The organism is Microbispora hainanensis (assembly GCF_036186745.1).
Taxonomy (GTDB): domain Bacteria; phylum Actinomycetota; class Actinomycetes; order Streptosporangiales; family Streptosporangiaceae; genus Microbispora.
This window is the reverse complement of record NZ_CP108086.1, coordinates 5,566,458-5,624,128: the sequence shown is the minus strand read 5'-3', so window position 1 is coordinate 5,624,128 and position 57,671 is coordinate 5,566,458. Positions and strand designations below refer to the sequence as shown.

The following is a 57,671-nucleotide window of genomic DNA, read 5'->3' as shown; positions in this document are numbered from 1 at the left end:
CGGTCGTGCGGCAGCCGTGTTCACACCGCACGAGGGAAACATCACTCCTGTCATACGCTGTGCCCCGTGCAGGTGGACGTACTGGGGGCGATCAGGGCATCCCACAACGGCTACCTGGTCGATCTCGGTGGTCGCAAGCAGCGGCAGGTGCTCGCGGCGCTCGCGTTGTACGGCGGGCGGCCGGTGTCCGTGGACGCTCTCATCGATCTGTTGTGGGGGGGACGCGCCGCCGCCGAACGCGGTGCCGACGCTGCACGTCTACGTCGCCGGCCTGCGCCGGGCGCTCGAGCCCGACCGGCCCGCCCGCATGCCCGCGAAGGTCCTCGTCACGGTCACGCCCGGGTACGCCCTGCGGCTGTCCGCCGAGGCCGTCGACGCGGCCCGGTTCGACGCCGCCGTGACCACCGCGCACGGCCGTCTCGGCGCGTGGCCCGCCGCCACGGCCGGTTCCGTGGTCAACCGGCCCGATCTCACCGCCGCGGAACTGGCCGAGGTGCTCGGAGAACTCGATGCCGCGCTCGCATTGTGGCAGGGGACCCCGTACGTCGACCTGGATGAGGTGCCCGCGGCCGTCGCGGAGCGGGCGCGGCTGGAAGAGCTGCGCATGGTCGCGATCGAGGACCACGCGGCCGCCCTGCTCGCCCTCGGGCGGCACGCGACGCTCGCGGCGGAGCCGGAGGCGCTGACGGCGGAGCATCCGCTGCGTGAGCGACTGTGGATGCTGCGCGTCCTGGCCTTGGCCGGCGCGGACCGGCAGGCGGACGCCCTGGAGGCGTTACGGCAGGTACGCCGGATCCTCGCCGACGAGCTGGGCCTGGATCCGGGGGCCGCGCTGCGCGAACTGGAGGGCGCGATCCTGCGTCAGGACTCCGCCATCTTCTGGCGGCCCGCCCCCGCTCCGGTCACCGTCACCGCCTCCCCTCCCCCTTTCCGCCCCGTCCCCGCCCGCACCCGCACCCGCGCCCATCGCCGTCCCGGCCGAGGGCCCCGCCGCCGGCACCGACCCGCGGCCCTGGCCGCTCGTCGGCCGCACCGCGGAACTCGCCACGCTGGAGGACCTGCTCGCCGCGGCGGCGCGTGGGATTCCGCAGTTCGCGATGCTGGTGGGCGAGCCGGGCATCGGGAAAACGCGGTTGAGTCAGGAACTGGCGGCCCGGGCGCGGGAGCGGGGTTTCGCGGTGCTCGTGGGCCGGTGCTCGGAGGACGAGAGCGCGCCGCCGCGCGGTACGGCTCGGCGACCCGGTGCTGACCGTGCGTAACACCGACGGCTGGCCGTTGCCGATCAGATCCCTCGGCGCCGAGCCGACGGATGACGGTTTCCTGATCCGGACCGGCCTCGGCTGCGACATCGCCGCCGGTCCGGCCTGCTGACCTTCCCCAGCCATCCCGAGGACTTCAACGGCCAGGAGAACGTCGTGTTCGTCGGCTCCGCCACCCCCGTGCCCGGCGGCGCGCACGTCACCGTGGAACGGGCGCTGGCGGACTCCAGCCTCGCCGGCGGCAGGCTCCGGCGGTTGCGCACCCTCCTGGCCAACGGCCGCGCCCTCGCTCCACGGCTCGCCCACGAGGCCGCCCGCCGCGCCCAGCCGGTTCCCCTCGTCCGGCGTCCACGTTGAATCCGCCCCTCGGACACGGCCGCGCCACGTCCACACCCGCCACAGACTCAGGCCCCGCCGGGGTACGGTGCCGGCGAGGCCCGAGGCGTGCCCGGACCAGGGCGCGATCACGGGCCACACGCTCGATGCGGTCGGCGGCCTCGGTGACGTTCCTGACGAGGGCGATCCGTTCGGGCCGGGGGAACCAGAAGCTCCACTCCCCCTCCGCATCCGGCGCGACCATGATGTGCTCCGTGAGGACCGGAGCCTCAGGGTTCATCACGAAGAGGTGGAGCGAAAACCCCTCACCGCTGCGGAGCCACACGGCGAAGCCCCGGCCTTCGAGTGTGGCGGCGAGCGACTGGAGCGCGTCGCGGACCACCGCCGGATCGGCAAGCCTGCGTACTCATGCCGCGACCGTACGGCCGGCTCACAGGGGCGAACCCAACCACCGGTTGGGGGGTGACATTCAGGCGATGACGCGGGCTTTTGCCGCGAGCTCCAGCAACACAGCCGGAGGACGACGCTTCACCTCGATCATCTCGCCGATGGTCTGCCGTGCGAGCGGGTTGAAGACCACGGTCTCCGTCGACTGTGTCTCCGACATCCGGAGACAGGCGATCAGTTGGTCAATGCCGACTCGTCCTGTACGAAATTGATCAAACTGGATAAGGCGAATCGGCCGGGCGTATAGCTGTCACCGAGAATCACTGTGTGCCGATGCGTGTCGCTGGCGCCTCCGGACGATTGCGCGCGCGATCAAAGCGGAGCCGATAAGGGCTGGGAGCAGCCAGTAGGCAACGGTCGGGAGCCTCTCCCACAACGGCAGGCGGGGGCCGTTGTCGACATAGAAGCCGATCAACAGGAGCACGTAGGACGCGCCCATTGCGAGGATGTGAAGGTCGGGCCGGCGCCCCCGGTTGACGTAGCCCGTCAGCGCGGCGGTAAGGCCAAGGGTGCCGATGACGAACAGGTGGACGTTCTCCCGCCAGCGGATCACCGACATGACGGTCAGGGTGAGGTAGACCACGGCCCACGCCCACAGGTAGACGCGGCCGAACCGCCGGTGCCGTGGGCTTCCCTTCCATGTCAGCGCGGCGATCGCACCGCAGCACACGCAGGTGATCCCTGCAGTGATGTGGATGGCGAGTGCGAGAGCAATGCTTAGAACCTGTGGATCTTCAGGGAAGGGGTGTACCTTCCCGATGATCATGTAGGTCTCATGCATGACCGACGCGCCAACGTCGGTCGGGAAGGCACACCCGTGCTCACCGTAGTCCCTGACCCCGCTGACGGCGACCGCCGCATGACAGACGGCCCGGTCTCCTCCTCCCTGATCGACGAGATCGTCCGGGAAGGCGCCCGCAGGATGCTCGCCGAAGCGCTCAAAGCCGAAGTCGACGCCTATATCGCCCAGTTCTCCGATCAGCGTGACGACGATGGACGCCGTCTGGTCGTGCGCAACGGCTACCACGCCGCGCGCGAGGTGCTCACCGCGGCCGGCGCGATCGAGGTCAAAGCGCCCAGGGTCAACGACAGGCGCGTCGATGAGGTCACCGGCGAGCGCAAGCGCTTCTCCTCGGCGATCCTGCCGCCCTGGGCGCGCAAGACACCGAAGATCACCGAAGTGCTGCCCTTGCTCTACCTGCACGGCCTGTCCTCCGGTGACTTCGTCCCGGCGCTGGGGCAGTTCCTCGGCTCGGCGGCCGGCCTGTCGGCGCCGGTCATCACGAAGCTGACCGAGCAGTGGAAGGCCGAGCAGCGCGCCTTCGCCGACCGTGACCTGTCGGGCGTGGACTACGTCTACCTGTGGGCCGACGGGGTGCACGTCAACGTCCGCCTGGAGGAGCACCGTTTGTGCCTGCTGGTGATGATCGGCGTGCGCGCCGACGGCCGTAAGGAGCTCATCGCGCTGTCCGACGGCTACCGCGAGTCGACCGAGTCGTGGGCCGACCTGCTGCGCGATTGCAAACGGCGGGGGATGCGCGCGCCGGTGCTGGCCGTCGGGGACGGCGCACTGGGGTTCTGGGCCGCCCTCGGTGAGGTGTTCCCGCAGGCCAGGGCTCAAAGGTGCTGGTTTCACAAAATCGCCAACGTGCTGGGAGCCATGCCGAAGTCCGCACAGAGCGGCGCGAAGAAGGCGTTGGCGGAGATCTGGAACGCCGAGGACAAAGACCACGCCCTGGCGGCGGTGAAGGCGTTCCAGGCCGCTTACGGGGCCAAGTACGGCAAGGCCGTGGCCAAGGTCGTCGACGACGTGGACGAACTGCTGGCCTTCTACGACTTCCCAGCCGAGCATTGGGTGCATCTGCGCACGACCAACCCCATCGAGTCGACGTTCGCCACAGTCCGGCACCGCACCAAGGTCACCAAAGGCCCCGGTTCACGGGCGGCAGGGCTGGCCATGGCGTTCAAGCTGATCGAGTCGGCCCAGGCCCGCTGGCGCGCGGTCAACGCACCCCACCTCGTCGCCCTGGTCCGCGCCGGGGCCACCTTCGTCAACGGCAAGCTCGTCGAACGCCCCGACGATCAGCCCTCACCAGCAGCTGCTTAGGAACTCGTGATCCACAGGTCTTGACGATTGCTCCGAGTGCGACGAAGAAGACCGGTCCGGCGTTGGGGATCGGAGTGCCCAGGATGTCGATGTGGTCCATCGCATCTCCAATACGTAGCGTCCCTACATGTAGGGACGCTACTCCGGGTCTTGGCGTACAGGAAGAGCAGATATAGCGTTACTACCTATGAGGGCAGAAGCACTGAAAGGGCACCTGGACGGCCTCCTGCTCGCCACACTGGAGGACGGGCCGCAGCACGGCTACGCCGTGAAGGAAGCCCTGCGCGACGCCACAGGCGGCAAGCTCGATCTGCCCACCGGCACCGTCTATCCGGCGCTGCACCGGCTGGAGCGCGCGGGACTGATCAAGGGGAGCTGGTCGGTGGTGGGCGGTCGCAGACGGCGCACTTATGAGCTGACCGAGCAGGGGCGGCGCTCTTTGGCGGGGGCACGCGACCAATGGCAGGAGTTCGCCGCGGTGATATCCGCGGCGCTGGGTGGTGGACCGTGGCCGGCCACGAACTGATCGAACGCCACCTGCGGACGCTCGCCGAACGTCTGCCCGGCTCCGTGGTCGACGAGCTCGCCGACGGACTGCTCGCCTCGTACGACGACCAGATGGAGCGGCTCGGGGACCCGGATGCGGCAGCCCGGGCCGCCCTTGCGGACTTCGGCGACGCCGACGCCGTCACCGCCGCCTTCGTTCGCGCCTCACCGGCTCGGCACGCCGCGTTCACGCTGCTCGTGGCCGGACCGATCGTCGGCCTGTGCTGGGGCACCGCTCTTATCACCGCCGACGGCTGGGCCGCGGCGATCCCACTGGCCGCACGCCTGGCCTTCGGCCTCCTGCTCGGCTCGGCCGTGCTCATGCTCGTGACCGCCGTCCGGGAACAGCGGCACTATCACACCGTACGGCTGGCCGCCCTGGGCGGCGCGGGAACCGTCGCCGTCCTGGACACGGTCATACTGGGCACGGTCGTCACGCTTGTGCCACCGCCGTCCTTGCTGCTGCTCGTGGCGCTGACCGGCAGCGTCGCGAGGATCATGCTGGCGATACGAGCCATCCCAACACTGATCACACGCCTATGACCATGCTGCGGCATCGTCTCGCGGGGATGCCGGCCCGCCGGCAGGAGGAACGCGACGGGGCGCTGCCGCCGACCGGAGTACGCCCGCGCGAGGACACCCGGGGGTGGCGGCAAGAGCGGCGAGATCAGCTTTCTTGCTGCGCATCGATCTCGGCGATCAAAGCCTGGACGCGGGTGTTGATCTCGTCGCGGATCGGCCGGACGGCCTCGACGCCCTTGCCTGCGGGGTCGTCCAGTGCCCAGTCGAGGTGCTTCTTACCAGGAAAGATCGGGCAGGCATCCCCGCAGCCCATGGTGATGACGTAGTCGGAGGCCTGCACCACCTCGGGGGTTAGCACCTTGGGGGTCTGGCCGGAGATGTCGATGCCGACCTCCTTCATCGCCGCCACGACGGCCGGGTTCACCTGCTCGGCGGGCAGCGACCCGGCGGAGCGGACCTCGATGCGGTCGCCGGCAAGCTGGGAGAGGAATCCGGCGGCCATCTGGGAGCGGCCGGCGTTGTGCACACAGACGAACAGAACCGACGTGGTTGTAGCGGTCGTGAGCATCTTCCTTTTCTTTCTCGCCAATAGTGGTGGCGGGCAGGCGCGGGGCAGGGTGGCGAGCAGGTCGGTGACTCGCCCGTCGATCGCGTCGCGAATGGCGTGCCGAAGGTGGGCCGGGGCGTCAGGTTCGCATCAGCGCCGGCTGATGTGAAAGTATCAGTACATGCTGATGTCAGTCGACACTGATCTGTTGCGGGTGCTGGCCGATCCCCTGCGGCTGCAGATCGTGACCCTGCTCGCCCGGGAAACGCTGTGCACCACGCACCTGGTGGAAGAGACCGGCGCGCGGCAGACCAACCTGTCCAACCACCTGAAGGTGCTGCGGGACGCCGGGGTGGTGGACACCGAGCCGTGCGGCCGGTTCACCTACTACCGGCTCAAGCCTGACGTCATCGCCTCCTTGGCCGGGCAGTTCGCCGAACTGGCCGATACCGCCCGTGCCACCGCCGCCGCCGGCAGGAAGAGGGCCTGCCCATGACGGCCCCCGAGCCCGCGCACGCCGCGCCCAGCGGCGTGGCGGGCAAGCTGTCGCTGCTGGACCGTTTCCTTGCGGTGTGGATCCTGGCCGCCATGGCCCTGGGCCTCGGTCTGGGCCGCGGCGTCCCGGGACTGAACGCCGTGCTGTCGAAGGTCGCGATCGGCGGCATCTCCCTGCCGATCGCTCTCGGTCTGCTGATCATGATGTATCCGGTGCTGGCCAAGGTCCGCTATGACAAGCTCGACGCGGTCACCGGCGACCGCCGCCTGATGATCTCTTCGCTGGTCGTCAACTGGATCATCGGCCCGGCCGTGATGTTCGCCCTGGCCTGGATCTTCCTACCTGACCTTCCGGAATACCGCACCGGTCTGATCATCGTCGGCCTGGCCCGCTGCATCGCCATGGTCATCATCTGGAACGACCTGGCCTGCGGCGACCGCGAGGCCGCCGCCGTCCTGGTGGCGCTCAACAGCGTGTTCCAGGTCCTGGCGTTCGGCCTGCTCGGCTGGTTCTATCTGCAGGTGCTGCCCGGCTGGCTCGGCCTCGGCCAGGGGCAGCACCTCGGCATCTCCTCATGGAAGATCGCCCTCAACGTCGTCATCTTCCTCGGCATCCCGCTGCTGGCCGGATTCCTCACCCGCCGCCTCGGCGAGCGCAGGCTCGGCCGCCAGCGATACGAGAGCGTGTTCCTGCCGAAGATCGGCCCGTTCGCACTGTACGGGCTGCTGTTCACGATCGTGATCCTGTTCGCTCTGCAGGGCAGGACGATCACCTCCGAGCCCGCCGACGTCGCCCGCATCGCGCTGCCGCTACTGGCCTACTTCGCGCTGATGTGGTTCGGCACCTTCGCCCTCGGCAAGACCCTGGGCCTGCCGTACGACCGGACCGCCACGCTGGCCTTCACCGCGGCCGGCAACAACTTCGAGCTGGCGATCGCGGTGGCCATCGCCACCTTCGGCGTCACCTCCGGCCAGGCCCTGTCAGGGGTCATAGGACCGCTGATCGAGGTCCCCGTGCTGGTGGCGCTGGTCTACGTCTCCCTCGCCTGGCGGCGCAGACTCGCCCCCGCCACCCCCTGACAAGACACCCGTCGGCGGCACGTGTGCTGCTCCGGTAAGTCCACAGCGGACCCGCTGCATACAGGCCCGAACAGTGTTCTCAGACGCGTGCAGCGCCGGTCAGCAGCCGGCCCATCCCGGCCAGCACGCTCGGCTCGACCCGGTAGTACACCCACGTGCCCCGCCGCTCGGAGGCCAGCAGACCGGCCTCCCTCAGCTTCTTCAGATGGTGAGAGACGGTCGGCTGGGAGACCCCGACATCGGAGATGTCGCACACGCACGCCTCGCCGTCCGGCGCGGAGGCCACCGCGGAGAACAGGCGTAGCCGCACCGGGTCGCTGAGCGCCTTGAACATCGCCGCCGTCCGCTCGGCTTCTGCGGCCGTGAGCGTGCGTTCGGTGAGCGGCGGGCAGCACGGCACGACATCAGGCTCCAGCACTGGCAGCGTCCGCGTATTCGACATGCATCTATGTTGACATACGTCGAACCAACGCGTGAGGGCCCACCAGTGCATCCGCCGCAGTGGGTGACGCACGGCCGGTCAGCGGCGCAGGCGTGCAGCCAGCCGGCGGGCGGCGCGGGCGGCGTCCCGGCCCACCCCGCGCAACGAGTTGGACGACAGGCTGCGCTGCCATTCCAGCCCGACGTAGGCGAGCAGAGGATGGGTGAGCGAGGCGCCGTCGCGGTGTAGCGGACGCCCGGCCGCGTCCAGCACGCCGAGCCCTGCCAGATAGGGGAGATCGGGGCGGTAACCGGTGGCCAGCACGATCGCATCCACCTGCTCGGTCGTGCCGTCCGCCCAGGTCACCTTGCCGTCGCCGGCCTCGGTGAACAGGGCACGCCGATCCGGGGCGTCGACGTCCAGGGCTGAGCGGTAGCGGCCGTCGTCGAGGACCGGCTGCGTCGGAGGTGTGCGCAGCAGGCGGCCCAGCGGCGCGGTGTCCAGCCCGGTGACGGTGAGCCAGAAGTGCAGGTCCCGGCCGAGCAGGTGCTGACGGGCGAACCGCACCGGAGCGCGGGTCGCCAGCGTCACCCGCGCCACCGTGGCGAGTTCGGCGGCGATCTGCACCGCGGAGTTGCCCGCCCCGATCACGATGACTCGCTGACCGGCGAACGGCTCCGGGGTCCGGTAGTCGGCCGCGTGCAGCACCGTCCCGGTGAAGTTCTCCAAACCGGGCAGCGCCGGCCGGTAGGGGTTGCCGAAGGTTCCACTCGCCGCGACCACCGCGCGCGCGGCGAGGCGGCTGCCGTCCTGCAGGGTGATGCCGAACCCTTCGCCCTCCGCGCTGACCTCCGCCACGCGGGCACCGGTGCGAATGCCGGCGTCCAGGCGGGCGGCGTAGGCGGTGAGGTAGTCCACCACCTCGTCACGGTGCGGGTAACGGTCCGGGTCGCCGCCGAACGGCATCCCCGGCAGCGAGCTGTAGCGGGCCGGGGAGAACAAAGTGAGGCTGTCGTAGTAGTGCGGCCACGACCAGGCCGGCCGGTCCGCGGCCTCCAGCAATACCGGCGTCACCCCCTCTCGTCGCAACGCGTACGCCGTGGCCAGCCCCGACTGGCCGCCCCCGATCACCACAACCTCGGCTTCCATGACGAACCCTCTTCCTATTTCGATGAATGTCTATGTTGACGAACATCGAAACAGATGCCATGCTGGCCGCGCAACTCATAGACGAATGTCGAATCAGAGGAGACGCCGTGACCACGTCCGCCGCCGAACTGCCTGTCATCGTGATCGGAGCCGGTCCCGTCGGCCTGGCCGCCGCCGCCCACTTGGTCGAACGCGGACTCGACCCACTGGTGCTGGAGGCCGGCCCGGCGGCCGGATCCGCCGTCCGGGATTGGTCACACGTGCGGTTGTTCTCCACCTGGGGCGAGGTCGTCGACCCCGCCGCCGAAAAGCTGCTAGCCCCGACCGGCTGGGTCCGCCCGGACGCGGCGACGTACCCGACCGGCGGAGACTGGGCCGAGCAGTACCTGCAGCCGCTCGCCGACGCCCTCGGCGACAAGGTCCGCTACACCACCACAGTCACCGGCGTGGCCAAGGCCGGACGAGACCGGATGGTCGACTCCGGCCGCGACGAGCAGCCCTTCACCGTGCACGTACGCACCGGCGACGGCGGTGAAGAGCGCATCAGTGCCCGTGCGGTCATCGACGCCTCCGGCACCTGGACCACCCCCAACCCGCTCGGCGGCGACGGGCTGCCCGCCCTCGGTGAAAAGAGCGCGACCGACCGCATCTCCTACCGCGTCCCCGACCTGCGGGACCCGGCCGTACGCGCCCGGTACGCCGGTCGGCGCACCGCGGTGGTCGGCTCCGGCGCCTCGGCCTTCACCGCGCTGGCGGCCCTTGCCGACCTGGCCGAGCAGGAGCCGGGCACGCACGCGGTCTGGGTCCTGCGGCGGAGCATCGGCGCGGGCACCTTCGGCGGCGGCGAGGCCGACCAGCTTCCCGCACGCGGCGCCCTCGGCCTGGCGGCCAAGGCCGCTGTCGAGGCCGGCCACGCCAGCGCGGTCACCGGCTTCCGCACCGCCGCGATCGAGCATGACGGCGACCGCCTGGTCCTCGTCGCCGACGACGGCCGGGCCACCGAACCGGTCGACGAGGTCATCGTGCTGACCGGATTCCGCCCCGACCTGTCGTTCCTGTCCGAGGTGCGCCTCGGCCTGGACGAGCGCCTCCAGGCCCCGCTCGCGCTGGCGCCGCTGATCGACCCCAACGTGCACTCCTGCGGCACCGTCTACCCCCACGGCGTGAACGAGCTGTCCCACCCCGAGCAGGGCATCTACCTGGTCGGCATGAAGTCCTACGGCCGCGCCCCGACGTTCCTGGCCATGACCGGTTATGAGCAGACGCGCTCCATCGCCGCCGCCCTGGCCGGCGACCGAGAGGCCGCCGAACGCGTCGAGCTCGTCCTGCCCGAGACCGGGGTGTGCGGCGGCTCCGGCCTGTTCGACCAGGCGGACACGGCGCAGGCGTCCGGTGGCTGTTGCGCTGCCCCGGCCACGCTGCAGATCGGTATCGGCGCTCCCGTCTCCTCCGGCGGCTGCTGACCCGGTGACCGACCTTCACGATCACACGGCCGCGACCGGAGATGACGACCGGTCGCGGCCGCGTGCCGTCCTGCCCGCCCTGTGCGCCACCCAGATCACCAGCTGGGGCGTGGTCTACTACGCCTTCCCGGTGCTCAACCCGGCCATCACCGCAGACACCGGCTGGCCGGCTCCCGCCACCACCGCGGCCTTCTCCGCCGCCCTGCTCGTCTCCGCCTTCGCCGGCATCCCCGTCGGCCGCATCCTGGACGCCCGCGGCCCACGGGCGGTGATGACCATCGGGTCCATCCTGGCGACGCTCAGCGTGCTGGCCGCCGCCTGCGCGCCCACTCTGCCATCCTTCACCGCGGCCTGGCTGCTGGCCGGGATCGCCATGGCGGCCACCTTCTACCAGCCGGCTTTCGCCGCCGTGACCCGCTGGTGGGGACCCGACCGCGTCCGCGCGCTCACCATCGTGACCCTCGCCGGCGGGCTGGCCTCCACCGTCTTCGCCCCCCTGACCGCCGCCCTCGCCGAGCACCTGTCCTGGCGCACCACCTACGTGGTGCTCGCCGCGATCCTGGCCGTCGTCACCATCCCGGCCCACGCTCTCGCGCTGAGAACCCCCTGGCCCCTCGCTCCATCGCCGCCGTCCGGGCAGCCTGCACATGGATCTGGCGATGCACTGGTGAACGTGGCCAGGAGCAGGCCGTTCCTCCTGCTGACTGCCGCGCTGACCGCCTCCGCCTTCGCGATGTACGCCGTCGTCATCGCGCTGGTTCCCCTTCTCACCACGCGTGGTGCCTCTACCACGGCCGCCGCCTGGGCACTCGGCCTGGGCGGAGCCGGTCAGACCCTCGGCCGCACCCTCTACGCCACCCTCGCCCGCCGCACCGACGCGAGGCTCCGCACCGCCGCGCTGATGGCGGCCGGTGGCGCCACCACCGCCGCCCTGGCCATCATCCCCGGACCGATTGCACTACTCACCGCGATCGCCGTCGCCGCAGGCATGGTGCGCGGCAACCTCACCCTGCTCCAGGCCACCGCCGTCCCCGACCGCTGGGGCACCGCCCACTACGGCCGCCTGTCGGGCCTGCTGGCCGCCCCCGCCACCATCGCCGCAGCTCTGGCTCCCTTCGCCGGGGCCGTTCTCGCCCCACCCCTGGGCGGATATCCGCAACTGTTCACTCTGCTTGCGGCCATGTCCGCCCTCGCCGGTCTCCTCGCCCTGGGCACCGGCCCCAACCGCATCAGGCACTGACACCACCGGTGACATCAGATGGCCGGGCTACGGCGTTCGATCATGACGACGTCGCGCCAGACGCCGTGGTGGCGTCCGATGCGTTCGCGGGTGCCGAGGACGCGGAAGCCGGCCACCTGGTGCAGAGCCAGGCTGGCCGTGTTCTCGGGGAACACACCGGATTGGATGGTTTAGATGCCGGCGTCCTCGCTTGCGGTGACGAAGGCGTCCAGAAGGGCACGCCCCAGGCCCCGGGAACCGTAATCGGCGTGGACGTAGATGCTGTGTTCGACGACGCCCGCATAGACAGGACGGGCGGAGCGGGAGGCAGCCACCCAGGCGCCTGGGGCGCCCGGCTTCACCTCATCCTGCCGCGGCGGGGATCCGGTAGGTGGGACGCGGGTAGCCAGGCTTGAACGACGGGATGCCGGCGCTCTGTACGGCCGATGTGCCGGTGGTGGCGGACACCGCCTCCACCGCCTCCGCCACCGCGGCGTCGAGCTCGGCGGGCTCGCACGCGACGCGGGCGTTGAGCCGTGCCACCGCCTCGGTGAACGTCCTCCCCGCGACGGCGTCCACGGTCGGCTCGGCGCCCCCGGCGGTCACGCTCACCTTGCTCAGGTCACCGGCGGACTCGAGGCTGACCTTCACGTGGCCGATCATCCAGGCGTTGCGGGCGGCGGCCGCGGACAGGTGCTCCATCAGCCCACGTGCCCAGGCATCGGGGTCGAAACCCTCCGCCGCCGTCACGTCCAAGCCGAGGTTCAGCCACGCCAGCGCGGCCTCGGCGTTGGCGTAGCGGTCGTAGTCGATGTCGAGACCGCGCCTCGCGGGCTCCGCGCCCAGCCAGAGAGACACCAGTTGTTCCAGACCTTCCCCCGTTTTCGCCGAGTAGCCGAGAACGGTGGCGGTCGGGTACCGCTCGCGCAGATCCGCGATGACGGCGGCGGCCTTCGCCGCACCGAGCAGGTCGATCTTGTTGAGCGCGATCACGTCGGCTTCCTGTAACTGCTTACCGAACAGGTAGGACATGTCCGACTCCGTGTCGTCCAGCGGCAGCGACGTACGGAGCGCGTCAAGCCTTTCCGGTTCGACCACGACCAGGAGAGGGGCGGGCGTGAACCGCTCACCGTAGTGGGCGCTGAGCGGCCGGATGACGGTGGCCTGCAGATCGGTGCAACTGCCCACCGCCTCGGCGAGCAGGGTGTCCACCTGGTGGCCGTCGACGAGGCGCTGCGCGACGGTCAGCAGGTCTTCGAATCGGCAGCAGAAACATCCGCCCGTCACCTCACCGGCCTCCGCGATCGCCGACCTGGCGAGCTGTGTGTCCACCAGTTCGGTGCCCTGGTCGTTGGTGATGACCGCGACATTCCGGCCCTGCGACTGGAGATGTTTCGCGACCGCGACGAGAGTGGTGGTCTTGCCCGCACCGAGAAAACCACTCAAGGTCATGAAAGTGATCAACCGGCGTTCGCCTCACTTCTGCTAACGGTGCTCCGTACAGATATCGCCGCATGGCACGGCACGAGTGAGTATTCACGTCACGGGGTGTCGCAGGGGTTTCGGTGATCCGCTATCCGCCAGCCAGCTAACAGCGTCCGTTCCACGAGGTCAAGATTCCCGACGACAGGAAACAAACGATTAACAATGCCGCGAAGTCACACCAGAAATGGGTATTGATGACAATCAATGCAGGTGCTATCATCGTTGAAAATTTATTCGTGCGCGAAAGAAGCCGCGCATCGTTTCCGCAATGAGGGCAGCGATACGCTACCGATCGCCGGATCGCCTATCGCGTGGCGGCGGCGGGCAGGGCGATGATGTTGGTCAATGCGGTGAGCGCCTCGGGCACGACACGGTAGTAGACCCAGGTGCCCCGGCGAGTAGACGTGACGAGCCCGGCGTCGCGGAGAACCCTGAGGTGATGGCTGATGGTCGGCTGGGTGAGGTCGAACGCCCCGACGAGGTCGCACACGCACGCCTCGCCGTCGAGGTGGGAGGCGACGAGGGAGAGCAACCGCAGCCGTACGGGGTCGCCGAGCGCCTTGAAGCCCGCGGCCAGCTCGATGCTCTGCTCCCGCGTCAACGGCTCCGTCACCCGCGCCGGGCGCGGCACTCCGGGTTCGACCGCGGGAAGGTCTTCATGCGGCAGCAGCACAGGCTCGTCGTGCTCGGCCATGGCGATCAGGTCCTCTCCCTAAGCGCCCCGGGCGTGGATCACCCGGCCGCATCCCCCCACGAGTCTAGACAACCCTTCCGCGAGGAGGTCTCGTCATACCGCGTCCCCCGCTGACCCACGCCGAGGCGACGGAGCGTGGCGCTCTGCTGCGCGTGCGGTCGTACGACATTCACCTCGATCTGAGCCGGACCGATGAGCCGGTGTTCCGATCCAGGAGCACGATCCGCTTCACCTGCGCCCGCCCGGGTGCGACCAGCTGGGCGGACGCACTGCCCCGGCGGATACGCACCGCCGTGCTCAACGGGCGGCCGGTCGAATACGACGACGCGGGCCGGATCCTCCTGCCCGATCTGGCGGCTCGCAACGAGCTGACCGTGGAAGCGGACTACGACTTCTCCACCAGTGGCGAGGGCCTGCACAGCTACACGGACCCGGTCGACCATCAGGTGTACGTGTACAGCCACCTGCAGCCCGGCCACGCCCCGCGGGTGTTCGCCTGCTTCGACCAGCCCGATCTCAAGGCGTCCTTCGCGATCAGCGTGACCGCTCCGGACGGATGGACCGTGTTGTCCAACGCCCCGCTCGACGGTCGGCCCCAGGCAGGCGTCCACAGGTTCGCGCCCACCCCGCCGATCAGCACGTACGTGGCGGCCGTGGCGGCCGGCCCGTGGGCGTCGTGGACGGAGCACCGGGGAGGCGCCGTGCCCCTGGGGGTGCACTCCCGGCGTTCCCTGGCGGCGGACCTCGACCCGGCCGTGCTGCTGGAGCGGCTCCGGGCGGGGGTGGCGTTCTTCGCCGAGGCGTTCGCGACGCCCTATCCGTTCCGCAAGCTCGACCTGTGCTTCGTCCCCGAGTTCAACTTCGGGGCCATGGAGAACGCCGCCTGCGTGTTCGCCGCGGAGACGTTCGTGTTCGACCGCGCGGTGACCCGGTACGCGCACCGTCGCCGGGACGAGATGATCTTCCATGAGCTCTCCCACCAGTGGTTCGGCGACCTCGTCACGCTGCGCTGGTGGGACGACCTGTGGCTGAGCGAGGCGTTCGCCACCTGGGCCGGCGTCCACGCGCTGACCCGGCTCACGGGGGACGCCGGCGCCTGGGCCGACTTCGCCGCCGGCAAGAAGGCGCACGCGTACCTCCTGGACCAGTCGGCCTCCACCCACCCGGTGGTGACCGGCGTCCCCGACGTGGACGCGGCCGGGTCGGCCTTCGACGCGCTGACGTACCACAAGGGCGCGAGCGTGCTGCGCCAGCTCGTGGCCCGCTTGGGGCTCGACGTGTTCCTGGAGGGCATGCGGCGCTACTTCGCCGACCATTCCCACGGCACCGCCGGCCGTGCCGAGATGCTCGGCGCCCTGGAGAAGGCGGGCGGCCGGAACCTGACCGCCTGGGCCGACACCTGGCTGCTGACGGCCGGGCTCACCGAGGTGCGGGCCGACTTCGACGTCGACGGTGCCGGGCGCTTCACGCGTTTCGACCTGCTGCAGGAGGGAGTGCCGAGGCCGCACCGTCTCGCGGTGGGCGTCTACGCGGAGGACCGCCACGGCGATCTGGTCCGGGTGCGCAGGCACGAACTCGACGCCGACGGCCCGCGCACGAGCGTCGACGCGCTCGTCGGCAGCCGGCGCGGCGCCCTCGTGCTGCCCAACGACGGCGACCTGACGTACTGCCGGATCGTGCTCGATTTGCGTTCGACGGAGGAGATCGTCCACCGGATCGGCCGGCTGGCCGATCCCATGGCTCGCTCGCTCTGCTGGACGGCGGCGTGGGACATGGTCCGGCACGGGGAGCTCCCGCCGCGGCGGTTCCTGACGATGGTCCTCGGCGGCCTGACGGCCGAGACGCAGATCGGCGTGTTCCAGCGGCTCCTCGTCCGGGCCGCCACGGTGCTGACGGCCTACACCGAGCAGGGCTGGGCCCGTGCCCACGGCTGGCCCTCGTACGTGGACCTCCTGCTGGAGGTCGCCGGCACCCACGACGGCGACGCGAACGGCGACGCGGACCAGAGGCTGGCGGCGGCGCGGGCCGTCGCGGACGCGGCGCTGACGGCCGCTCACGTCGGCACGGTGCGGAAATGGTTTCACGGAGCGGCCCCGTTCGACGTGGACGACGCGTTACGCCGCAGGCTCGCCCGGTCCCTTGTCGCGCACGGCGAGCCCCTGGAGGACGTCACCGGCGCCTTCCCCGCCGCGGGAGACCGGCTCACCGAACGGCTCAGGGCGTCGGTGCCCACCGCGGAGGCCAAGGAGTGGGCGTGGACGACCATGCTGCGCAGCGGGAGCCTCGCACAGGTCCGCGCGCTCGCCGACGGCTACGCCCACCCCGCGCATCATCACCTGCTCGCGCCGTTCGCGCAGCGTTACGCGCGGGACGTCCCCCCGCTGCTGGCCGCCGTGGGTGACCGGGAACCGGCGCGTACGATCGCCGTCCGGCTGTTCCCCTCCTGGGCGGTCTCACGGCACACGCTGAGACTGATCGAGCGCCTGCCCGCCGATGACCGGTTCGTCAGGCTCACCGGGGCCGCCAGGGCCGAGCTCGCCCTCGCCGTGGACCTGTCCGAGCGGGACGCCGCCGGGTGACAGCCACTCCTCCGCGCCGCCGCCCGCGGCGAACCTCCCGAAGAGCTCCCGCATGGCCGGCCCGGCCTCCGGACCCGCGTACCACCGCTCCCCCGCCCGGCCGGTCAGGTGGTCCCACAGCGTCTCGCGCAGCATGAACGCCTGGTGATACACCAGCGGGTAGCACGGCTTGCCCTCCAGGTAGGTCTGCATCCGGTCCCACGCGGCCCCTGGGTCCACCGCGACGCCGAACTCCCGCTCGTACGAGCGCACATACTCGGTGGCCGGGTCCGGGCAGCCGTCGTGCACCGCCATCTCGTAGCAGAGGCTGGTCGCCACCAGGCGCCGTACGTGCTCACGCGCGAAGGCGAGGCGCTCCGCGGCCTCGGCGCCCACCATGACGCCGAGGTGGCGCCGCTGCCAGTCCGGCCGCCGGACGACGCGTTCCAGGGCGAAGCCGAACGCCTCGGTCAGCGCCGGGTGCGTGCGCCACAGGTCGGCGGGGTGCCGGGTGCCCGCGGTGAAGTGCAGCGCGTGCCCGAACTCGTGCAGAAGTGTGGCATGGTGCCCCAATGTCGTGCCCGGCGTGGTGGACACCCGCACGTCGGCCGGCGGCGCGACCGGCGAGCAGAACGCCGTGCCCGACTTGCCGGGCCGTGCGACGTCGTCGACGAGGATGCGGTCCAGGCATCCGCCGAAACCCCACGCGCGTACGGTGGAGCGCACGCTTTCGAGCGCGCCGCGGGCGCCCTCGGGCAGGACGGCGCGTGCGGCGACAAGGCGAGCGTCCCCCATGGACGGGGTGGCGATCGCGTCGCGTGCCCGCCAGTCGTCCCATCGCTTGAGGAACCCCGCCCGCGTGGCGTCCAGCCAGTTCCGGGCGTGGGCCACGAACCGGTCCACCTCCGGGTGCAGCGCCCGCACCAGCGCGGCGTGCGTCGGGAACCCCAGCTCGGCCCGCGCCTCGGCGTACGCGTCGAGCCAGCGCCGCCGGCCCTCGCGCAGCCGCTCCCCGACGTCCGCGAGCGCGGCCCGGACCTCGGCACGCCGCCGGTCGTCGGTGACCGTCCGCGAGAGGGCGACCAGTTCCCCGTGGGTGAGCGTCCTGCCACCGGCTTCGGCGGTGACGGTGCGCTGGAGCAGCCGCAGCCGCGCGGTCGCCTCCGTCAGCCGGACGCGGAGGTACCAGAGGACCAGCTCCCCGGCGTAGTGCAGGTCGCCGTGCTCCAATGCCGTGAGGACGAGCCCGCCGTCGGTCAGCCAGGTGAGGCCGCCCTCCGGCCGCGCCGGGTGGTCCTCGCCCTGTCCCGTCGCGGCCAGCCAGCGGGCGTGGGCGACCCTCGCCTGGAGGGCCACAAGATTTTCAACGTGGGCGGCCAGGTAGCCGGGAACGGCGGTCACGACGGGTCCACCGAGGCGGCCGGGGGCAGGCCGAGCACCTCCGAGGCGCCGTCGGCGACCCGCTGCCAGAACTCACGCCGGTCCTCCGGGAGCCCGGCGAACAGCTCCGAGCAGCGGCGGGTCATCTCCAGTGCCAGACCCGGATGGGCCAGCACGCCGCGGATCCACGCGAGCTGCCCGGGCTCCGGCGGGTCGATGCGCAGCCCCGCGAGACCCGCGCGGACCTTCCGCCCGACACGCTCGTCCAGGGTGGTCGCGTAGCTCTCCCGCGCCTGCGGCGTGTCGCCGTCGACCGCGAGCGGCACCGTGGCGGCGAGAGTCTCCGCCGCCGCGCAGGCGTCGGTGATGCCCGCGCCGAACAGCGGGTCCTTGTGGCAGTAGGCGTCGCCCGCCAGTCGCCAGCCCGGCCCCGCCGGCTCGCGCTGGAAGTTCCGCAGGCTCTTCGACGCGTACACGGGCGAGACCCGCCGTGCCGTGCGCAACCGGTCCGCCATGGCGGGGATCGACCGGAGCAGGCGCTCGTACCCCTCGTCGCCCCCCGCGTCCGCCCGGAGGGCCGCGTGCTCTTCCATGGGCGCCGACACCATGATCACCCATCGCCCGCCGTCGCACGGGCCGACCTGGAGCACGTGGCCGTCGTCGTGCCACAGCTCCAGCGCGGGCGAGGGCATGGGGACGACGTCCTCCCAGTAGGCGTGGAACGTGCAGCGCATGGCCCCGGCGTCGAAGGTGGTGGCCGCGCGGACATGACGGGCGGTCGGAGAACTCCGCCCGTCCGCGCCCACGACGATCCTGGCCTTCTCCGACCACCCCGCGCCCTCGATCCCGGCGACATGGTCACCGTCCCAGCGCAGGGACCGCACCGGGCTGCGTTCCCTGATCTCGGCCCCATGCCGGCTCGCGGCGCGCAGCAGGATCCCGCTGAGGGTCTCCCGGCGTACGCACAGGTTGTAGTGGTACGGCGAGCGGGGCAGCATGGGCGCGCCGTAATAGCCGCCCTCGACCTCCAGGTGCCAGCGCCGCAGCGGTGGCGCGCCGGTGGCGAGCACCTCGTCCAGCACGCCGAGCCGGTCCAGGAAGGACAGCGCCGTCGGGCCGAAGAAGTGGGTGGAGACGGCCGGGGCGGGCAGGCGGGTGCGGTCGCACAACAGCACCCGCAGACCCTCCCGCGCGAGCAGGGCGGCGCTCGCGGCCCCGGTGACGCCGCCCCCGACCACGATCACGTCATACATCGGCCGCTCCTCGCGTCATGTCCCACCGGCCAGCACGAACGGCATGCGGCCCGACCAGATCCTGCTCACGGCCCACCGGCGGTCGCTGACCGCGCGGAAGCGGCGGCCGAGCACCTCACGCAGGTCCAGGGCGATCGGACGCTGCCGGAGGATCCCGGCCACCCGTCCGTCCCTGATTAGAAATCCGAGCCGCAGCCTGCCCTCGACGACCGGTGAGAGGCCGGCACGCTGGTGCCCGCCCATCAGCGACTCGACGAGCACCCCTTCGCGGACGCCTGCCAGCAGGTCGTCGAAGGAACCGACGTCGGCCGATCCGGCGGACAGCGTCGCGCCGTTGAGAACCGGCGTGGCAGGTTTGAGCACCGTGCGGCGCAGCGCGTTGCCCCGGAAGCCGTGCCCTGTGGGCGCCGTCCCGCACGCGGCCGCCGTACGGACGCTGTGGTACGCCCGGACCGGGACGCCCCGCTCGACCAGCGTGAGGGGCGCGCATGGCACGCCGTCGTCGTCGCTGCCCGGCCAGGCCAGCCCGCCGGTGCCCTCGTCGTCCGGGTCGTCCGGCGCGGCCGGCTCCGAGGGATGGTCGCGCAGGCCGATCGAGGGGTGCAGGAACGGCTCGCCCAGATGCCCGGCGACGAACGAGCGGCCCGCGGTGACGGCGGTGCCGTTCAGCGCGGTGACCAGCGGGGTGAGCAGGGTGTGCACCGCGGACGGGGCGAGCAGCACGTCGTGGTCGCCGGAGGGCGCGTCGGCGGCGGGCAGCCCGTCCCATCCGGCCGCGGCCTCCAGCCACGCCGAGAGCGCGGCGGGCAGCTCCGGCGTCCGGGTCCAGCCGGTCCACGGCAGCTGGACGGCCGTCCCTTCCGCCAGAGCGGCGATGTGGAAGAACCGGTCCGAGGTCGTGGTGCGCCGGTCCGGGGCCGCGCGGTGCACCGCCTGTTCGGTCCGGGTCACCGTGCCGTGCACGGTCAACCCGGCCGAGCGTTGCAGCGCGCCCAGCCGCTCGGCCAGGAGCCGTACGGATCGGGTGCCCTGATCCGGGGCGGGCCTCTCGGCGGCCAGAAGGGCGGCGTTCCTCCCGGCGACCGGGTCGGGTGACGCCGGGGGCCCGTGAGCCGCGTTCCGTACGGCCTCGCCGACGAGCCCGCGCACGTCGTCGAGGCGGGTCGTGGTGGCCGTGCCCACCCGGCCGTGGAGGTGCACCCGCAGGCACAGCGCCGTCTCGTGCGCGGACCTGACCAGGTCGGGCACGCCCGAACCGACCTCCACCACGGTGTCGTCGCGCTCGACGGCCAGGATCTCCCAGTGGCCGGCGCGGGCCGCGGCCTCCGCCGCGACGTGGTCCAGCCGGTCAGCCAGAGGTGACACGTATGCCTCGCAATCGCAGCATGGGGGCCCAGGAGCTGACCGGCAGCCCGTTCTGGCCCTGCTTGCCGCAGCTCGCCGAGGTGTCGCCGCGCCACTGCTCACGGCCGATCGCGTCGATGGCCGCGAAGGCGCCGAGCACGTCGCCGGACAGCACCACGCCTCTGACCCGGCCGCGGACCTCGCCGTCGCGGATCTCCCGGCACTCCGCCGGCAGGAAGGTGAATCCGGCGCGGTCGGTCTGCCCGCCGAGCACGCCGCGGGCCAGCAGCCCGCGCGCCACACCGCCGATCATCTCCTCCTCGGAGGCGGCACCGGGGGCGATGGCGATCGTCCGCAGCCGGGGCAGCGGCGGGTGGCGGAAGTTCAGGGCTCTGGCGTTTCCGGTGGGGTCCTCGCGGAAGGCCGCCGCGGTGGAGCGATCGTGCAGCCGGGGCCGGGTGACGACGCCGTCGCGCAGCAGCTCCACCGGAGACCCCGCCGTGCCCTCGTCGTCCACCGGTACGAATCCCCGCGCACCGGGACGTCCGGGGTGATCGGTGATCGTCAGCATGGACGGGCCGAGCCGGCGTCCGGGGGCCAGCGACCGTTGCAGAGGCGCGTCCCCGAGATGGTGATCGGCCTCGGCGAGATGCCCGATCGTCTCGTGGGCCCAGATGCCGGCCAGCGGGCCGTCGCAGACCACGTCGTACTCCCCCGGTGCCACCACGGGGGCGGCGCGCAAATCCACCGCGGTCGCGACGGCGGCCTCCACGTCCGGGCCCAGACCCCGCACCACCGAGAAGTCGCCGCCGCTGCCGGCCGACACCGAGCCGGCGGTCCTCGCGGCGCCGCCGTCGGCGTAAACGGTGATCTGTAGCGTCAGGTCCCTGCGCCGGTAGGAGACACCGGTCCCCTCGCTGGTGAACAGCTCCACGTCCGCGACCGACTCGCGGTAGTAGACGAGCGCCCCGGTCACGCCGGTATGCGCGGCCAGCGCCGCCGCGTGGTAGGCGCCGAGCAGTTCCACCTTCTCCGCCAGCCCGACCGTCTCCGCGAGCTCGCCGATCTCGCCGGGACGGTCGTCCCGATAGGGCCGGTGTGCGGCGAGGCGTCCCGCCGCACACCCCAGCTCGACGGCGTCCCGCGCGGCCCTGCGCAGCACCGGCCCGGCGTCCATGGCGGTGTCCGACGCGAACGCCGACCCCGACCGGCCGATCACACGGGCACAGCACCCCTCGTCACGGCTGGTCACGCTGCTTTCCAGGCCGTCGCCGCGCCACACCAGGTCGACGGTCCTCGCGCGTTCGACGCGTACCTCGGCGTAGTCGTCCGCCCGGAGACCGACGTCCCGGAAAAGCGCGGGCGAGCCGCCGGTCAGCAGCACGGTCGGGCGGGGCTGTCGTCCCGGTAGGCGAAGATCATGGCGCTGGTGACCTGCGCACCGTCGCGGTACGGAACGAGCCCGTCGCTGCGCATGTCCACGCTGCCGAAGCCCGCGCCGAGCACCAGGTCACGGTATTGGCTCTCGGTCATGCCCACCACGCACCGGGCGAAGTCCTCCGCGCCTGCGGACTCGCCGGCCGCCACATCCGCCGGGGGCGGGCCGTCGTCGGAGTACACGACATCGGAGATCACCGCCACCCCTCCCGGGCGCAGGACCGCCGCGACCGCGTGAAGCACTTCCTTCTTGTCGGGGAACATGCCGAGGACGCAGTTGCTCATCACCACGTCCACGCTGGCCTCACGCACCGGTGGGCGCCGGATGTCGCCGACCCGCACGTCGATGTTCCTGAGCCCCATCTCCCTGGCCGCGCGCCGAGCCGTCCTGACCATCTGCATCGACGCGTCGACGCCGATGACCCGGCCCGTCTCACCCACCCTGCGCGCGGCGATCAGCAGATCCAGCCCGGCGCCGCAGCCGAAGTCCACGACCGTCTGCCCGGGGCGCAGGCCGATCGCGTTCATGGGCGAGCCGCAGCCGCTCGACAGCTCCAGGACCCAGCCGGGGATCTCGGCGAGCTCCTCCGGGGTGTAGACCGACGTGGGAGAACAGCACAGCGTGCTGGTGCCCTGCACCGCCAGCGCGTCGTAACGCTTCTTGACGTGCGTCTCGACGGGAACGGGACGCTGGTCGGCCGGGACCGCTTCCAGGGCCGCTTCCGGGGCCACGCAGCAGCCCGACGCCTCGTCCGCGGTCGCCGGGGCGCATCCGCAGGCGGCCGGCTCGACGACCGCCTCGATCGACGTTCCCGGCCGGATCAGCTCATCCAGGGAAACGAACCCACGCGTGTCATCTGCTCCCACGTTCCCTCTTCTCCTTCCGGTCGGTTCGCGTGCTCCTGCTGCCGGCGCAGCGCCATGGGCAGCAGGTAGGCCAACTGGGTCTCGACACGCGTCGTGATGCTGGACACCTTGGGGCAGTAGCAGGTGTTGAAGTCGCCGCCGTTGGCCGCCCACGCCTTGATGGGGCAGCCGCCGCCCCCGCAGAACAACTTCACGTTGCAGTCGCGGCACATGGGCACGGTGTCCACGTGGCGGTGCCGCCAGGGATCCCGGTAGCCGGCCGCGTAGCTGAACTCGGGATAGAACGTCCCACAGGCGTGCTGGGGACGGCCCACGGTCTCGGGGCAACCGTAGATCTTGCCGTTGGGGTCGAAGGCGACGACGCTCGTGCCGGCGCTGCATCCCTGGAGGTTGGGCCGCAGGCGGTCGCCCTCCAGGACGGCCGACCTGATGCGGGCGAGGTCGGGCTGCAGCATGCGGTCCACCAGGGGGTTCTGCTGAACCATGCGCCAGAAGGCCTCCTGGAGCCCGGCCTTGACGTCCCCCCGGACCATGCGCTTGCGCTTCTCCTCGGGGTGGTCGGGGGTGACGTACAGGAACGTGGTGGCCTTGGTGAAGCCGTTGAACAGGCGGATCTTCGGGTGGTCGAGCCACCCCTTGGCCTGTGCGAACTCCGCGAAGCGCGGCATGTCGTCCACGCTGTCCTCGTCGATCAGCACCCGGATCAGCACGCGGATGCCGGCGTCCGCGGCCACGTCGATGCTGCGCTCGATGAGCTCGAACGTCGGCCTGCCGTTGCGGAACACCCGCCGGGTGTCGTGGGTCCTCGGCGTGCCGTCCAGGCTGACCTGGACCTCCTCACAGCCGTACTTGAGCAGCATCGGCACGTACGCGTCCAGCGCCACGCCGTTGGTGATCGCGGTGACCGGGTAGCCGCGGTCGTACGAGCCGCGCAGGATCTGCTCGACGGCGCCGCGCTGGTAGGGCGTGTCCAGGAGCGGTTCCCCGCCGAACAGGGTGATGTACGGCGGGCCGGAGTTCTGGTGCCGGTCCTGGATCTCGGGGATGGTGTCGAACGCGGCCTCGATCATCTCCTCGTCCATGCGCGGGCTCCTGGTGGTCAGCTCGCCCTCGAAGCAGTAGGGGCACGCCAGGTTGCACACGAACGACGGGATGAACATGAACTGGAACGGCGCCTCCTGGATCGCCTGGAAGTAGCCGTCGACGATGGCGCGGTAGCGCGCCTCCTCCTCGGCCAGGTCGGTGCAGACGTACCCGCGCTCCAGCAGGCCGGCCACGAGCTCACGGTCGACGGCCTCTCCGGCGCGGACCCGTTCCAGCGCGGCGACCTCGGCGGGGGTGACGATGTCCATCGATCCGGACACCGCGTTGGCGAGGACGCTCACCTTGCCGCTCTCGCCGAGATAGGCCGGGTCCAGGGTGCCCTCGGGGAGCTCCACCGAGAAGGTGACGGTGTTCGGGCTCACAAACATGGTGTGTCTCCCAGAAACGGTGTCCTGTGGTGCCGCCGGGGGTGGGTGAGGGGGCGGGCCGGGAAGTGGAGGGCGCGGCAGGGGATACCTGTGCCGTACGGTCCGCCGGCCACGGTCACTCGCAGCCGTCGGGGTCGTTGGCCATGATGCTGGTCACGACGTCGAGGTTCTTCCGGCCGCGCATGGCGGTGCAGCAGTCGGTCTGCTTCTCGGACACTTCGGCGTTCTCGATCATGGAAATGGCGATCATAGGTATCACCTCCTCCGCTGTGATCTCTGCCGCGCTCTCCGGCCCGCTCCCCGCCGCGTCGCGGCGGGGAGAGTCGTTGGTGGGGCGCGTGCCCCGGGTTGCGGGTCACCGCAGGACCTCCCGCACGATGAGCACCGCGATGGTGATCAGGCCCTCTCCGATGATCAGACCGGAGGCGACGATCTCGGTGCCGCTGCGCCGGCCGGGGTTGCGGCGGGTGAGCAGCCACTGGGTCAGGCCTCCGGCGGCGAGGGTCAGCGAGTTCGCGGGGGGAAGCAGCACCCCGAGGCCGATCATCGTGGGCATGGCCGAGGTGAAGGCAAGGCCCAGGCCGAGGGGGCTCGAAACGGCCAGCGCGAGGGCCACGGTGGCGGGGTATTCGGCCGATCCCCGGACGGTGGTGTCCACGAACTGGACCGCGGTGGCCACAGGAGCGGGAAAGGAGCCTCCCCCGAGCACACCCGCGCGGCTGAGCACCGCGATCACCAGGACGCCGACCACGGCGCCGGCAAGGCCGCCCGCCAGTTGCGTCCAGCCCGTCAGCCGCCCGGGCGGCTCGGCCAGTCCCTCGGGACGGTCGTGGGCGACCTTCACCGAGTAGGTGAAGTACACGGCGGCGAGGGCCGCGCAGCAGATGGTCGAGGCCATGAGCAACGCCGCCGTCCGGTCCGCGCCGGATACGGCGAAGGCCACGACGCTGAAGTAGAGCGCCGGGGACAACGGAACCAGCCCGATCTCGCCGCCTGCTCGGGTGAGGAACACGGTCATCACGGCGAGCAGCACGACGCCGAGCAGGCCGTAGCCGAGGTAACGCAGAAGGGACGGGTACACCAGCGCCGGCAGCGCCGTTCCCACGAGGACGGCGACGGCGAGCCACCGCGTGGGGCCGGGGAGCAGACGGCCGCCCTGGAGGGAACGCGCCAGCGGGCCGCGGACGCGGGCGATCGAGGCGAGGGAGTAGCCGAGGATGAGGCCGACGCCGGCGGCGAGCACCCAGGGATAGGACAGATGGTCGGTGTACGCCACGGACCGGCCCTCGGTGCCGTCCTGGACCACCCACACGACGACGGTGTACGCCGCGCCGGCCGCAAGCCAGGCGCACGCGCGCGGGCCGATGAGGAAGCCGACCCCGTACAGCAACGGCGAGAGGGCCAGGGCCAGATGGGTGCCCGTGACCTCAGGCGTGATCTCGTGCCCCCACAGGGCGACCCCCAGGGCCGACGCGGCGCCCACGCCGGCGGCGATGGGGAGCATGCGGCCGAGCCGGTCGTTCTCCCCGTCCTTGGGGCGGCTGAGCGACGCCATCAGGGTGATGGCCGGCTTCAGGGTCGGATAGGGCAGCCTCTCGGCGACCACCAGGGTCCGCGCGACGAGCCCGCCGAGGAGGATGCCCACGGCGTTCGCGGCCATCGCCAGCAGCACCAGGAAGCCCCAGGCCGGCAGCTCACCGGCCCGCAGGACCACGGCTCCGACGCCGGTGTCCAGCGCGGCCGTGGCCATGTATCCGCTGGACGCGATGGAGAAGACGACGAAGAGACCCTGCCAGCTGAGCGCTCCCGCCACCCGGAGCAGCGCCGCGCCCAGCGCGGCCACCAGCGCCGACCCTCCGAAGGACGTGCCGGTGCGGAACAGGACCAGCACGTTGAGGACGCAGAGCAACACGCCGATGGCCAGGCCGATGAGTGTGGCCCAGACGTACGATCCCCGCCAGCCGGCGAGAGCGCCTGCCGCCGGGGTCGAATGCGATGGGGCCGGGGACGCGATGCGCTCCTTTCCTCCCACGGAGCGCCTCCCATCTCAGCCGGGTGAACTGCATTGATAACTATCGATCCAGCCGACAGGTGCACATTAAAAGGGGCCGGCGGGAATGGTCAAGACTCTTGACGAGATTGGCTATTCATGCAGACGACCATTGTTACACCACCATGACGAAACCTTTCGGAATCACGCCGTACAACAAAGCCGCCGATTTCACCAGCCCGCACATCCTGTGATCGGGCGAGCAGGATGTCGGCACCCGGACATCGGCGGCCGTACAGCCCGGCCCACGACACGATCGGTGGTCAAGGCAGTCAATAACTGTTTACATGATCTTCATTTACAGGTCTTGACGATGGTTTCGATAGTCCTGACGCTGTTTTCATCGGACAGCGGATCGACGATCCGAAGGTTGGTGATGCGTGCACGTCGAACAGGCCGTACGACAGAATTACAGCATTACCGCACCTCGCCACGAGTCCCCGAGGCGGGCCCGCGCCGCCCTGATCCGCAATGCCTTGCGGAATTCCTCGGATGCATTGGAACTCGGATGCATTGGAAAAGGATTACGGCCGCGGAGATCCCGTGGTCCGCGGCCGGGCGAGTCCCCCGCCGGCCGCAGGACGTGCGACGACCCCTGGGGAACTGCGACTGCTGACCCTGCAGAAGACGGCGCCTGATGCGCCGGTTCCGAGATCGCTCTCCGGTCTGATGCCCGCCGACGTGTAGCCAGGCCCCGCCATACCTCTCGCTGCGCGCTCCCCCACGAGCACCGCAACCCCCCGGAGGCATACCCATGGAAGTGCTCGTACTTGTGCTCGTGCTCTTACTGGCCGCGGCCAACGGAGCGAACGACGTACCGAAGGGTGTCGCCACGCTCGCCGGCGCGGGCGTGACGAAGATCCGCACGGCCATCGCATGGGGCACCGTAGCCACCACTCTCGGGTGCCTCGTCTCGTTGACGTTGGCCTCGAAGATGACCGAACTCTTCTCCAAAGGCATCGTCTCCGCCACGCCCACCCCGGCTTTCACGGTCGCGGTGCTGATCGGAACCATCTTCTGGGTCGTCTTGGCCACCGTCCTGAAGTTGCCCGTCTCCACCACCCACGCCCTGGTCGGCTCGCTTCTTGGTGCAGGAAGCCTGTTCGCCGGCTCCGCGGTCGAGTGGAACGGACTGCTCGGGAAGGTCGTGCAGCCGCTGCTGCTGAGCATCCTGGTGGCCTATGCCATCTCAGCCGTATTAGGAATCATCACCCGGAAAGTCGTGTCGATCCGTACTGCGAGAACGGAACGAATCCCGGTTCCGGCCCCGGACGGTGACGCCGCGCCGGTCGCGACCTTGACGGCACAGGTCGAGCGGACCAAGGCGCAGCAAGCCATCGGAATCGCCCACTGGGCGACAAGTGGCCTGGCGAGCTTCGCCCGGGGCCTCAACGACGCGCCCAAGATCGTTGCCATCGGCTCCTTCGCACTGGTGGGCGGTATGACCCCGACCGGTCTGCTGTTCGCCGTCACCGCGGCGATGGCCATCGGAGGTGTCGTGGCGGGCTCTCGCATCGCCGACCGGCTCGCGTACTCCGTTATCAAGATTCCTCATGTCGAGGGTTTCACCGCCAATCTCACGACCGCGAGCCTCGTCGGACTGGGTGCCATGTTGGGCTTGCCCATGTCGACCACGCAGGTGTCGGCAGGGGCCATCTCCGGCATCGCGGCCAATGACCTGTCCAGGCTCAACAAGAAGACGGTCCGTGACCTTCTGATCGCTTGGTTGTGCACACCGCCTGTCGCCGCCGCCGTAGCCGCAGGGGCGTATCTACTGCTCAGGTAGCGCGCGCACCAGACTGGACGGTCGACGGCAATGCCGTCTCAGCAGGAGGCCTGGTGGACCGAGGCGGCGTACGTCAACCGAGGATGCCCCCTTGTCGCCTCGCGTCATCTCGGCCACGGAGGACAGCGACGGAGGAGCCCTGCGGTCGCATGCGGCGGGAGCACCGCTTCGAGGACCGGTGGCCATCGGCCAGAACGAATATCAGGAACTCCCAGACAGATCGAAGGGACCATCCATGCCTCCGATGCCCAGCGTCCTGTTCGTGTGCGTACACAACGCCGGCCGTTCCCAGATGGCGGCCGGCTGGCTCGCGCATCTGGCCGGCGACCGCGTCCAGGTACGTTCGGCCGGATCGGCGCCCAGGGAGCAGGTCAACCCCGTCGCCGTAGACGCCATGCGCGAGGTCGGCATCGACATCAGTGCCGAAAGACCGAAGCTGCTCACTGCCGACGCCGTCGAGGCATCCGACGTGATCATCACCATGGGCTGCGGTGATGCATGCCCTATCCTCCCCGGCAAACGGTACGAGGACTGGAAACTCGACGACCCGGCGGGGCAGGGCATCGATGCTGTGCGCGTGATACGGAATGAGATCTACGACCGTGTGAAGGTTTTGATGGTCGAACTTCTGAAGCCCTGACGCGCTTCCCAGGAGTACGCGGGTGGCTCTCGTGGTCGGCGTCCGTGGCACCCACCTCGCCCACAACCTTCGGGTCTCTCACGCCTCGTGAGCACGATCGGGTTCGAGTGCGGCGAGCAGCTGGGTGATCAGGAAGGCCAGGAGTCCATCCTCGAACGGCTGCCCGCCATGCCCCTCACGAGAGCGGTTCCTCTTGGGACGCTTCCAAGACTCCAGCCGTAGATCGTGATCTTGCGTGCTCTCCACGTCACTTCCGCGTCGGTGTGGCGAACGACGGTCACCAAGTCGTGGCCAGGAAGGTTCACCACGGCAGCCACAGGCGTCTGCGAATGGTCTTCCGCAGGCAATGCGTTGTTGATCGAGTTCGCACCGCCCAGAAGCGAGGCCCTTTACGGTGTAGATCTATAGTCCGCTTGAACACGAGGCACTCCCCCAGCCAGAAAGCCGGCGAATGCGGTGACACGCTGGACATACATCTGTCACTGGGCGGCACGGTCCGGGAGGGCGACTCTTGATGACACTTGGGTGACACAACAGAAAAGCCACAATCCCCGATCTTGGGAACTGTGGCTCTGACCTGCTAGAACAGTGTCGGGACGGCGGGATTTGAACCCACGACCCCTTGACCCCCAGGACGTTGGTGTAGTCGTTATTGCAGCTCAGTCGTATTCAGAGGCGCGAGGGCAAGGTGAGCACACGTGCCCGTTGTTCGGCTGTGCGCATAGCGTGTGGTCCCCGGATGGTCCCCAGCGGACACCTCCGCCATCGCCTTCTTACCGGCGGCTCCGAGAGAGGCACGGTGCCTGTGCAGACCGAACGACGCGAACACCCGTGCTAATGACACCTTGTGTCGATGTGATTACGATCCGACTGGGCCGGTTGTGATCCCCGATACGAAGGGCGGTGCCGGGTGGATTCGCTGATGATCTACGGGCACGGGCTTATCTCATCGCTGCGGGCCTGTGCCCGCTCCGGCGATTCGGTCGACTATTGCGACGGCGAGCCTGGAGAGGAGCCGCGCCTGTCGGGCCCTGCTGCTGAGTGAAGTGCCCCTGGTGCACCCCAGCGAGCCTGGGCGTGCCGAACCTCACGCTTTGCGAACTGCCTGAAGAGGTGCCCGGTCCGTATGGACCACTCTCCCCCGGCCCCGATAGCTGCCAGGATCGGTATGGCGCGCTAGCAGCTCGGGAGGTCTCTTAACATCACGCCGTCTAAACTGCCAAACCGCTGACCTGGGGGTATACGGGTCGAGCGACCGTGAGTCCCCGTAATTCCCTGCGGACCGCCGACCGTACGGGCACGCAACGGGCACGCCGGCGTGGTTCCTTTCCTCAGATGCCGCAGTAGAACTCGAACTCTCTCCTGCCGCCTCTCCACCTGGGCGTATGCCATGGAGTAGTGCCCTGACCTGGCAATACGGCTCTCAACGTCTCCTACTGACTTCCGACGTTTTACGGCCTCGGGCGGAACCAGAACGGAACTGAGGTGCGCGGGCCGACGACGGAGACGCAAGCCAGGGCTGACGCTGAAGCGGAACTCTGATCGCCATCCTGCCGACCTGCGTCGGGATACTTGCTGCGCTGGTCGGGCGGTCTTCTGGTCTCGCGTCGGTGGTCGTTGGCTGCCGACGTTTCACGGTGTCTTGTGCCCCCTATGTGCCCCAGCATCAGACTGAGGCGCAGCCGTGGGGCCGCGCTCGGATCACACGACGTAGTTCTGAATCGCCACCTCCCGATAAGTCAATCAATTGGCTCGAATCCGATTGATTAGCTCGGTCATTTCGGATGGCTGTAGTTCCGTCCAGTCCAAAACCTCACCACCGAACCCTGTCATGTGTTCATATATCCTCTTGCAAGTTTCAATCTTTCCCTCGATCAGCACATAGAATGTAGGCCAGTCAGCAACATAGAAAGGGACGCTACTGTCCATAGGAATGAAAGGCACTGGCCATTCATTCTGTTCGGCCTGATCCACTGTGCTGCGAATAAAAGTAAGCTGGCCAGTTAGCGCGAGAGGGCTTTTCTCGCCAAGTATGTCGGTCGGTCCAATGTAGCGCGCCAGAACTCGGCTACGATCCGGCTCGGTCAGCTGTCCCAAGGCGTAAAAACTTTGCAGGAGCTTGTTTATCTCTTCGTTCATTCGCCTCAGTCGCAGTCTATGTATTTCTTGCGCCGCGTCCTGGCGAAAGTCTTCGAGGCTCGTAAGAGTTACATTCGCGTTCGAGGCGGCGCGGATCGCACCCGACTGAAAGCCACGATCTGAGAACATCAGCCCCCTGTCGGCGCCGACGTCGCTAACGATCCCGAGTAAAGTTAGTACTCGCTCTTTCGGAACGGGCCTATTCCATTTCTTGCATTCGATTACCCATAGCTGGGTTATTCCGCCAATGTTCATTCGAGCAGTCACATCAATGTCATGAACCCCTCGAACACCCTCTATTCTTTCATTGATCTGCACATCGAACCCAAGCTCCTCCATCAGGCTTCCGACGGCAATTTCATAATTCTTCCACTCCGGTTTTTTCATTGATATTTGCTCCTGCACATCATCGTTGGACGAGAGGGGCGACATCGACACCTAGGTGCTTTCTGGCTTTCGACAGGAATTCATCCTTTGCCGCATACGCTTCCCTATAGATCCTTTCCCATTCTTCCGGATTCGTTTTCTCTCCTCGTGCAAAGTCTTGCAGTTGTTCCGCAACTGCACTCCATCTATCTGCTGCATTGATTGTGTCCTGATCTCCCAGCAGTAGGACAGACTCGAACCTCCATGCACGCTCCAAAGAAGCACGGTTCAGCTCTTGCAGACCGTTTTCGATGTCGCTCAATGCAGTCTTACTATAATGGTCAGTTATCCCTCGCGCCGCAGCTAATCGCCCACACAATAGGATGACAGCCCGGACAGCGTGAGCGTATTCAACATACGTCCTATGACGCTCCGCATCCCACCGTGTTGCGTACTGACGCCTCCACCGCGAGCGCTCGTTTAGGCTGGTCGCCATGTAAGATCCAAGTGCGCCGATCACTACGCCAAGTAATGCTGGCAATTGAGATAAGAAGGAGCTCATGCACTCTCTCCGCGAGGTGGTGAATGTGAAGGATCGGATGACCGACGAACGCGATCACGATTAGCTCAAGATTATGGCTCGCTTGCCGGCCCCCAGGTACACACGCTCCATCCTGACGACGTGGGTTGGATGGTCTGCTGTGCTGGTCGAGCGGCCTTGCGAGGCCCTAGGGGTAAAACGACGCGGCGTGCAGCTCGAGGCATTTCGTTTCCTCTCGCTGGCGTGACTGCGCCAGACCTATTCACCCAACATGCGGGTAGCCGGAAAATAACAATCACCGGTCTCGTTGACATATCGTTTCTTGCGAAGAAGTAGATCGTCCAGTCGAACGCGACCATCAAGGATCATGAAGATGTCGGAGCCGTCCATTGTGATGAAGGATGATGCCGACTCGTACTGCTTCAATGCGTCAGAGCTGAATCCATTGATGCTCACGTAAAGACCTAGAGCATTCTTTCCCTTGCGTGCGATCTTCATCCCGAACACATCTAACTGCTCACGAGATACAACACCTTTCAGCCACTTGGCTTCCAGCACATAATCGTCGGTGTCAAAGCTGAATGCCCCGTCGATTTGCTCTAGTTCTAACGAGTAGGCCGCCCTCGGATTGAAATCAAAAAGCCAGAAAAGATCGTTGAGAAATCCTTCGAATTTACGTCCTCGCGCTTGGGGGTCCGAAAGTGAATGCAGCACAAGGAATTGCTGCTTCAACTCGTCCAGAGCCTTGGAAGTTGCGCGCCCCTTCTCCGCTTCTTCGACGGCATTTGCCAATTCTTTCGCAAATCGCGCATGCTCTTCTGCTATCTCGCGGTGCTGAGTTGTCAGATCGCTAAGATCCGCAACAGCCTGCTGCGCACGCTCTAGCCAGCTAGGGTCTTCAAGTTGCTCTAACTCTCTAAAGCGCTCCATCGAGGAGATCTCAAGCATCAGACTAATAGATACTGACTGATACTTGCGTTCTCCGTGCATCAGTCGAGAGACTAGTGCATCGACAGTATCTCGCTTAGGTGCGTTTTCCAGATCCAAGCCAACTAAGAGTTCCGGGTATTCTCGCAGCGCGGCACGCAGGAAGCGCGCTAGCGACTTCTTGTACCAGAAAATTAGAGAGAGTGAATCTGCTAACGCATCATAGGCAAGTGGGCTGATCTTCTTGAAGCCTGACGTTCCGGTCATTCATCCTCCATCTGGTAGCGCGGTAGAAATTCGAGTCGGCCTAACAGGTTGAACTCATTGAGCCTGTCGGACGATTTCAGCCTCTAGCCATCACCCAGCGCGATGAGGCTAAGGCTCTGATCTTCATTGACCTTTCTGAATATTTTCCAGATAGGCCCAAAATCAGCGGCGAGGCCCTTGCATCATCTAAGGATGCGCTGGAGGAAAGCGCGAACAAGATGATCCAGATCCCTATCTAGGCTAGTTTCTTCCACTAAAATTCTTTCGATGTGGATTACTCCGCTGTTTTTCCAGTGTCGATCTCTGGTGGTGTCGGCGCCAGCTCGTCCGCGGTGGTGAGGCCCATCCACTTCGATAAGACCGATCTTTCCTTGTCTGACCACCAGAAAGTCGGGAGTCCAAGACGAACCAATGCCCACACGTCCCAGAGGGAGAGGGAAGATCGTAATTGTATTGGCTGGATCATGTTTTACAAGGTCGGCCTGGGCTCGCTTGAGTGCGTCGTAAACTTTGATCTCTTCGAGAGAGTCAAAGTTGAACCCATCACGCCGCAGTCGCGGGTCTGGCTCAACCCGAACAGCATGGTTCGTTACGGTACCGCCAGACAGTCGCGCATACAGAGATTCCCGCCATGTGTGATCAACGAATGGCAGTGCGGCTCCAATGACTACGTCATATATGTGCACGTCATGGCGAGCTGCGATTTTCCTCAGGACCGATTCGACCCGCTCTATGATCTCTGGAGTAAAACGTTTAGCCAGCCACCCGGGGGCGTTCAGGCAGGCCCGATAATTTGTTATGTCGTAGTCGCGTTCCCACGCGATAAAATCGATATCCGCGACATCTAGAAGAAGGGCCGCAGCTTCGACATCGCCCTGTTCATCCAAATAGAAAGCAGACTGCGCCAAGATCAGTTCGTCGCGAGCAAGATCTTTGGCTGAGCCTCGGGTCTCATCAGGGGCCACGGTTCGAGTGTAGATCGCCACGTGCCCGCCGTCCCCTCTGCGTTTCACCCCACTCGTCCGGGAAGCAAACCAGGGGCCGAGCAATGCTTAGAACCTGTGGATCTTCAGGGAAGGGGTGTACCTTCCCGATGATCATGTAGGTCTCATGCATGACCGACGCGCCAACGTCGGTCGGGAAGGCACACCCGTGCTCACCGTAGTCCCTGACCCCGCTGACGGCGACCGCCGCATGACAGACGGCCCGGTCTCCTCCTCCCTGATCGACGAGATCGTCCGGGAAGGCGCCCGCAGGATGCTCGCCGAAGCGCTCAAAGCCGAAGTCGACGCCTATATCGCCCAGTTCTCCGATCAGCGTGACGACGATGGACGCCGTCTGGTCGTGCGCAACGGCTACCACGCCGCGCGCGAGGTGCTCACCGCGGCCGGCGCGATCGAGGTCAAAGCGCCCAGGGTCAACGACAGGCGCGTCGATGAGGTCACCGGCGAGCGCAAGCGCTTCTCCTCGGCGATCCTGCCGCCCTGGGCGCGCAAGACACCGAAGATCACCGAAGTGCTGCCCTTGCTCTACCTGCACGGCCTGTCCTCCGGTGACTTCGTCCCGGCGCTGGGGCAGTTCCTCGGCTCGGCGGCCGGCCTGTCGGCGCCGGTCATCACGAAGCTGACCGAGCAGTGGAAGGCCGAGCAGCGCGCCTTCGCCGACCGTGACCTGTCGGGCGTGGACTACGTCTACCTGTGGGCCGACGGGGTGCACGTCAACGTCCGCCTGGAGGAGCACCGTTTGTGCCTGCTGGTGATGATCGGCGTGCGCGCCGACGGCCGTAAGGAGCTCATCGCGCTGTCCGACGGCTACCGCGAGTCGACCGAGTCGTGGGCCGACCTGCTGCGCGATTGCAAACGGCGGGGGATGCGCGCGCCGGTGCTGGCCGTCGGGGACGGCGCACTGGGGTTCTGGGCCGCCCTCGGTGAGGTGTTCCCGCAGGCCAGGGCTCAAAGGTGCTGGTTTCACAAAATCGCCAACGTGCTGGGAGCCATGCCGAAGTCCGCACAGAGCGGCGCGAAGAAGGCGTTGGCGGAGATCTGGAACGCCGAGGACAAAGACCACGCCCTGGCGGCGGTGAAGGCGTTCCAGGCCGCTTACGGGGCCAAGTACGGCAAGGCCGTGGCCAAGGTCGTCGACGACGTGGACGAACTGCTGGCCTTCTACGACTTCCCAGCCGAGCATTGGGTGCATCTGCGCACGACCAACCCCATCGAGTCGACGTTCGCCACAGTCCGGCACCGCACCAAGGTCACCAAAGGCCCCGGTTCACGGGCGGCAGGGCTGGCCATGGCGTTCAAGCTGATCGAGTCGGCCCAGGCCCGCTGGCGCGCGGTCAACGCACCCCACCTCGTCGCCCTGGTCCGCGCCGGGGCCACCTTCGTCAACGGCAAGCTCGTCGAACGCCCCGACGATCAGCCCTCACCAGCAGCTGCTTAGGAACTCGTGATCCACAGGTCTTGACGATTGCTCCAGGGGCCGGCGCTTCGCCCATCCCGTCTGCCGTCGACCCCACCGCGGAGCGGCAGCGGGCTGGCGACGGAGGTGCAAGCCCGGCTTGACGTGTCCCTCCGCCTGGGCATCTTCCACGGTCATTGGATGCCAACAGTCACAGCCGGGCTTGCGCCGGAGGAGGCGGGCTGCTGGGCTTGCCTGGGGTCGATGGCGGGCGGGATGGCTCCCACACCAGCCACCCCACCACCCGCACGTGTTCGAAGCCATCTGAACCACTCCGACTTTCGTGGAGGCCCTGAAGCCAGCATCATCTGCTGGCGGAAGGGAGAATCACGTCACGATGCCAGCCCCGAGGAAGTATCCCCAAGAGCTTCGAGAGCGCGCGGTCCGGATGGTGTTTGAGGTTCGCCGGCAGACCGGCGGTGCCCCCGGCGCGATCGCCCGGGTGGCCGATCAGCTCGGTGTTCACCGCGAGGCGCTGCGCGGGTGGGTGCGCCAGGCCGAGATCGACGAGGGACAGCGTCCCGGCACCTCGACCGCTGATGCGCAGCGGATCGCCGAGCTGGAGCGTGAGGTGCGCGAGCTGCGCCGCGCCAACGAGATCCTCAAGGCCGCGGCCGCTTTTTCGCGGCCGAACTCGACCCACGGCCGCCCAGGTAGTTGCCTTCATCGACGCTCACCGCGGCGCTTTCGGCGTCGAGCCGATCTGCCAAGTGTTGCAGGTGGCGACGTCGACGTACTACGCGGCCAAGTCCCGCCCGCCCTCCGCGAGGGCGGTGCGGGACGCCCAGCTCATGGCCGAGATCACCACGGTGTGGAACGAGAACTTCGAGGTGTATGGCGTGCGCAAGATGTGGAAAGAGCTCAACCGGCGCGGCACCCGCGTGGCGCGGTGCACCGTGGCCCGGCTGATGAAGCGCCTGGGGCTTGCCGGGGCGGTGCGCGGGGATCACAAGCGGCCCACGACAACGATCTCCGAAGCCCTCACCGAGCGGACCGAAGACCTGGTCAAACGCGACTTCACCGCCCCCGCCCCGAACCGGCTGTGGGTCGCCGACCTGACCTACATCCCCACCGCGTCGGGGTTCGTGTACGCGGCGCTGGTGATCGACGCGTTCTCGCGGATGATCGTCGGCTGGCGTCTGGCCGATCATCTGCGCACCGACCTGGCGCTGGACGCGCTGGAGATGGCCATCTGGCGTCGCGGAGACGGACGGCGGCTGGAAGGGCTGGTGCACCACTCCGACCGCGGCTGCCAGTATCTGTCGATTCGCTACACCGAGCGCCTGTCGGGTGCCGGGGCGGTCTGCTCGGTCGGCTCCCGTGGGGACAGCTATGACAACGCCCTGGCCGAAAGCACCATCGGGCTGTACAAAACCGAGCTGATCCACCGGCGCGGCCCGTGGAACGGCCTGGACGACGTCGAGATCGCCACCATGGAATGGGTCGACTGGTACAACAACCGGCGCCTCCACAGCGCCTGCAACGACCTCCCACCAGCCGAATTCGAGACCCACTACCGAACACAAACCGCCACGGCTATCCTCACCCCAGCCAGCTAACCCGGCCTCCACGAAACTCGGCGCGGTTCAAGGTTTGCAAGGGTTACCGGAGCGGCCGTGAGGATGATCCCGCGAAGTGCCAGCGTTCCTCGTCGCTCAGTTCCTGCCAGCAACCCGGACATGTCGTCCCCCTTCGAATTGCCGGTGCTGTTCGACCTCCGGCACAGCTCGAGACGCCGATAGTCCCCTACCCCTTGATTCGATGGATGTTGAATTCCGATAATGTATGTTATCGGAAATCAGCTTCGAGGATCTTGAGGTAATTCGGACATGCATGGCGAAGTGGAGCGAGAACCGGCTATCGAGGGACGTATCGTCCCGCGACCCCTGGACCTCGCCGCCGTGGAGGAGGTCCTGAGCGACGAGGCCGCCGAACTGCTCCAGCAGGCCCGCTCGGACAACACCCATCGGGCCTACACCGGGGACTGGGCGAGGTTCTCCGACTGGTGCGCCGCCAACGGCGCATCCCCGCTGCCGGCCACCACGGCGACGGTCCTCAATTACATCGCCTACCTGACCACCCTGGGCCGGGCCCCGGCCACGGTCGACCGGGCAGTCTCGGCGATCTTGTCCATTCACACCGACACGGGCGCCGAGCGGCCGAACACCCGGCCGATCCGGGAGGCCCTGCGCGCCTACCGCAAGCTGCGGGCCAAGGCCGGCTTCCGTCCGCGGCGCTCGCTGCCCATCACCATCGAGATCCTGCGGGCGATGATCGAGGCCCAGCCGGAAGACACGCCCGCAGGACAGCGCAACCGGGCCATCCTGACCGTCGGGTACGCGGCGATGACCCGCCGGATCGAGCTGCACAATCTGAACATCGGGGACCTGACCTTCCTGCGGGAAGGGCTGGAGATCTTCATCGCGATGTCGAAGACCGACCGCGACGCTCGCGGCGTCAGCGTGCCGCTGCCGTACGGCTCTCATCCGGGGACCTGCCCGGTGCGGGTCGAGTCGGCATGGCTGGAAGTCCTCGCAGAACACGGCATCACCAGCGGACCGGTGTTCCGCGCGATCGACAAGAACGGCCGGATCGCGGGCGCGATCGGCGACGACGGCATGCCCGTACGGCGGGCCGGCCGCGGCGACGGTATCCGCATGACCCCTGAGGCGATCAACCTGGTAGTGAAGGAAGCCGCCCGAGCTGCCGAGCTACCGCACGCCGACCGCTACTCCGCGCATGGCCTGCGCGCCGGCGGGGCCACGGACGCGGCCGACGCCGGCGCAACGATGTCGGGAATCTGCCAGCACGGCCGGTGGTCGGAGAAGTCCCCGGTGGTGATGCAGTACATCCGCCATCGCGACAAGTGGAAGAACAACCCGATGCTGCGCGTGGGCCTGTGACCGGGGCGGCGACTGTGCAGGGGGACAAGGCACCGCGACTTGGTCCGGGCTGTCCATGTCCCTCGGCATGACCAGTTGGCTCGAGACATCGCTGATCTGTCCAGCTCCGTACATGTGACGGGCGTCATGCGTAACAACCCAATGTGGCGGGTTGGCTTATGCCCGCCGCTGAGTAGTTCCGGGAAGTGTGCTTCCATGAAGTAGGCGAGGTGACACCGGCACCTGATCGCACTGATCGTCCCGGACAAGGGGGTACGTCTCCGGCGAGCTGGACGCCTACCTAGCCGAACGAGAGGTGCGGCTGCCGCGCGTCCTACCGCAACTGCACACCCCGCCCCGGCGAGCAGCACCTCAAGCGAGCAGCACCTCAAACCGATCCGCAGCTCATCGAGTTGGACAATGACACCCTGAAAGGCCAGCTCGACCTTATGGATAGACGATCCTCAGGCGTCGGTTCGCGAGCACAGATTTAGATGATTCGACGCGAGAAAGGGCGGGACGCCAGTCACACCGCCGTACTGGGCGGCCACCCGCACACTGCCTGCGATGGGTTTAAAACCCAATCACAGAACTTGCCCGAAGGCAACCCTTTGACTCCCGGCTCGACAGTCGAGAACAGTTGACCTGTGCGTTCGCTACCCAGTATGGGCACGCAGCACGGATAGCAGTGTTTCCATAATAGTCTGTGCCGCCGTTCTATCCTCGTCTTTCTTCCAGCTTCGCCAGTACCAACCATCTGGGGGAAACGTTACTTCCATTGCTTGCGCAGCTGCGATGGCAAGATCAGGCGGGATTGGCTTGTCCAGCCATTCCGTGATGGCATAATCCTCATTCTCATTCCAAGATAGATTCCTCCCTGTTGGCATATTGGCTGCGACGACGGCGGCAGCGGCTGTCACCTCCTCAGGTAGCACCTCGATGGTCGAACTACCGGGTGCCTCCACGGCAGTACCGAAGATGCGTTGCAGAGTGGTCAGCCGCTCCATCGCGGACTGATCCTCTAGTTCCTCTAGGAAGTCCTCGGCAGTGTCGCTGTCGAACGGCCCCGAACCCCAGGTCCCCATTCATTCACCTCGGCATCCAAGTCATTAGTAGTAACCGCCCATAGGGACGGCTATTTCGGGGTCTCTAAGATTTACAAGGCGAAATCCTTGCAGCTTCATGCCTTCCATCACAGTCTGCTCCATGCGGCGAAGGGCAGTCTTACTCGTTCCGGGAGGCACGTTGAAGTAGGTTACGTTGACTATATCGTCCATTGTATAGCCCGCTTTCCTGACTGCATGCCTTGAACTCATAGACTTGTTGGTCCTATCTCGCATGCTCTTGGTAGCGCTTCCTACATATTTGCTGCCGTCCTTGAAGTGAATGACATAGACACCAGGCTGGGCTGGTACATTGAACTTTGTTCCCGGCCGGCAAGGTGCATTGTGCACCAAGATCGGCGTGTTGTCGACTACTACGAAGTACGTATGAACAGCCGCGATCGTGAGGTTGTGCACCTCCTGATCGTGGGCAGTCCAGCTCTTGACTGCAGTGATCTGGACGTGAGTGCCGGCAGCTGTACGAAGCCATGTTCCAGGGTCGAGGTGCTTAGCGTTGACCCAGTGCCCTTGGTCCTCGGACCAGAACGGGTGCTGGTCGGTGGCGAGAATGACACCCGTCTTATCGCCGCTCGGACCGTCGATATCGACGGTAATTTTAATGAGATCCTTGTCGCCCCTACCCTCGATGACATTGAGGACCGGCTCAGCCAGCACTTCCCCGATAACTGGGTCGGCGGCCAGGACTTCGTCACCGATTCCTACCTCTTCGATGGGCTTGTGACTGCCGTCGGCCATGAGGATTTCGGTGCCGGGGACGAAGCTATTGCAGCCTAGCTTGCCCTTGCCGAAACGACCCGAGTTACGTCCATAACGGTAGTTGCTGCCGATAGTACGGTCATCGCCGTCATACATTCCTATGGCGCTGTTATTAGCATGAAAGCCATTCAGGAGGTAACCGATGAACGATTTCGGACATCCTATATCCCAGCAAATGCTTAGGGCGAGTGCATACTCTTCTGATTGCTGAATGCCGGGGTAGTGAATGCCTGGAGAACCAAGGACCTGATCGTGATACCTCTTTACCCACTCTTTTGTAAATTTATCTTTATCTACACCTGCCGGCAATTTCAGATCGATAGAGCCAAAGCCGGTTTCCACCCAGTGGCCATTAACCAACTTGTGGGTGGTCATCCATTCGAGGCAGAGCTGACTTGGGTTGGCCTTGCAATTTTCAGGCTCCGGGGAAAGTCCGGTTGGATCGGACGTGCCAATAGGGTTGTTTCCGGCATAGCCGTAGGGGTTTGCCCATTGGGGTTTGCGGAGGTCGAGGAGGGGGTCGGTGTTTAGGAACTTGGCGATGGCAGGGTCGTAGTAGCGGGCGGACAGGTAGTCCAGGCCGGTGGAGTCGTCTTCTGTTTTGCCGAGGAAGCCTCGGTCAGTGAAGGGGAGGTCGTCGGCACCGCGGCGCTGACCATAGGGCAGGTAGCGTTCGCGGGAGACTTTGCCGGTGGTGTCGTCGACGGCGAGCTGGGTGGAGCCGTGCAGGCCGGACATCAGCCAGGTGACGCCGTCACCGCCGGTGCGCATGGCGATGGTGGCGCCGTCGGAGGCCGTGTAGTAGCGCTTGCCGGTGATGCTGTCGCCGTTGACCTCGATTTCCATGGAGCCGAGGTACAGGGTGGCCTTGCCACCGGGGGCCCGGCGGATGAGGCGTTCGCCGTCGGCGTCGTACACCATGGTGGTGTCCTGGCCGTCGATAGTGGCCTTGTCCAGCTGGCCGAGTTCGTTCCAGGTGAAGGTGCCGGCCTTGCCGCCGACGGTGCGGGAGGTGAGCTGACCCGCGTTGTCGTAGGCGTAGGTGTCGGTGCCGGTGGGACGACTGATGGCGGTGACCGCGTTGGGACGGACCGCATCGGTTCCCGGTTGGGGATAGTCGTAGATGGCGGCCTGACCGTTGGAGGTCAGGCTGGTGATATTGCCGGCGCCGTCGTAGGTGTAGGACTGGGCGTAGGGGTCGATGCCCTGGTTGTCGGCCGAGGCCGTGCCCTGGCCGCAGTCGGTCGCGGTCGTGGTCCAGGCCTGGGACAGGCGGTGCAGGCCGTCGTAGGTGAAGCATTCGTACTGGCCGGTGCTGCCGCCGCTGGCTGCGGCGGCGTCGAGGATCTTGGTGATCTCGTCGGAGAGGTCGTAGGTGTAGCGGTCGTCCTGCGCCGTTACGGGGCCGCTGGTGTCGGCCTTGGTCGTGGTGGTGACGCTTTTGATTCGCCCGGTGTTCGGGTCCCAGTCCAGGTGCCGCCTGATCTTCCCGCCTGCTCCATAGGCGCGGTCGGTCAGGCGTCCGGTGCCGGAGTAGGTGGTGGAGTCGATGTAGGTGAACCCTCCGCCCAGACCACTGGTCATCCGGGAGGGGAGGTCCAGGTCGGTGTAGGTGGAGGTGAGGGTCTCGGTGGGGAGGCCGCCGGCGGCGGGCATGGTGTAGGTGGCTACCTGCCCGGTGGTGGTGTAGGTGGTGGCGAAGGTGTAGGTGCCGGCCATTAGCCCTTCGGACGAGGGGATGGTCAGCGTGGAGCCGGTGGGCCGGCCCATCTCGTCGTAGCCGGTGATGGTGTCCACGTAGGCGTTGCCGCCGAGGTACCGGGTCGCGGAAGTGAGTTCCCCCTTCCCATTAGTGGTGACCGTGTCGTAGACCCACTCGGCCAGCTTGGTGCCGCTGTTGGGCTCCCCGGACCACACGGCGGTCTTCCTGCCGATGTCATCGTAGGAGTAGGAGACCTTCTGGCCCTTGCCGTTGGTCGACCACAGCAGGTGGTCAGCATCGTCGTAGGCCTGCTGGGAGTCGCCCGCGTCGGGGTCGTGGGATGCGGTGCGGCGGCCGAGTAGGTCATAAGTGAAAGTGCTGACATTGCCGTTGGCGTCGATCAGCTTGACCGTCTGTCCGTCGCGGTCGTACTCGAAGGTCGTGTCGTAGTGGTTCGGCACGCTGACGGTGACCGATTGCCAGGCGGTCCAGTCCGAGTCGATGCCGTTCTTGACAGCGCGGGCGCGCCAGCGAACCTTCCACCCGTTGCTGAGAGTGCCGGCAGGGATGGTGACCGTGGCGTCGTTGCCGGAGGTCACCCCGTTGACAGAAGTGGTCCAGATCTGGCCGGTGCCATGCTGCGTGTCGGCGGGGTCGTGCTCGACTTCGAATTCGGCGCCGAGCTGCCCGCCCTGCGCCGAGCTGACGGTGGCCAGCAGGGCGGGAGTCAACGTGATCGTCGTGCCGTTGTTGGCAGGGCGGGTGCGGGGGTTGCCTACGACCGGGATGAGCGAGCCGTCGGTCACGGTCAGCTGCTGCCAGTCCGACCAGGCGGAGGTACCGCCAGCGGTGACGGCGCGGGCGCGCCAGCGCACCAGCCACCCGTCGGACAGCTTGCCGTCGGGGACGGTTACGGTCGCCTGCGTGCCGGAGGTCACGTCGTCGACCGCGGTGGTCCAGATCTGGCCGTTGCCCTGGCCTTCGGGGGCGGCGGGGTCGTGCTCCAGCTCGAACTCGGCCCGCACCTTCCCGCCTGCGGGGTCGGTGACCTGGGCGAGCAGTTGCGGGGTCAGCGACGAGCTGACTGTCTTGCCGTCCACGGCCTCGGACGGGGTGACCTGCAGGGTGCCCAGCACGGGGTCGGGCTGGTCAACGCGGACGGTCTGCCAGTCCGACCAGGATGAGGTGGTCTCGCCGGCGACGGCGCGGGCGCGCCAGCGCACTAGCCAGCCCTCACTCAGCGTGTCTGCGGGGACGGTGACCGTCGCCTGGGTACCGGCGGGGACGTCGTCGACCGCGGTGGTCCAGATCTGGCCGGTGCCGTGCTCGGTGTCGGCGGGGTCGTGTTCGAGCTCAAACTCCGCCCGCATCGTGCCGCCGACGGGATTGGTGACCTGAGCGAGCAGTTGCGGAGTCAGCGACGAGGTCACTGTGGTGCCGTCGACGACCTGGAAGGGAGCGACCTGTAGCGCGCTCACCGCCGGCTCAGACGGGACATTGCCAATGTCGACGGTGGCCGACTGCCAGTCCGACCAGGCGGACGTCACCTGGGTGGCGGTGTTGAGCGCGCGGACACGCCAGCGGATTCCCCACGCGTTGTTCAGTTTCCCACCAGGGACGCTAACCGACGCCTGGATGCCGGAGGCGACGTTGTCGACCGCGGCGGTCCAGATCTGGCCGGCGCCATGGGCGGTGTCGGCAGGGTCGTGTTCGAGTTCGAACTCTGCCCGCAGCGGCTGCCCGTAGGTGTCGGTGACGGTGGCCAGCAGCTGCGGGGTGAGCGAGGTGACAGTGGTGGTCTGCCCGGACGTCTGGGCGGGAGTGATCTGCAGCTGGGAGACGGTGGCGGCTGGGACCTTCACTGTCAGGGCCTGCCAGCCGGACCAGGCGGAGGTGTTGGATCCGGCGGCGACCGCGCGGGCGCGCCAGCGGACCTTCCACCCGTCGCCGAGTTTTCCTGCGGGGACGGTGAGGGTGGCCTGGGTGCCGGAGGCGACGTTGTCGACCACCGGGTCCTGCGCCGCCCTGATGGTGGCAGCCGACCAGGCCGACCAGGCCGAGGAGGTAGAGGTGCCGGTGTTGGTGGCGCGGGCCCGCCAGCGGATGTGCCAGCCGTCGCTCAGTTTCCCGGCCGGGACCACCGCGGGGGCATCGTTGCCGGAGGTGACGCCAGCGGAGCTGCCCGCCCAGATCTGACCAGTGCCTTCTGCGGTGTAGGCGGGGTCGTGCTCGACCTCGTAGTCGGCCCGCAGGCTCCCGCTGGCAGTGTCGGAGACGGTGGCGTGCAGGGTCGGCGTCAACGACGACACCGCACCCCCGGTAACGGGGGTGATCGACAGGTTGCCGAGCGTGGGAGACGACGACGGCAGCGAGTAGGTCACGGTCAGCTCCGGCGCCTGCGAGTAGCCAGGGTAAGCGACGGCACCTTCAGAGGAGTCGTAGACGCGCCAGTCCTCATCCGCGTTCTCGTCCGCAGCTCGCATCTGCAGGCCCCACCTGGGTTGGCCGACGGCCCAGTCCTGGGCGATGCCGGTGACGTCCCACGTGACCGGTATCCCGCCCATGCCGTTGTCGCCACAGCGTTCGATGTCGTAGGCGTCCTGGCGGGCTACCGCGTCCTCGCTGGTTGCATACGGCTGGCTGTTCCAGGTGACGGTGTAGGGGTCCCAGGCGGAGGTCACCCTCCTGACCTGAATGCCAGAGCCGAACGGCGCGCACTGAGGGGCACCATAGTTGAACAGCGACAGTTGTGCCTGCGCCACCGTCGCACCGGTGAGGAATGCGGTGTCAAAGTTGAGGTAGCCGCGCGTGACGTCGCCGCCGTCAACGCCGATATCGAGGTAATTGTCATCGGCGTGGGTATCGCCGACGCTGTCCCAGTTAGCGACGAAGGTGTCGGCTTGAGGTGAGAAATCCACTGTCGGGTCGACGGTCACCGGGTAGGTGAGCGTGGGGTCGGCCAGGAACGCCGCGTCCGGGGTCAGCTCCAGCACCTGGTGATCACCTTCACCGGTGAGGCGGGTGGCGATACGGCCCATGCGCCGGTGCCGGCCCTTGGCCTCCTTAGTTCTGGCGTCCGCCTTCGCATTCGCGTTGGTCCCGGCCTGGGCGTCCCCCGCCTTCCTCTCTCCACGGTCGGACACGGGGTACATGACCGGCTGTGCCAACGGGGCGACCAGCTTGCCCGTACTGTCGGTCAGCGTGAGCCGGCCCTGGCCGTCCTGCTGCAGCTTCCACCCGGTGGTCTTCACGTTGATGCGGTAGTTGAGTTGGGCAGTGGGGCGCTCGCGCAACTCGATGTCATGGCGGACACCACCAGGCAGCACCGTCACCACCAAATCGGCACCAGGACCAGCCGCATCGGCATAACGGGCCTTGTTCCGCTCGACCATCGGCTTGGGCAGCGGGGCCGGCCAGCTCAGCGCAATCGAATTACCCGCCTCATCGGCCACAGTGGCGAACGGCCCGTCACCACCGTTGGACACCTTCACCTGGGGCCCGGCCTTGGGCACCAAGGCGCCGTCCTTGTCCACCAAGCTGGTGTCGATCGGCACCCACGCCCCGTCCCGCTTGACCCTGGCCGGACGGGTGCTGAGCGTCGTGGTGAACGTCTTGCCATCCGGGTTGGCCACAGTCGAACTCGTCGCCGAGGTCAACCCTGCCACCGCGACCGGCTTACCCGACCGCTTCGCCTCAACCGACGCACCCATGCGCGCGTCGTCCTGCACGTGCGATGGCGGCGCATCCGCGGCCGGCGCGTTCGAGGCTGGCACGTTGGCGGCGGGGGCGGCGCCAGCCGCTGCGGACTTGGCCGTCCCTGTCTGCGTGTTGCCGATGGTCCAGATGCTGCCGGTGCCATGGGCGGTGTCAGCCGGGTCGTGCTCCAGCTCGAACTCCACTCGCGACGCCCCCGCGTCGGGTGTGGTTACCCGGGCGGCCAGCGCAGGAGTGAGGGTGGAGGTAACAGTCTCCCCCGACAGCACCTGCGACGGGGTCACCTGGAACTGGTCCACCAGCGGGTCCGGCACGTTCACGGTCGTGGTTTGCCAAGCCGACCAGGCCGAAGAGACGGAGGCTCCGGTGTTGGTGGCCCGGGCCCGCCACCGGATGTGCCACCCGTCGGTGAGTTTCCCGGCCGGAACGACGGCGGGGGCATCGTTGCCGGAGGTGACGGTGGCCGAGCTGCCGGTCCAGATCTGGCCGGTGCCTTCCGCGGTGTAGGCGGGGTCGTGCTCGATTTCGTAGTCGGCCCGCAGGTTTCCCCCGGCGGGGTCGGAGACGGTTGCGTGCAGGGTCGGTGTCAGCGACGACACCGCGGACCCGGTGACCGGGGTGATCGACAGCTTGGAGGCCGCGGGGGCCGAGGGCAGGGTGTAGGTGACACTCAACGTGGGAGGGTCGCCGTAGCCGACCTCGGACGATGCGAACCCGACCTCATAGTCGGCGGCGTTGCTCTCATCAGTTCCGCGCAGTTCGATGCCGTAGTTCGCAGTCCCCGACGCCCACGCCTGCGCCATCGAGGTGACCCTCCACGACATGGACCGGTCGCCGGAACAGCCACCGGTCTCCGACGCCGTGGCCTGGCCGCTGGTGGTCGTGGTGGGCTTGTTCGTCCACAGGACGGTGCTGGGGTTCCAGCTGGAGGTCACCCGCGCCGCGACGATGCCACCGGTGGCGCATTCGAAGGAATCGACCCACATCTGATAGGCGCTGAGCGTGGCGCTTGACACGGTCGCGCCCGCCAAGGAGCTGGTGTCGAACTTCAGATAGGAACGCGCGACTTCGACACCGACGAAGTTGAAGACCGCACCGGCGACGAGCTCGGAGTCACCCGCGTGAGTACTGCTCTCGCCCTTGATGACGTAGGTGTCGCTGCTCAGCGGAAGCGTGGTCGTGGGATCGATCGTCACCGGATAGGTGGTGGCCGGGTCAGCCAGGAAACCGGGGTCGGGCTGAAGCACCAGCACCTGGCGGCCCTGCTCCTGCACGACACTGGTGGTGATCTTCCCACGCTTTCGCGGGCGCCGCTTACCCTTCGCGTCCGCGCCGGCATCGGGCGTGGAGGACGCCCACATGACCGGCGTGGGGGCCGCCGCGACGACCGTGCCACCCTTGTCGCTCAGGGTCAGGCCACCGGTCTCCGCGGTCTTCAGGGTCAAGCCGGATGTCTCGACAGGCAGCCGGTATTCCACCGGACCGGACGGCCTGCGCCGCAGCACGACATCGTGCCGGAACCCGGTGGCCAGCGCGGTCACCACGAGATCGGCCCCCGGCCCTGCCGCATCGGCGTAGGTCGCCGTGTTCCCCTTCACGGAGGGGCGGGGCAGCGCGCTCGGCCACCACAGCGCGAAGACCGTGCCGTCCTGCCGTGTCATCTTCGCGAACACGCCTGTCCCTCCGGTGGAGAACTCCACCTGAGCGGCCGCGGCCTTCGGCCGCAATACCCCATCCTCGTCCACGAGCGAGGTGTCGATCGGCACCCAGGACTGCCCCTGCTTCACCCGGGAGGGGCCAGCGGTGAACTCGGCGGTGAAGGTCTTGCCATCCGGGTTGGCATACACCACCGAGGAATCGGTCGTCGCCGCGTCGACCTGCACCCGCTTGCCCTGCTTGACCGCGGCCTTGAGCGCCGCATCGGCAGCCGCCCGGACCTCAGGCTGCGCGGCAGCCCCGGAAGAGGCAGCGGACGAAGACGGCTGTGCGGGCGCGGCCTGCGACGTCGCCGAGGCAGTCACGGCAGAGGAGTTGGACGAAGAACCCGGCGGCACCGGCCCTGCCACAGCTGCCGCCTGCTGACCGCTGCCCCCGCCGCTCAGCCATTCTTCGATTTTGGTGACCTGGTCGGCGGCGTCGGTGTAGTACACCGTCTTGCCGCCCACCGGCGGAATCACCTCGTACTTGTCCGCGCCCAGGTAGTTGGTGGTCGTACGGCGGAACTCTTTCTCGCCGGTCGCGTCGGCCGTCATGTCCACCTGGGCGGTGACTCGGCCGAGCCGGTCGTACTCCTGCTTGGACCATTGCGGAACCGTGCTCCATGCGGGGTTCAGCAGGCCCGATCCAAGCGCGCTCCCGTTGTACACCGGAGCGGAGGTCCGCTCGGTCAGGCCGCGCTCGTTGTAGGCGGTGACCTGAACGATCCGGCCGCCTGTCGGCGAGGCGGTTTGCACCTCACGCTCGCGGCCGAAGCCGTCGCTGTAGGTGTAGGTGGAGGTGTATTTGGGGGTTCTAGTGCCGGCGCCGGACTGCAGGCGCGACACCATGGTCCGGGATGGCTGGCTACCGGTGACGGCGTAGGCGACCTTCGCCGCGGGGGGATTGTCGCTGAGGTCGGTGTCGTTGCGGTCAGGCTTGGGCGCATCCGGAGTCCACAGCTGCAGCGTTCGGCCCAGGACGTCGTAGTCGATGTTGACCTTGTTGTCGTTGGCGTCCTGCATGCCGACCGGCTGACCGTTGTACTGGGAGGACCAGGTGGTCACCTGGTGCTGGAGCGGATTTTTGACCGTCACGCCCTGCCATGGCCAGCCGACGGCTGGGGTGTAGGTCGTGGTGGTCTTCTTTGGGTTTTGCTCGGACGGGTCGGACGGCTCGGTCGTGGTGAGCGGCCGGCCGTAGTTGTCGAAGGTCGACTTGATCGTGGCGTAGTGAGTGGTGGTGGAGTAGGCGCGGGTTTCGGTGACGTTCCCATGGGTGGGAGTGTTGGCGGACGGGTCGCTCGCTCCGTCGTAGAGGTAGACGATACGGCTCAGCAGGTCACCGCTGGTGCAGTCGTCACCCGCATGCTTCTCCTCCGACGCGTGGTAGTTGAGCATCCACGTCGTCGTGTTGCGGGCGTAGGTGATGGAGGTGCAGGTGTTGTCGGACGCGATGCTGGTGTCGCCGTAGTCGTTGACCGTTTTCGGCAGCCCGTCGGAGTTGTAGGTGGTCTTGGTGTCGGTGTAGCGCCACCCGGTGGTGGTCTTCTCCCGGGACACCTCCCGCGTCTGGTTCACGCGAGAGGGGTTACGCGTGCCCGGGCCGCCGCCGGTCTCGACTACCTCGTACTCATACCGTGTGGAGGAGTTCTCCCCATTGCTGTCGCGGACTTGTTCCTGCAGGGTGCGCCCGTTCAGCTCGATGGGATCCGGGACGCTGTGGCCGTCGAAGTCGGTGATGGACCGGCCCAGGCCGCGGAAGAACTTGGCCGAGGTGGTGCTGACCCCGGAAGAGCCGGACCCGCCGCCGACGGTGGTGGTCACCTGACCGTAACCGCGCCATTCGGTGTAGTCCTCAGGCATGAACGGGTCGCGCACGGCCAGGGGGTTGTCCGGGACCGCCCAGCCCGGATCATCCTCATAGGAGTAGCTGGTGACCTGGCTGGGTGAGCCGCCCACCATGTCAATGTCGGTGACCGACGTCACCAGCCACTTGGCGTAGACCTCGCCGTAGTAGTACCAGTCGTCGTTGACGATGTCGTAGCGGGTGGTGATGAAGTAGCAGTCGTAGCCGGAGTCGTCCCAGATGTCGCTCGGGGGATACTGCGCCATTTCCGGGCAGGGGTTTTCCTGCTCGTACTCCACCTCACTGCGGCCGCCCAGCCCGTTGTTCACCGCGCCGATGCGGGGGAACTCCACCGAGTCCAGCTCGATGCTGACGGCATTGTTCCGGAAGGTCGCCTCGAACGTGGTCGGCGGCAGGGCGATCTGCGTTCCGTTGCCGCCGGCCAGGCCGACCTGCTGGATGGAGTCCAGCCACAAGATGGGGTACTCGTCCCCGTTCCAGCCACCGCCGTCCAGCCACTGATACGACAGGTCCCACCGGGTGACGTCCTCCCAGTCGTCGGTCGTGCCCGGGACCAGGGTCTGGGTGGTGATCGAGCTCAGTATCCGGCTTGTGTAAAACCGCGGCCCTGTGCCGTACACGCAGTCCGAATAGTCGCGCCCGTCCTCGCAGAACTCCGGCTCGTCGGTAACGCCGCCGGAGGCCCGATCAGAGGTGGTGAACACGATCCGCGCGGTCGGGCTCGAGCCGGGAACGTTGATGTTATGGCCGTAGCTCACCGCGGACACGTTGACGGCCCTGTCGTACTCCGGGTCGCACCTGCTGTCGTAGTCCAGCGCGACCGTGCAGTAGCCGTCTTCTTCCTTGTCGTAGGAGTAGTCGATCACGTTGCCGTTCGGGTCGACCTCCTGGTCCAGCATCCAGCGCCAGGGCTTTTCACAGAGCTGCTGAACGCTGTCCTCGCCGCTGCCGGGCTCGGGGTAGTACTGATGACACGGCTCGCCTTCGTCGTCACCGATGAACGCCATCGCCAGCGAGGAGTCGGTGTTGTAGCCGAACCGGTAGACCGAGCCATCCTGGGTGGTGATCCGCCACCACGACTGCGACGACATCGGCTCGATCTTCCAGCCGTAGTCCTCCACCGTGCGCCACTTGCCGGAGGTGTCTTTGACGATGTCGGTGGAACGGCCGTCCAGCGACAACGTCAGCTTCGAGGAGGTCGGATCCCCGTACGGCGACTCCCAGCACTTGTCCGGCCACCCCACCTGGGCGGTGTTGTAGCCCATCCGGCCCGACTTCGCATACCCCGAACACGACACGAACGACCGCTCGATGAACCCGGTGTTCAGCTCCCAGCCCATCCCGACCAGGCCGGACTGGTTGTTGGTCTGCGAGGTCAGCGAATCCACCGCCGCCGACGAATACTGCAACGCCAGCTCAGGGGCGTCCCCGGACGGGGCGGGCGGGGCCGTGATTGGGTAACTGTAGGAGAACGCCCCACCCGACTGGCCCGCCTGCCACGTCCCCGACGGCTTCAACGGCGACGCCGCAAAATCACCCGTCAACGACCCCGACGCCGTCGCCGCAGCAGAGGCCGCCACCGCATAGACGAACCCATCGGCGGAGCCGGCAGCGGTGTCTCCAGCGGCAGCAGCCCCGGCCGAGGCGCTTGCCGGAGGCGTGGCCTGCGCCCCACCGGTTACGGCGCTACCGGCCGCGGCCGTGGAGGTGCCGCCCGCCGCGGGGGCGACCTCGACCTCGGCCGTCAGATGGCCGGTCTTCACGTCGTTGACCACCGGCAACACCCGCAGCTGCGCCGACCGCTGCTTGGCGCACTCGGCCGTCAGCGGCTGGGCCAGCACACACGCCGGCAACCGCACCAGCGTCAACCGGGAGGCGAACCCACCCCCGCCCGCACCGCGAAACGAGGAGTAGTCCACCGTGACCTTCGCCGCCGCAGGAGCCGTGCCGCCGTCCGCTCGAGTCAGCTGCAGCACCATGCCGACACCGCCGACCTTTCGGGCCACGGTGTTGTCGAACGTCTTCACCGTTACAGAACCCGGGGTCGGCTTCACCGGTTCCTGCGACGGCGCAGCCTTCGGCGCCTTCTCACCCCGCGCGGCGGATGCCGGCTTCCTACTCGAGGGCGACGCGCCCGGCCGCGGCGTGGCGCTCGCTTTCGCGTCCGGCGCGGCCACCGTCACCGGCAACCCCGGTACGGCCGCGGCCTTGCCCGCCACCACGTTCACCCGCGCCGACCCGCTCTTCGGCCACACCGGCGCCGGCGGCTTCTTCGCCGGGTGGGACGCCTCCTCGCCCTTCACACGGGGAGTCGGGACCGCGACCGGACGGGCTTCCACGCTCCGCTCCTGCTGCGGTGCCTCCACGGCGGCGCTGGCCGGTGTGACCAACCCGTCCGGCACGCCGACCCCGGCGACGAACACTCCGAGGATGACCACCGCCCCAACCCACGCCCGAGAGAAACGGCCATGAATTGTGCCGGGCAGCAGTTTCCGGGCACGCGAAATCGGCACGCCGAGCTCCTCCGCACGCAAAGCGAAGCGCGCGGCAGGCATCGCCGCTCGCCCCAATAAAGCCGAAATAAAGAGACCAAACGGGATCATGCGTGCCTGACAACCCCAGGTCAAGACCTACTTCGCATCTGGATGATCACGTGCCGTTACGTGGACGGCAGGCCAGATTCCCGTCCATAACGCCCCACCAGGCGCGTTCCAAAAACGAAGAGGGGGCAGCGAAGCACAGGTGTGCGATCTACATCACATCGCCGAATCCCTCTTGACGTAACAGCGCAGGAGACGTGCCGGTAGTGCCTATGACGCCGGAGACTCACCCCTGTAGGCGCACGCCCCGAAACGGGATCGATACCAGGCCTGAGATACGGCCGTGGTTGCCGGGGGCGGGAGCTGAGGGGCTGGCCGCGGCCAGCCCGGTTGTCGCATCAGCTGCTCTGATCACCGCCGAAACCGCTTGGCGTAGCCGCACGGAAGCCATCAGGTGGGGCGTCGGGCAGAGGTGAGCCGTCCGTAGAGGGCGGCGGTTTCGGGGTGAGGGTCGCCGTCGGCGCTGACTTCGGCGATCGCCTTGAGGCAGGCCTTCCACGCCTCGTGGACCCTGCTCATGTTCCCGGCCTCGTACTCCGCCCGCATCAGCGCCCGCCACAGCTGCTCGGCGTAGGGGTCGGAGGTGAGTCCCTGCCGTGCTGCGCGTGCGGAGCGGTCAGGGCGGCCGGCATCGAGTTCGAGTTCAGCGAGCAGGTCGGCGGCGTCGACGATTTCGGCGCGAATGTTCTCGATTACTGGGGTTTCTAGCCACCAGTGGTAGCAGCCGTCCAGCACCGGCCCCCTGACCAGGGCAAGGGCGTCCCAGAGGTCGATGGTGGAGTTGCGTTTGGCGCCGCGGTCGGCGAGTTCCTGGAAGCGGGTCCAGTCCAGAGTGATGGCGTGGGTGCGGTAGACGTAGGTGGAGTCGCACAGGATGCGTGCCTGGCCGTCGGAGGCCTTTCCGAGTTTGCCGCGGGTGCGGGTGATGAGCTGGCGCAGCTGGTCGGAGGGCTTGGGGGTGTCGGGGTCGGGGCCCATCATGGCGGCGAGCTGGACGTTGCGTAGCCCGGTCGGCCCGGCCAAGGCCAGGGCGAGCACGAGCTCGGCCATCTTCGGCTGGAGGTCGGCGACTGTGCCGGTGATCTCCAGCGGCCCGAGGATGGACACCTGCACAGCGTTCTGTACCTCATCGCGCTGCGGCTCGGGCTGGGCAACTTCTGGCAGTGCGGGTTTTCCCCCCGACTCCCCGTCTTCCTGCTGGCTATCGGCCGCTCCAGCGACGTATGACCTGCTTGCTCCGCCTGCCAGCGGCAGCTGGCTTTCGTCCGCATACGCGTTATACAGCGGGGCGTCGGCGGCGACGTCGCTGATGTCGCCGGCAACGGTGAACAGTTCCCCGAGCCGCTGGTAGGACTCGGCCGAGATCAGGTGCGGCCGCACTGTGAGGCCGAGCGGGGTGACGTCCAGCCGCGGCCCCTGGTCGTCCTGCGACAGGGCGAACCGCGCGGGCGCGCCTGCGGCGTCTACGGGAACGAGGGCAGCCAGACCGCCGGGCAGGGCGGTGACGGTGTCGACCAGCCGAGCCATCTGATCGGGCGACGGAGTGGTCCTGCTGATGAGGACGGTGAGAGTCCAGTCCCCATCAGGGTCGTGCAGGCGCCGGCCGGACACGCCGGTTGGGCCGTCAGTGGTGGCGAGCCGTCCGCGGAGGTCGCGGGCCCGGTCGGCGAGCAGGCCGAGCGCTTCGGCCAGGTCCGTGCAGGGTCGGATGCGATCGCCGGCCGCCTGCAGTTCGGGAAAGCCCACGGCGAGCACGTCGAACCATGGCCCATCACCGGTGGCGAGTTCGGTGGCCGCGGTGGTGAGGAAGCGGTCGACCAGCTCATCGGGGCCGGTCGCGGTGGCGGTCTGCAGGCGTTCGAGATTCACCAGGAGTGCGTGTCCGTCGTCGAGGTATCCGGTGGTGAGCAGTGCAGGGAGCACGTCCCGGGCGCTGTCCGCGTTGGGTGCGCTGTCGAGGTCGATGCGCCAGGTCGCCTTCGTGCGGCCCTGGGTGAACGGGGCTGGTGGCGTGCCGGCGGGCTGGGCCAACAGCAGTTCGACGGCATCCACGCAGACGCGTGCGCCGAGCACGTGCGGCAGGTCGCGGCCGGCGGCGGTTAGGACGCCGCCAAGCGTGGCCAGGGCCTGGCGGGCGCATGTGCGGGCGTCGGGTGCGGCCAGGCGGCGCAGTTCCTGCTCGGTGCGCAGGGTGTCTGGGTCGGCGGGCAGGGCGATGCGGCGGCCGCGGCGGCGTGTTTGGCGTTGGGCGTGGCGGAGGCGGGCGAGGGTGAGCAGGGACCCTACGGCTACTCCCCCGGCGAACGCCGCAACCGGCGCGCTGGGACCGTTGTCTTCCGCCTCCCCGCCGTCGGTCAGCAGGATCGCGGTCGGTTCCGGCGCCGATGCACGCGCCTCGCCGGTCTGCGGTGTGCGTGCGAGCGGGGCCGCGTCTCGTACGGCTGCCGGTTGCTCCCCCGCCTTCGGGAAGTCCTGTGTGGCCGGTGGTTGGGGCGAGGAGGGAGCGCCATCGTGCGGGCGGGAGAACTCGGAGGCGTCGCTCGGGTGGCCGAGATGGCGATCCGGGAGGGGCGGTTGTGGCCGGTCGAGGTCGGTCGCGGCGGCCGGCATGCGCAGCACCCAGCCGGGACGGATCACGTCGGGCCGGGTGAAACGGGCGCCGTCGGTCATCACACGGCCCCTGTTGAGCTGGGCGATTTCGGTGTAGCGGTCGCCGTTGCCGAGGTGGCGTTCGGCGATGGTCCACAGGCAGTCGCCGCGACGCACCTGGTAGGCCGCGTGCGTGAGCCGCAGCACCCGGGCGTGCGCCTGGTCAGACGCGGTGTGCGCCCCAGTCATGGTGGGCTGTCCAACCCCCGATGGCACGTCAGCTCCGGCGAAGCGTGGCGGGTCGTGCCCGGCGTCCGGTGAGGCGGTGGTGGTGTCGGCCAGTGCGGCGGGTGCGGCGGCGACCACGGCGGCGGGCGGGACGGCGGCCATTACGAACGCGGCCGGCGAGCCGGCGGCGAGCGCGACCGAGGAAATGAGCTGGGCCGACAGCCATTGGGTGGCGCCAAGGCCGGGCAGGTGCGGCGTGGCGCGGCCGCGGATGCGGGAGGCGAGCTCGACCAGGGTGCTGGCCACGAAGCTCGCCCACGCCGCCCAGCTGACGACCTTCACGACAGTGAGGAAGAGGGTGCCGTCGTCGCGGTGGGTCAGCGCGTGGCCGATCTCGCCCAGGCTGGGGAGGTGGGCGGGTACGGGGGATCCGGCCAGCGCATACAACATGAGGGGTACGCCGGCGATGAGCGCGGTCAAGACGGCGGCCGCCAGCAGCGCCCGCAGCCCGTCCAGCAGACGGAACCTGATCATCGAAGTTCTCCCTCCACGCCGGGAACGAGGCGGGCGGTGGCCGACCCGGTCACCGCGATGTCGTTGATGCCGATCAGGGCCAGGAACAGGGTGGGTTCACTCACCCGTACGCGGACCTGGATGGCGTGGGTGCCGACCGGCGCGGCGGTCCCGGTGTGGCCGGTCGTGGCGAGGTAGGAGCGCGCGGCGCGCAGAGCGGCGACCTGGTCGACGATGTATCGGCCGTCGGTGTAGGCGGCGCGGCGGTCGACGTATCCGGCGCCAGCCCGGGCCGCCTCTTCCGCAATGTTGTAGGCCTCGCGGCCGGCGCGGAGCTTGGCGGTGCCGTCCCACAGGAAGCCGGCGAGCACCAGCATCAGCGGGAACACCGCCACGGCGGTAAACAGCGTGACCGACCCGCGGTCGCGTGTCCTGGTCATGTCGACGCCATCAGGGTCAGATGGCCGTGGTGGACCGTCTGGCCTGGGAAGGCGCTCAAGGACGGGGCGATGGTGACCTGGTCGACATGAGCGTTCACGCTGCCACCCGCTGCGCCGCAGCCCCCGAGTATCTTGGCCTCGTCACGTCGTGCCCTGTCAGTCGCGTCCGGCATCCTAAAGCGATGACGCGCTGGTTCCGCACCTATTGGGATGAAGAGGACATCTGGTTCTACTTCGAGGTTGATGCCGACGGTTGGGTGAACCGCCAGGTCGAACTCCGGGGACCGGACGGCATCCCCATCGTCGCGGCGTCCCTGACGGAATGGCAGCAGGCTCAGGCAGCAGGCCGGCTCAGCCAGTACGAGGCGACCTACGGCCTGACCGCGGAGAGCCCTGTGCAGGAGTGGGACGGATACGAGCCTCACGCTCTGACTGCGGCCGAGTTCGAAGACGTGTGGAACCGGGCCCGCCGGCACCTCCGCAGCAATCACTGAGCTCGCACAATCCGGCAGGCGGCTCGTCTCGGTCCGCTGGCTCACACCTTCACACACGGACGCCTCCCGTCTTGGCACGCTCGTTGCCGGCTGAGGAACCGCCAGGATCTGCGAACCCCAGAGCTCTCCCCCGGTAGGGGTCGATGGGCGAGGCGAAGGACGCGCGGACCGTCTTCTGGCCGGGCAGTCCGGGCAGCAGGTCGCCGAGCTGGACGGTGCAGGTCACGCGGGCGACGACCTGGGCAGGCGTGCCGACCTGCCGGGAGAATCCACTGGTGTCCACCGCGATCGACGGGGCGCAGCGCAGGCCCTCGCGGCGGAGCGCGGCGGCGGCACTGGTTGTGGCGGCGCGCCGGGCCTCGGCGGGGGCGCGGGCGATGGACGCCCGCCGGGCGGCGTCGCGAGCGGCCGACTCGACCGCACTGTAGGCGGTGGCGATGCGCCCGGTGAGGACGACCAGGGCGATGAGTGCCAGCAGTGCGGGGGCGAGGACCACCAGTTCCAGCGTTGCGCTTCCCCGCTCGCCGTCCTGCGGCGTGCGTCGGCAGCTCATGGGCGGTCCGCGGGGATGAAGCGTTCGACCGGGGCGCGGGCGACCTCCGAGACGGTCCACTGAGCGATAGGTAGGAACGACGGCACCCGGCCGGTGACGACGACTTCGACGGTGCCGGCGTCGCCGCCCGCCCGGGCGTCGGGGTGGGTGAGGAAGGCGCCGCCGACGCGGGTAGCGAAGCGCACCGCGGCGGCTGGTCCGGCGGAGCGGGAGGCGCCGTCGGTGCGGGCCGCGCGGACGCCTTCCTGCGCGGCCGCCTGGGCGGTGGAGTGGGCCTGGTAGACGAAGACGGCCTGGACCGCCGCGGCCACGACCAGGAGCAGCAGCGGGAACAGGATGACCATCTCCAAGGTGGCCGCCCCGCGATCGCGCAGCACCTGGCACCGCACGCCACGGCGGGAACGCCGCAAATCGGCGGCATCAGGAGTGGTCACGGGATCTTGGCGAGCCATTCGGTGACCTTGTCCTTCATCACCGCGGCGGCGGCGATGGCGATGCCGATGATCAGGGTGGTGAGGACGACCCATTCCAGGGTGCTGGCGCCGCGGTCCTCGCGCAGACGCTGCAGGCCGGCCTGCGCGCGCACGAGCAGGAGGGTGAGCTGCGAGGACATGACAGTGGGAAGGCGCATCGGTCTCCTTGAGGGGGTCAGCCGGCGATGGCCAGCCGGTAGATCTGGGGGAAGGTCAAAAGCAGCAGGAAGGCCGCGCCGAGCAGGGCGATGGGGATGACCATGGCGGTGGTGCGGCCGTTGGCCTCGGCTTTGGCGGCGGCCAGGGCCTGGCCGCGCATGGAGGCGGCCTTGCTGATGAGGGTGTCCAGGACGCGGGCGCCTTCCTGCCCGGCGAGGGCGGCGATGTCAGCCAGGTTGGTGAGCTCGGCGATGCCGACCTGCTCGCCCAGCCGGGCAAGTCCTTCCCAGGCGGGCCGCTGGTTCCGGCGGGCCAGCTCCAGCACGGCGGTGATGCGGGCGAACGCCCAGCCGTCGCTGACCGAGGCGGCCTTTTCCAGGGCGTCGACGGGTCCGGCGCCGGCGCTGCGTTCCAGGGCCACCAGGTCGAGGTAGCCGGTGATGGCGTGCCGGAAGTCGGCCCGTCGGCGGGCGGCCTCGGACCGCACGGTCAGGTCGGGGGCGAAGAACAGCACCACCCCGCCGAGCAGGGACGCTCCGGCGGGCAGCGCCACGCCGGGGGTGCTACCTGTGGCCGCTATCAGCGCGGCGATCCCGGCGGGCAGCAGCAGGCCGAGCACGGCC

General features: G+C 68.2%; 42 protein-coding genes and 3 pseudogenes (1 of these 45 only partly in view). 18 read left to right on the top strand and 27 right to left on the bottom strand.

Translation table 11 applies throughout. From position 1 onward, the window contains the following. Positions 1-307 precede the first annotated feature (307 nt). From OHB01_RS39965 to OHB01_RS26270, 3 genes and pseudogenes are all read left to right on the top strand, one after another. Positions 308-847: pseudogene (locus OHB01_RS39965) on the top strand (AfsR/SARP family transcriptional regulator); the annotation flags it as partial. Further along, positions 819-1,259, top strand: coding sequence for a BREX system ATP-binding domain-containing protein (locus OHB01_RS39960; RefSeq protein WP_419197594.1), 441 nt, complete (start codon positions 819-821; stop codon positions 1,257-1,259). The pseudogene OHB01_RS39965 and the gene OHB01_RS39960, both read left to right, overlap by 29 nt. Positions 1,260-1,415: 156 nt before the next feature. Further along, entirely contained in the window at positions 1,416-1,616 is a 201-nt protein-coding gene (locus tag OHB01_RS26270) for a hypothetical protein (RefSeq protein WP_328854095.1), read from the top strand. Positions 1,617-2,292: 676 nt separating this feature from the next. On the opposite strand, the gene OHB01_RS26265 is transcribed toward OHB01_RS26270, so the two are convergent. Beyond that, positions 2,293-2,808 carry a hypothetical protein gene (locus tag OHB01_RS26265; RefSeq protein ID WP_328854094.1) on the bottom strand — a complete coding sequence of 172 codons (516 nt, stop codon included), beginning with the start codon at positions 2,806-2,808 and terminating at the stop codon, positions 2,293-2,295. Between the two features lie 51 nt (positions 2,809-2,859). Between OHB01_RS26265 and OHB01_RS26260 the strand changes: the two genes are divergently transcribed. The 3 genes from OHB01_RS26260 (at position 2,860) to OHB01_RS26250 (ending at position 5,238) form a co-directional block, all read left to right on the top strand. Next, on the top strand, positions 2,860-4,149 hold the full coding sequence (locus OHB01_RS26260) for an IS256 family transposase (protein WP_419197551.1): 1,290 nt from the start codon (positions 2,860-2,862) through the stop codon (positions 4,147-4,149). A gap of 187 nt (positions 4,150-4,336) precedes the next feature. Beyond that, positions 4,337-4,675 (top strand): PadR family transcriptional regulator, encoded by a 339-nt coding sequence (locus OHB01_RS26255; RefSeq protein ID WP_142647773.1) that lies wholly within the window; start codon positions 4,337-4,339, stop codon positions 4,673-4,675. Then, positions 4,657-5,238, top strand: a complete 582-nt coding sequence (locus tag OHB01_RS26250; RefSeq protein ID WP_147945163.1) for a hypothetical protein — start codon at positions 4,657-4,659, stop codon at positions 5,236-5,238. The genes OHB01_RS26255 and OHB01_RS26250 overlap by 19 nt, the downstream gene beginning before the upstream one ends. Before the next feature lie 124 nt (positions 5,239-5,362). Here OHB01_RS26250 and OHB01_RS26245 read toward each other — a convergent pair whose 3' ends face one another. Continuing rightward, entirely contained in the window at positions 5,363-5,785 is a 423-nt protein-coding gene (locus OHB01_RS26245) for an arsenate reductase ArsC (protein WP_328854093.1), read from the bottom strand. Positions 5,786-5,945: 160 nt separating this feature from the next. Between OHB01_RS26245 and OHB01_RS26240 the strand changes: the two genes are divergently transcribed. Beyond that, positions 5,946-6,260, top strand: a complete 315-nt coding sequence (locus OHB01_RS26240) for an ArsR/SmtB family transcription factor (protein ID WP_142647779.1) — start codon at positions 5,946-5,948, stop codon at positions 6,258-6,260. Next, positions 6,257-7,339, top strand: a complete 1,083-nt coding sequence (gene arsB, locus OHB01_RS26235) for an ACR3 family arsenite efflux transporter (protein WP_142647781.1) — start codon at positions 6,257-6,259, stop codon at positions 7,337-7,339. Before OHB01_RS26240 ends, arsB begins: the two co-directional genes overlap by 4 nt. A 79-nt stretch (positions 7,340-7,418) precedes the next feature. Here the strand turns inward: arsB and OHB01_RS26230 are convergent, their stop codons facing one another. Further along, complete coding sequence (locus tag OHB01_RS26230; protein ID WP_142647783.1) at positions 7,419-7,781, bottom strand: ArsR/SmtB family transcription factor; 363 nt, start codon at positions 7,779-7,781, stop codon at positions 7,419-7,421. 78 nt (positions 7,782-7,859) lie between these two features. Further along, the gene (locus OHB01_RS26225; protein WP_328854092.1) at positions 7,860-8,909 is read right to left on the bottom strand and encodes a flavin-containing monooxygenase; all 1,050 of its coding nucleotides are present in this window, start codon (positions 8,907-8,909) and stop codon (positions 7,860-7,862) included. A gap of 107 nt (positions 8,910-9,016) precedes the next feature. On the opposite strand from OHB01_RS26225, the gene OHB01_RS26220 reads away from it, so the two are divergent. Next, a complete protein-coding gene (locus OHB01_RS26220) occupies positions 9,017-10,372 on the top strand; it encodes an FAD-dependent oxidoreductase (RefSeq protein WP_328854091.1) in 1,356 nt (451 codons plus the stop codon). Positions 10,373-10,376: 4 nt separating this feature from the next. Continuing rightward, complete coding sequence (locus OHB01_RS26215; protein ID WP_328854090.1) at positions 10,377-11,612, top strand: MFS transporter; 1,236 nt, start codon at positions 10,377-10,379, stop codon at positions 11,610-11,612. 14 nt (positions 11,613-11,626) lie between these two features. Here OHB01_RS26215 and OHB01_RS26210 read toward each other — a convergent pair whose 3' ends face one another. The 3 genes from OHB01_RS26210 to OHB01_RS26200 all read right to left on the bottom strand — a co-directional run bounded on the left by OHB01_RS26210 (position 11,627) and on the right by OHB01_RS26200 (position 13,770). Continuing rightward, positions 11,627-11,767 (bottom strand): GNAT family N-acetyltransferase, encoded by a 141-nt coding sequence (locus OHB01_RS26210; protein WP_205830228.1) that lies wholly within the window; start codon positions 11,765-11,767, stop codon positions 11,627-11,629. 187 nt (positions 11,768-11,954) lie between these two features. After that, entirely contained in the window at positions 11,955-13,055 is a 1,101-nt protein-coding gene (locus OHB01_RS26205) for a GTP-binding protein (RefSeq protein WP_260617256.1), read from the bottom strand. A 325-nt stretch (positions 13,056-13,380) separates the two neighbouring features. Continuing rightward, positions 13,381-13,770 (bottom strand): ArsR/SmtB family transcription factor, encoded by a 390-nt coding sequence (locus OHB01_RS26200; protein ID WP_147945160.1) that lies wholly within the window; start codon positions 13,768-13,770, stop codon positions 13,381-13,383. Positions 13,771-13,922: 152 nt separating this feature from the next. Here OHB01_RS26200 and pepN point away from each other — a divergent pair. Beyond that, positions 13,923-16,208 (top strand): annotated as a pseudogene (gene pepN, locus OHB01_RS26195) (aminopeptidase N); the annotation flags it as partial. 15 nt (positions 16,209-16,223) lie between these two features. Here pepN and OHB01_RS26190 read toward each other — a convergent pair. The 8 genes from OHB01_RS26190 to OHB01_RS26155 all read right to left on the bottom strand — a co-directional run bounded on the left by OHB01_RS26190 (position 16,224) and on the right by OHB01_RS26155 (position 26,113). Then, positions 16,224-17,729 carry a hypothetical protein gene (locus OHB01_RS26190; RefSeq protein WP_328854089.1) on the bottom strand — a complete coding sequence of 502 codons (1,506 nt, stop codon included), beginning with the start codon at positions 17,727-17,729 and terminating at the stop codon, positions 16,224-16,226. Beyond that, positions 17,726-18,961 (bottom strand): NAD(P)/FAD-dependent oxidoreductase, encoded by a 1,236-nt coding sequence (locus OHB01_RS26185; protein ID WP_142647795.1) that lies wholly within the window; start codon positions 18,959-18,961, stop codon positions 17,726-17,728. Before OHB01_RS26185 ends, OHB01_RS26190 begins: the two co-directional genes overlap by 4 nt. Before the next feature lie 15 nt (positions 18,962-18,976). Next, positions 18,977-20,326, bottom strand: coding sequence for a metallopeptidase TldD-related protein (locus tag OHB01_RS26180; RefSeq protein WP_168065935.1), 1,350 nt, complete (start codon positions 20,324-20,326; stop codon positions 18,977-18,979). Next, positions 20,310-21,689, bottom strand: a complete 1,380-nt coding sequence (locus OHB01_RS26175) for a TldD/PmbA family protein (RefSeq protein WP_142647799.1) — start codon at positions 21,687-21,689, stop codon at positions 20,310-20,312. Before OHB01_RS26175 ends, OHB01_RS26180 begins: the two co-directional genes overlap by 17 nt. Beyond that, entirely contained in the window at positions 21,680-22,609 is a 930-nt protein-coding gene (locus OHB01_RS26170; RefSeq protein WP_147945158.1) for a methyltransferase domain-containing protein, read from the bottom strand. Before OHB01_RS26170 ends, OHB01_RS26175 begins: the two co-directional genes overlap by 10 nt. Further along, positions 22,564-24,075 carry a radical SAM/SPASM domain-containing protein gene (locus OHB01_RS26165; protein WP_168065937.1) on the bottom strand — a complete coding sequence of 504 codons (1,512 nt, stop codon included), beginning with the start codon at positions 24,073-24,075 and terminating at the stop codon, positions 22,564-22,566. The genes OHB01_RS26170 and OHB01_RS26165 overlap by 46 nt, the downstream gene beginning before the upstream one ends. 121 nt (positions 24,076-24,196) lie before the next feature. Beyond that, the gene (locus OHB01_RS26160) at positions 24,197-24,331 is read right to left on the bottom strand and encodes a hypothetical protein (RefSeq protein WP_259402773.1); all 135 of its coding nucleotides are present in this window, start codon (positions 24,329-24,331) and stop codon (positions 24,197-24,199) included. Positions 24,332-24,436: 105 nt separating this feature from the next. Further along, on the bottom strand, positions 24,437-26,113 hold the full coding sequence (locus OHB01_RS26155) for an OPT/YSL family transporter (RefSeq protein ID WP_142647805.1): 1,677 nt from the start codon (positions 26,111-26,113) through the stop codon (positions 24,437-24,439). 772 nt (positions 26,114-26,885) lie between these two features. Between OHB01_RS26155 and OHB01_RS26150 the strand changes: the two genes are divergently transcribed. Then, positions 26,886-27,917: an inorganic phosphate transporter gene (locus OHB01_RS26150; protein WP_142647807.1), complete on the top strand. Its 1,032-nt coding sequence runs from the start codon at positions 26,886-26,888 to the stop codon at positions 27,915-27,917. A gap of 235 nt (positions 27,918-28,152) precedes the next feature. Continuing rightward, positions 28,153-28,557 carry an arsenate reductase ArsC gene (locus OHB01_RS26145; protein ID WP_142647856.1) on the top strand — a complete coding sequence of 135 codons (405 nt, stop codon included), beginning with the start codon at positions 28,153-28,155 and terminating at the stop codon, positions 28,555-28,557. Between the two features lie 1,743 nt (positions 28,558-30,300). Here OHB01_RS26145 and OHB01_RS26140 read toward each other — a convergent pair. The 4 genes from OHB01_RS26140 to OHB01_RS26125 form a co-directional block, all read right to left on the bottom strand. Further along, positions 30,301-31,128, bottom strand: coding sequence for a restriction endonuclease (locus OHB01_RS26140; protein WP_142647809.1), 828 nt, complete (start codon positions 31,126-31,128; stop codon positions 30,301-30,303). Then, positions 31,103-31,384 carry a hypothetical protein gene (locus OHB01_RS26135; RefSeq protein ID WP_142647811.1) on the bottom strand — a complete coding sequence of 94 codons (282 nt, stop codon included), beginning with the start codon at positions 31,382-31,384 and terminating at the stop codon, positions 31,103-31,105. The genes OHB01_RS26140 and OHB01_RS26135 overlap by 26 nt, the downstream gene beginning before the upstream one ends. A 477-nt stretch (positions 31,385-31,861) precedes the next feature. Then, positions 31,862-32,797 carry a restriction endonuclease gene (locus tag OHB01_RS26130; protein ID WP_142647813.1) on the bottom strand — a complete coding sequence of 312 codons (936 nt, stop codon included), beginning with the start codon at positions 32,795-32,797 and terminating at the stop codon, positions 31,862-31,864. Positions 32,798-32,979: 182 nt separating this feature from the next. Next, on the bottom strand, positions 32,980-33,762 hold the full coding sequence (locus OHB01_RS26125) for a hypothetical protein (protein WP_328854088.1): 783 nt from the start codon (positions 33,760-33,762) through the stop codon (positions 32,980-32,982). Positions 33,763-33,949: 187 nt separating this feature from the next. Here OHB01_RS26125 and OHB01_RS26120 point away from each other — a divergent pair, with 187 nt between their 5' ends. The 4 genes and pseudogenes from OHB01_RS26120 to OHB01_RS39955 form a co-directional block, all read left to right on the top strand. Further along, a complete protein-coding gene (locus tag OHB01_RS26120; RefSeq protein WP_419197551.1) occupies positions 33,950-35,239 on the top strand; it encodes an IS256 family transposase in 1,290 nt (429 codons plus the stop codon). A gap of 355 nt (positions 35,240-35,594) precedes the next feature. Then, a protein-coding gene (locus OHB01_RS26115) for an IS3 family transposase (protein ID WP_328854087.1) occupies positions 35,595-36,816 on the top strand; the annotation gives its coding sequence in 2 pieces (ribosomal slippage) (positions 35,595-35,884 and positions 35,883-36,816; 1,224 coding nt in all). A 270-nt stretch (positions 36,817-37,086) separates the two neighbouring features. After that, complete coding sequence (locus OHB01_RS26110) at positions 37,087-38,160, top strand: tyrosine-type recombinase/integrase (protein ID WP_142652651.1); 1,074 nt, start codon at positions 37,087-37,089, stop codon at positions 38,158-38,160. A 247-nt stretch (positions 38,161-38,407) separates the two neighbouring features. Continuing rightward, positions 38,408-38,588 (top strand): annotated as a pseudogene (locus OHB01_RS39955) (IS982 family transposase); the annotation flags it as partial. Positions 38,589-38,795: 207 nt separating this feature from the next. Here OHB01_RS39955 and OHB01_RS26105 read toward each other — a convergent pair. The 4 genes from OHB01_RS26105 to OHB01_RS26090 form a co-directional block, all read right to left on the bottom strand. Beyond that, positions 38,796-39,224 (bottom strand): DUF4259 domain-containing protein, encoded by a 429-nt coding sequence (locus OHB01_RS26105; protein WP_142652652.1) that lies wholly within the window; start codon positions 39,222-39,224, stop codon positions 38,796-38,798. 24 nt (positions 39,225-39,248) lie between these two features. Further along, the gene (locus OHB01_RS26100) at positions 39,249-51,602 is read right to left on the bottom strand and encodes a DNRLRE domain-containing protein (protein WP_328854086.1); all 12,354 of its coding nucleotides are present in this window, start codon (positions 51,600-51,602) and stop codon (positions 39,249-39,251) included. Between the two features lie 387 nt (positions 51,603-51,989). Continuing rightward, positions 51,990-54,950, bottom strand: coding sequence for a BTAD domain-containing putative transcriptional regulator (locus tag OHB01_RS26095; RefSeq protein WP_142652589.1), 2,961 nt, complete (start codon positions 54,948-54,950; stop codon positions 51,990-51,992). Beyond that, complete coding sequence (locus tag OHB01_RS26090; RefSeq protein WP_142652588.1) at positions 54,947-55,369, bottom strand: pilus assembly protein TadG-related protein; 423 nt, start codon at positions 55,367-55,369, stop codon at positions 54,947-54,949. The genes OHB01_RS26095 and OHB01_RS26090 overlap by 4 nt, the downstream gene beginning before the upstream one ends. A gap of 20 nt (positions 55,370-55,389) precedes the next feature. Between OHB01_RS26090 and OHB01_RS26085 the strand changes: the two genes are divergently transcribed. After that, a complete protein-coding gene (locus OHB01_RS26085; RefSeq protein ID WP_205831258.1) occupies positions 55,390-55,863 on the top strand; it encodes a hypothetical protein in 474 nt (157 codons plus the stop codon). Between the two features lie 49 nt (positions 55,864-55,912). Here the strand turns inward: OHB01_RS26085 and OHB01_RS26080 are convergent, their stop codons facing one another. The 4 genes in view from OHB01_RS26080 to OHB01_RS26065 are tightly spaced (at most 17 nt apart) and all read right to left on the bottom strand, a layout consistent with a single transcriptional unit that may run on beyond the window. Beyond that, positions 55,913-56,416, bottom strand: coding sequence for a TadE/TadG family type IV pilus assembly protein (locus OHB01_RS26080; RefSeq protein WP_142652587.1), 504 nt, complete (start codon positions 56,414-56,416; stop codon positions 55,913-55,915). Then, entirely contained in the window at positions 56,413-56,850 is a 438-nt protein-coding gene (locus tag OHB01_RS26075) for a TadE/TadG family type IV pilus assembly protein (protein WP_168066625.1), read from the bottom strand. The genes OHB01_RS26080 and OHB01_RS26075 overlap by 4 nt, the downstream gene beginning before the upstream one ends. After that, a complete protein-coding gene (locus OHB01_RS26070; protein WP_142652585.1) occupies positions 56,847-57,047 on the bottom strand; it encodes a hypothetical protein in 201 nt (66 codons plus the stop codon). Before OHB01_RS26070 ends, OHB01_RS26075 begins: the two co-directional genes overlap by 4 nt. A gap of 17 nt (positions 57,048-57,064) precedes the next feature. Beyond that, positions 57,065-57,671, bottom strand: the 3' portion of a protein-coding gene (locus OHB01_RS26065; protein ID WP_142652584.1) for a type II secretion system F family protein. It continues 263 nt past the right edge of the window; 607 of the gene's 870 nt are visible here — the last part of the coding sequence; the start codon falls outside the window, past its right edge; its stop codon occupies positions 57,065-57,067.

Bases quoted from the DNA above. Each gene is read 5' to 3' on its own strand.
- OHB01_RS26265 (WP_328854094.1), bottom strand. From the start codon at position 2,808: ATGATCATCGGGAAGGTACACCCCTTCCCTGAAGATCCACAGGTTCTA.
- OHB01_RS26255 (WP_142647773.1), top strand. From the start codon at position 4,337: ATGAGGGCAGAAGCACTGAAAGGGCACCTGGACGGCCTCCTGCTCGCC.
- OHB01_RS26245 (WP_328854093.1), bottom strand. From the start codon at position 5,785: ATGCTCACGACCGCTACAACCACGTCGGTTCTGTTCGTCTGTGTGCAC.
- OHB01_RS26240 (WP_142647779.1), top strand. From the start codon at position 5,946: ATGCTGATGTCAGTCGACACTGATCTGTTGCGGGTGCTGGCCGATCCC.
- arsB (WP_142647781.1), top strand. From the start codon at position 6,257: ATGACGGCCCCCGAGCCCGCGCACGCCGCGCCCAGCGGCGTGGCGGGC.
- OHB01_RS26230 (WP_142647783.1), bottom strand. From the start codon at position 7,781: ATGTCGAATACGCGGACGCTGCCAGTGCTGGAGCCTGATGTCGTGCCG.
- OHB01_RS26225 (WP_328854092.1), bottom strand. From the start codon at position 8,909: ATGGAAGCCGAGGTTGTGGTGATCGGGGGCGGCCAGTCGGGGCTGGCC.
- OHB01_RS26200 (WP_147945160.1), bottom strand. From the start codon at position 13,770: ATGGCCGAGCACGACGAGCCTGTGCTGCTGCCGCATGAAGACCTTCCC.
- OHB01_RS26185 (WP_142647795.1), bottom strand. From the start codon at position 18,961: ATGTATGACGTGATCGTGGTCGGGGGCGGCGTCACCGGGGCCGCGAGC.
- OHB01_RS26160 (WP_259402773.1), bottom strand. From the start codon at position 24,331: ATGATCGCCATTTCCATGATCGAGAACGCCGAAGTGTCCGAGAAGCAG.
- OHB01_RS26150 (WP_142647807.1), top strand. From the start codon at position 26,886: ATGGAAGTGCTCGTACTTGTGCTCGTGCTCTTACTGGCCGCGGCCAAC.
- OHB01_RS26145 (WP_142647856.1), top strand. From the start codon at position 28,153: ATGCCTCCGATGCCCAGCGTCCTGTTCGTGTGCGTACACAACGCCGGC.
- OHB01_RS26140 (WP_142647809.1), bottom strand. From the start codon at position 31,128: ATGTCGCCCCTCTCGTCCAACGATGATGTGCAGGAGCAAATATCAATG.
- OHB01_RS26130 (WP_142647813.1), bottom strand. From the start codon at position 32,797: ATGACCGGAACGTCAGGCTTCAAGAAGATCAGCCCACTTGCCTATGAT.
- OHB01_RS26110 (WP_142652651.1), top strand. From the start codon at position 37,087: ATGCATGGCGAAGTGGAGCGAGAACCGGCTATCGAGGGACGTATCGTC.
- OHB01_RS26105 (WP_142652652.1), bottom strand. From the start codon at position 39,224: ATGGGGACCTGGGGTTCGGGGCCGTTCGACAGCGACACTGCCGAGGAC.
- OHB01_RS26100 (WP_328854086.1), bottom strand. From the start codon at position 51,602: ATGATCCCGTTTGGTCTCTTTATTTCGGCTTTATTGGGGCGAGCGGCG.
- OHB01_RS26095 (WP_142652589.1), bottom strand. From the start codon at position 54,950: ATGATCAGGTTCCGTCTGCTGGACGGGCTGCGGGCGCTGCTGGCGGCC.
- OHB01_RS26090 (WP_142652588.1), bottom strand. From the start codon at position 55,369: ATGACCAGGACACGCGACCGCGGGTCGGTCACGCTGTTTACCGCCGTG.
- OHB01_RS26085 (WP_205831258.1), top strand. From the start codon at position 55,390: ATGGCCGTGGTGGACCGTCTGGCCTGGGAAGGCGCTCAAGGACGGGGC.
- OHB01_RS26080 (WP_142652587.1), bottom strand. From the start codon at position 56,416: ATGAGCTGCCGACGCACGCCGCAGGACGGCGAGCGGGGAAGCGCAACG.
- OHB01_RS26070 (WP_142652585.1), bottom strand. From the start codon at position 57,047: ATGCGCCTTCCCACTGTCATGTCCTCGCAGCTCACCCTCCTGCTCGTG.